At 38.0% G+C, this 57,671-nt stretch carries 54 protein-coding genes and 3 pseudogenes (1 of these 57 running past the window's edge); 49 read left to right on the plus strand and 8 right to left on the minus strand.

The genetic code is table 11. The features are described 5' to 3' along the window. Positions 1-129: 129 nt before the first annotated feature. Both HZR21_RS02650 and HZR21_RS02655 read left to right on the plus strand, forming a co-directional pair. Positions 130-1,161 (plus strand): annotated as a pseudogene (locus HZR21_RS02650) (DNA cytosine methyltransferase). An 11-nt stretch (positions 1,162-1,172) separates the two neighbouring features. After that, complete coding sequence (locus HZR21_RS02655) at positions 1,173-2,876, plus strand: ATP-binding protein (RefSeq protein WP_180746161.1); 1,704 nt, start codon at positions 1,173-1,175, stop codon at positions 2,874-2,876. A 288-nt stretch (positions 2,877-3,164) separates the two neighbouring features. On the opposite strand, the gene HZR21_RS02660 is transcribed toward HZR21_RS02655, so the two are convergent. Beyond that, positions 3,165-4,106, minus strand: coding sequence for a UbiA family prenyltransferase (locus tag HZR21_RS02660; RefSeq protein WP_180746163.1), 942 nt, complete (start codon positions 4,104-4,106; stop codon positions 3,165-3,167). A 237-nt stretch (positions 4,107-4,343) separates the two neighbouring features. Here HZR21_RS02660 and HZR21_RS02665 point away from each other — a divergent pair, with 237 nt between their 5' ends. The 23 genes from HZR21_RS02665 (at position 4,344) to HZR21_RS02775 (ending at position 25,795) form a co-directional block, all read left to right on the plus strand. Continuing rightward, entirely contained in the window at positions 4,344-4,610 is a 267-nt protein-coding gene (locus HZR21_RS02665) for an ACT domain-containing protein (protein WP_180746165.1), read from the plus strand. Between the two features lie 148 nt (positions 4,611-4,758). Beyond that, complete coding sequence (locus HZR21_RS02670) at positions 4,759-6,096, plus strand: PFL family protein (RefSeq protein WP_180746167.1); 1,338 nt, start codon at positions 4,759-4,761, stop codon at positions 6,094-6,096. A 271-nt stretch (positions 6,097-6,367) separates the two neighbouring features. Further along, positions 6,368-7,057, plus strand: a complete 690-nt coding sequence (locus HZR21_RS02675; RefSeq protein ID WP_180746169.1) for a histidine phosphatase family protein — start codon at positions 6,368-6,370, stop codon at positions 7,055-7,057. Beyond that, positions 7,047-7,871, plus strand: coding sequence for a M15 family metallopeptidase (locus HZR21_RS02680; RefSeq protein ID WP_246307788.1), 825 nt, complete (start codon positions 7,047-7,049; stop codon positions 7,869-7,871). Before HZR21_RS02675 ends, HZR21_RS02680 begins: the two co-directional genes overlap by 11 nt. An 88-nt stretch (positions 7,872-7,959) precedes the next feature. Further along, positions 7,960-8,370, plus strand: coding sequence for a hypothetical protein (locus HZR21_RS02685; RefSeq protein ID WP_003138534.1), 411 nt, complete (start codon positions 7,960-7,962; stop codon positions 8,368-8,370). A gap of 159 nt (positions 8,371-8,529) precedes the next feature. After that, a complete protein-coding gene (hrcA, locus tag HZR21_RS02690) occupies positions 8,530-9,579 on the plus strand; it encodes a heat-inducible transcriptional repressor HrcA (RefSeq protein WP_180746171.1) in 1,050 nt (349 codons plus the stop codon). 27 nt (positions 9,580-9,606) lie between these two features. Continuing rightward, entirely contained in the window at positions 9,607-10,140 is a 534-nt protein-coding gene (gene grpE / locus HZR21_RS02695; RefSeq protein ID WP_180746173.1) for a nucleotide exchange factor GrpE, read from the plus strand. Positions 10,141-10,337: 197 nt separating this feature from the next. Further along, positions 10,338-12,158 (plus strand): molecular chaperone DnaK, encoded by a 1,821-nt coding sequence (gene dnaK, locus HZR21_RS02700; protein ID WP_180746175.1) that lies wholly within the window; start codon positions 10,338-10,340, stop codon positions 12,156-12,158. Between the two features lie 142 nt (positions 12,159-12,300). Then, positions 12,301-12,507 carry a helix-turn-helix transcriptional regulator gene (locus HZR21_RS02705; RefSeq protein ID WP_180746431.1) on the plus strand — a complete coding sequence of 69 codons (207 nt, stop codon included), beginning with the start codon at positions 12,301-12,303 and terminating at the stop codon, positions 12,505-12,507. 7 nt (positions 12,508-12,514) lie between these two features. Continuing rightward, entirely contained in the window at positions 12,515-12,949 is a 435-nt protein-coding gene (locus tag HZR21_RS02710; protein ID WP_180746177.1) for a hypothetical protein, read from the plus strand. A gap of 140 nt (positions 12,950-13,089) precedes the next feature. Beyond that, on the plus strand, positions 13,090-13,983 hold the full coding sequence (locus tag HZR21_RS02715) for an ABC transporter ATP-binding protein (RefSeq protein ID WP_180746179.1): 894 nt from the start codon (positions 13,090-13,092) through the stop codon (positions 13,981-13,983). Beyond that, positions 13,976-15,196: an ABC transporter permease gene (locus HZR21_RS02720; RefSeq protein ID WP_180746181.1), complete on the plus strand. Its 1,221-nt coding sequence runs from the start codon at positions 13,976-13,978 to the stop codon at positions 15,194-15,196. Before HZR21_RS02715 ends, HZR21_RS02720 begins: the two co-directional genes overlap by 8 nt. 63 nt (positions 15,197-15,259) lie before the next feature. Next, positions 15,260-15,931, plus strand: a complete 672-nt coding sequence (locus HZR21_RS02725; protein ID WP_180746183.1) for a ComEA family DNA-binding protein — start codon at positions 15,260-15,262, stop codon at positions 15,929-15,931. Then, positions 15,897-18,149 (plus strand): DNA internalization-related competence protein ComEC/Rec2, encoded by a 2,253-nt coding sequence (locus tag HZR21_RS02730; RefSeq protein ID WP_219605560.1) that lies wholly within the window; start codon positions 15,897-15,899, stop codon positions 18,147-18,149. The genes HZR21_RS02725 and HZR21_RS02730 overlap by 35 nt, the downstream gene beginning before the upstream one ends. A 204-nt stretch (positions 18,150-18,353) precedes the next feature. Beyond that, entirely contained in the window at positions 18,354-19,148 is a 795-nt protein-coding gene (locus HZR21_RS02735; protein WP_180746185.1) for an alpha/beta hydrolase, read from the plus strand. 155 nt (positions 19,149-19,303) lie between these two features. Beyond that, a complete protein-coding gene (locus HZR21_RS02740) occupies positions 19,304-19,504 on the plus strand; it encodes a F0F1 ATP synthase subunit C (protein WP_003140734.1) in 201 nt (66 codons plus the stop codon). Positions 19,505-19,607: 103 nt separating this feature from the next. Beyond that, on the plus strand, positions 19,608-20,318 hold the full coding sequence (gene atpB, locus HZR21_RS02745; protein ID WP_180746187.1) for a F0F1 ATP synthase subunit A: 711 nt from the start codon (positions 19,608-19,610) through the stop codon (positions 20,316-20,318). A 12-nt stretch (positions 20,319-20,330) separates the two neighbouring features. Beyond that, positions 20,331-20,840, plus strand: coding sequence for a F0F1 ATP synthase subunit B (gene atpF / locus HZR21_RS02750; RefSeq protein ID WP_180746189.1), 510 nt, complete (start codon positions 20,331-20,333; stop codon positions 20,838-20,840). A gap of 2 nt (positions 20,841-20,842) precedes the next feature. Next, positions 20,843-21,370 (plus strand): F0F1 ATP synthase subunit delta, encoded by a 528-nt coding sequence (locus HZR21_RS02755; RefSeq protein ID WP_180746191.1) that lies wholly within the window; start codon positions 20,843-20,845, stop codon positions 21,368-21,370. A gap of 148 nt (positions 21,371-21,518) precedes the next feature. Next, complete coding sequence (gene atpA / locus HZR21_RS02760; RefSeq protein WP_180746193.1) at positions 21,519-23,024, plus strand: F0F1 ATP synthase subunit alpha; 1,506 nt, start codon at positions 21,519-21,521, stop codon at positions 23,022-23,024. 14 nt (positions 23,025-23,038) lie between these two features. Beyond that, positions 23,039-23,914, plus strand: coding sequence for a F0F1 ATP synthase subunit gamma (locus HZR21_RS02765; protein WP_003140723.1), 876 nt, complete (start codon positions 23,039-23,041; stop codon positions 23,912-23,914). A gap of 37 nt (positions 23,915-23,951) precedes the next feature. Continuing rightward, positions 23,952-25,364 (plus strand): F0F1 ATP synthase subunit beta, encoded by a 1,413-nt coding sequence (gene atpD / locus HZR21_RS02770; RefSeq protein WP_180746195.1) that lies wholly within the window; start codon positions 23,952-23,954, stop codon positions 25,362-25,364. Between the two features lie 11 nt (positions 25,365-25,375). Then, on the plus strand, positions 25,376-25,795 hold the full coding sequence (locus HZR21_RS02775; protein ID WP_003140718.1) for a F0F1 ATP synthase subunit epsilon: 420 nt from the start codon (positions 25,376-25,378) through the stop codon (positions 25,793-25,795). Between the two features lie 374 nt (positions 25,796-26,169). Here HZR21_RS02775 and sdaAA read toward each other — a convergent pair whose 3' ends face one another. Genes sdaAA through HZR21_RS02790 form a run of 3 tightly spaced genes read right to left on the minus strand, consistent with a single transcriptional unit; the run spans position 26,170 to position 28,367 of the window. Beyond that, positions 26,170-27,039 carry an L-serine ammonia-lyase, iron-sulfur-dependent, subunit alpha gene (gene sdaAA, locus HZR21_RS02780; RefSeq protein ID WP_180746197.1) on the minus strand — a complete coding sequence of 290 codons (870 nt, stop codon included), beginning with the start codon at positions 27,037-27,039 and terminating at the stop codon, positions 26,170-26,172. Positions 27,040-27,057: 18 nt separating this feature from the next. Beyond that, positions 27,058-27,729 carry an L-serine ammonia-lyase, iron-sulfur-dependent subunit beta gene (sdaAB, locus tag HZR21_RS02785; RefSeq protein WP_003140715.1) on the minus strand — a complete coding sequence of 224 codons (672 nt, stop codon included), beginning with the start codon at positions 27,727-27,729 and terminating at the stop codon, positions 27,058-27,060. Continuing rightward, on the minus strand, positions 27,726-28,367 hold the full coding sequence (locus HZR21_RS02790) for an HAD hydrolase-like protein (RefSeq protein ID WP_003140714.1): 642 nt from the start codon (positions 28,365-28,367) through the stop codon (positions 27,726-27,728). The genes sdaAB and HZR21_RS02790 overlap by 4 nt, the downstream gene beginning before the upstream one ends. A 207-nt stretch (positions 28,368-28,574) precedes the next feature. Here HZR21_RS02790 and HZR21_RS02795 point away from each other — a divergent pair, with 207 nt between their 5' ends. The 3 genes from HZR21_RS02795 to HZR21_RS02805 all read left to right on the plus strand — a co-directional run bounded on the left by HZR21_RS02795 (position 28,575) and on the right by HZR21_RS02805 (position 31,015). After that, on the plus strand, positions 28,575-29,438 hold the full coding sequence (locus HZR21_RS02795; protein WP_180746199.1) for an AraC family transcriptional regulator: 864 nt from the start codon (positions 28,575-28,577) through the stop codon (positions 29,436-29,438). A 1-nt stretch (position 29,439) separates the two neighbouring features. Continuing rightward, positions 29,440-29,898 carry a hypothetical protein gene (locus HZR21_RS02800; RefSeq protein ID WP_003140710.1) on the plus strand — a complete coding sequence of 153 codons (459 nt, stop codon included), beginning with the start codon at positions 29,440-29,442 and terminating at the stop codon, positions 29,896-29,898. A 253-nt stretch (positions 29,899-30,151) separates the two neighbouring features. Beyond that, entirely contained in the window at positions 30,152-31,015 is an 864-nt protein-coding gene (locus HZR21_RS02805; RefSeq protein ID WP_180746201.1) for a hypothetical protein, read from the plus strand. A gap of 94 nt (positions 31,016-31,109) precedes the next feature. Here the strand turns inward: HZR21_RS02805 and HZR21_RS02810 are convergent, their stop codons facing one another. Then, positions 31,110-32,048, minus strand: coding sequence for a biotin--[acetyl-CoA-carboxylase] ligase (locus HZR21_RS02810; RefSeq protein ID WP_180746203.1), 939 nt, complete (start codon positions 32,046-32,048; stop codon positions 31,110-31,112). A 77-nt stretch (positions 32,049-32,125) separates the two neighbouring features. Between HZR21_RS02810 and HZR21_RS02815 the strand changes: the two genes are divergently transcribed. Beyond that, the gene (locus tag HZR21_RS02815; protein ID WP_180746205.1) at positions 32,126-33,181 is read left to right on the plus strand and encodes a hypothetical protein; all 1,056 of its coding nucleotides are present in this window, start codon (positions 32,126-32,128) and stop codon (positions 33,179-33,181) included. Positions 33,182-33,298: 117 nt separating this feature from the next. Here the strand turns inward: HZR21_RS02815 and HZR21_RS02820 are convergent, their stop codons facing one another. Then, the gene (locus HZR21_RS02820) at positions 33,299-33,910 is read right to left on the minus strand and encodes a Type 1 glutamine amidotransferase-like domain-containing protein (protein ID WP_180746207.1); all 612 of its coding nucleotides are present in this window, start codon (positions 33,908-33,910) and stop codon (positions 33,299-33,301) included. 265 nt (positions 33,911-34,175) lie between these two features. Here HZR21_RS02820 and mnmA point away from each other — a divergent pair, with 265 nt between their 5' ends. From mnmA to HZR21_RS02835, 3 genes are all read left to right on the plus strand, one after another. Then, on the plus strand, positions 34,176-35,300 hold the full coding sequence (mnmA, locus tag HZR21_RS02825; protein ID WP_180746209.1) for a tRNA 2-thiouridine(34) synthase MnmA: 1,125 nt from the start codon (positions 34,176-34,178) through the stop codon (positions 35,298-35,300). 504 nt (positions 35,301-35,804) lie between these two features. Then, positions 35,805-36,533 (plus strand): ABC transporter ATP-binding protein, encoded by a 729-nt coding sequence (locus tag HZR21_RS02830; RefSeq protein ID WP_180746211.1) that lies wholly within the window; start codon positions 35,805-35,807, stop codon positions 36,531-36,533. 148 nt (positions 36,534-36,681) lie between these two features. After that, positions 36,682-37,896, plus strand: coding sequence for an ABC transporter permease (locus HZR21_RS02835; RefSeq protein WP_246307789.1), 1,215 nt, complete (start codon positions 36,682-36,684; stop codon positions 37,894-37,896). Positions 37,897-38,189: 293 nt separating this feature from the next. Here the strand turns inward: HZR21_RS02835 and HZR21_RS02840 are convergent. Together HZR21_RS02840 and HZR21_RS02845 are read right to left on the minus strand one after the other, a co-directional pair. Further along, positions 38,190-39,471: pseudogene (locus tag HZR21_RS02840) on the minus strand (2-hydroxycarboxylate transporter family protein). A 21-nt stretch (positions 39,472-39,492) separates the two neighbouring features. Continuing rightward, positions 39,493-41,115, minus strand: coding sequence for a malolactic enzyme (locus HZR21_RS02845; RefSeq protein ID WP_180746215.1), 1,623 nt, complete (start codon positions 41,113-41,115; stop codon positions 39,493-39,495). Positions 41,116-41,268: 153 nt separating this feature from the next. Here HZR21_RS02845 and HZR21_RS02850 point away from each other — a divergent pair, with 153 nt between their 5' ends. From HZR21_RS02850 to HZR21_RS02930, 17 genes and pseudogenes are all read left to right on the plus strand, one after another. Further along, positions 41,269-42,177 carry a LysR family transcriptional regulator gene (locus tag HZR21_RS02850; protein WP_180746217.1) on the plus strand — a complete coding sequence of 303 codons (909 nt, stop codon included), beginning with the start codon at positions 41,269-41,271 and terminating at the stop codon, positions 42,175-42,177. A gap of 49 nt (positions 42,178-42,226) precedes the next feature. Further along, positions 42,227-42,721 (plus strand): YehS family protein, encoded by a 495-nt coding sequence (locus HZR21_RS02855; protein WP_180746219.1) that lies wholly within the window; start codon positions 42,227-42,229, stop codon positions 42,719-42,721. Between the two features lie 144 nt (positions 42,722-42,865). After that, complete coding sequence (mnmG, locus tag HZR21_RS02860) at positions 42,866-44,737, plus strand: tRNA uridine-5-carboxymethylaminomethyl(34) synthesis enzyme MnmG (protein ID WP_180746221.1); 1,872 nt, start codon at positions 42,866-42,868, stop codon at positions 44,735-44,737. A gap of 270 nt (positions 44,738-45,007) precedes the next feature. Then, entirely contained in the window at positions 45,008-45,979 is a 972-nt protein-coding gene (locus tag HZR21_RS02865) for a Fic family protein (protein WP_180746223.1), read from the plus strand. A gap of 28 nt (positions 45,980-46,007) precedes the next feature. Further along, positions 46,008-46,271: pseudogene (locus tag HZR21_RS02870) on the plus strand (hypothetical protein); the annotation flags it as partial. A 338-nt stretch (positions 46,272-46,609) separates the two neighbouring features. Next, positions 46,610-47,110: a translation initiation factor IF-3 gene (infC, locus tag HZR21_RS02875; protein WP_180746225.1), complete on the plus strand. Its 501-nt coding sequence runs from the start codon at positions 46,610-46,612 to the stop codon at positions 47,108-47,110. Positions 47,111-47,138: 28 nt separating this feature from the next. After that, complete coding sequence (gene rpmI, locus HZR21_RS02880) at positions 47,139-47,339, plus strand: 50S ribosomal protein L35 (RefSeq protein WP_003140675.1); 201 nt, start codon at positions 47,139-47,141, stop codon at positions 47,337-47,339. 59 nt (positions 47,340-47,398) lie between these two features. Then, positions 47,399-47,758 carry a 50S ribosomal protein L20 gene (gene rplT / locus HZR21_RS02885; protein WP_003140672.1) on the plus strand — a complete coding sequence of 120 codons (360 nt, stop codon included), beginning with the start codon at positions 47,399-47,401 and terminating at the stop codon, positions 47,756-47,758. A 177-nt stretch (positions 47,759-47,935) separates the two neighbouring features. Further along, positions 47,936-48,487, plus strand: a complete 552-nt coding sequence (locus tag HZR21_RS02890; RefSeq protein ID WP_180746227.1) for a helix-turn-helix transcriptional regulator — start codon at positions 47,936-47,938, stop codon at positions 48,485-48,487. 174 nt (positions 48,488-48,661) lie between these two features. Next, positions 48,662-49,198, plus strand: a complete 537-nt coding sequence (locus tag HZR21_RS02895) for a FeoA family protein (RefSeq protein ID WP_180746230.1) — start codon at positions 48,662-48,664, stop codon at positions 49,196-49,198. After that, complete coding sequence (gene feoB / locus HZR21_RS02900) at positions 49,191-51,293, plus strand: ferrous iron transport protein B (RefSeq protein ID WP_180746232.1); 2,103 nt, start codon at positions 49,191-49,193, stop codon at positions 51,291-51,293. The genes HZR21_RS02895 and feoB overlap by 8 nt, the downstream gene beginning before the upstream one ends. Next, complete coding sequence (locus HZR21_RS02905; RefSeq protein ID WP_219605561.1) at positions 51,290-51,424, plus strand: FeoB-associated Cys-rich membrane protein; 135 nt, start codon at positions 51,290-51,292, stop codon at positions 51,422-51,424. The genes feoB and HZR21_RS02905 overlap by 4 nt, the downstream gene beginning before the upstream one ends. Before the next feature lie 92 nt (positions 51,425-51,516). Then, complete coding sequence (locus HZR21_RS02910; protein ID WP_180746234.1) at positions 51,517-51,882, plus strand: ArsR/SmtB family transcription factor; 366 nt, start codon at positions 51,517-51,519, stop codon at positions 51,880-51,882. Continuing rightward, positions 51,875-53,983, plus strand: coding sequence for a heavy metal translocating P-type ATPase (locus HZR21_RS02915; protein WP_180746236.1), 2,109 nt, complete (start codon positions 51,875-51,877; stop codon positions 53,981-53,983). The genes HZR21_RS02910 and HZR21_RS02915 overlap by 8 nt, the downstream gene beginning before the upstream one ends. 351 nt (positions 53,984-54,334) lie before the next feature. Beyond that, on the plus strand, positions 54,335-55,198 hold the full coding sequence (locus HZR21_RS02920) for an Rgg/GadR/MutR family transcriptional regulator (protein ID WP_180746238.1): 864 nt from the start codon (positions 54,335-54,337) through the stop codon (positions 55,196-55,198). Positions 55,199-55,618: 420 nt separating this feature from the next. Next, positions 55,619-55,939: a hypothetical protein gene (locus HZR21_RS02925; protein WP_180746240.1), complete on the plus strand. Its 321-nt coding sequence runs from the start codon at positions 55,619-55,621 to the stop codon at positions 55,937-55,939. A 156-nt stretch (positions 55,940-56,095) separates the two neighbouring features. Continuing rightward, positions 56,096-57,671, plus strand: partial view of a bacteriocin-associated integral membrane family protein gene (locus HZR21_RS02930; RefSeq protein ID WP_180746242.1) — the 5' portion only. The gene runs 98 nt beyond the window's last position; the window shows 1,576 of its 1,674 coding nt (coding positions 1-1,576); its start codon is at positions 56,096-56,098; its stop codon lies off the right edge, out of view.

Here is a 57,671-nt window from a genome sequence, read left to right on the forward strand (position 1 = left end):
CAGATTCCAGTTAGGCTGGCAGTACAGAATTATATAAATAGCTAAATTATAATATATATTTATTTATTTATTCAATGTAATTAAATAGATGGAGAAAATCTATTTAATATTAAGAAAGAGGTTACATAAATGAAGAATGGTAAGTTACAGGCGATAGACTTATTTTCAGGAGCAGGGGGATTATCTCAAGGATTGAAACAAGCGGAATTTCAAGTAATTGGAGCAGTTGAATTTGTTGAGAATTTTGCTAAAAGTTATGAACTCAATCATCCAAAAAACTAAAATGTATAATGTTATATTAGAGAATTAGACCCTATTATGTTAAAAAAGAACTTAGGGCTTCGTAAAGGACAACTAGATTTACTTGCAGGGTGTCCACCATGTCAAGGTTTTTCTACAATTGGAACTAGGAACAAAGGAAATAAAAATGATCCTAGGAATGAACTTGTCTTTCAGATTACTAGGTTTGTAGAAGTTTTGATGCCTAAAACTATTATGATGGAGAATGTACCAGCTTTAATAAAAGATATAAGGATGAATAAACTTGTCAAAGATTTAGAAACTCTAGGATATATTATAGATAAAAAAGTTTTAAATACTGCAGATTTTGGGGTGCCTCAGTCTAGAAGGAGGATGATTTTACTAGCTTCTAGAAAAAAAGGTTTGAGCATAGATAGTCAAAACCAAAATTTGGAAGATGTTGTAACTGTAAGAAATGCTATCGGAAATTTAGAAAAAGCGGAGGAATCGAAGGATTGGCTTCATAATTCTTTAGTAAATTATAAAGAGAAAACTATAAAGATAATTAAAGCTATTCCGAAAAATGGGGGAAGTAGAACTGATTTGCCTATTGAATTACAGTTAAATTGTCACAAAAAGATAACAGGTTTTAAAGATGTTTATGGAAGAATGAATTGGGATAGGCCTTCTCTGACAATAACTGGAGGGTGTACAAGTGCATCAAAGGGAAGATTTATTCACCCAGAAGAAGATCGAGCAATAACTTTAAGAGAAGCAGCATTATTACAAAGTTTCCCAAGAGATTATAAATTTTATTCTTCTAGTAGTAAGCAAGAAATAGCTACAATGATTGGTAACGCTTTACCGCCTAAATTCATTGAGTATCATGCAAAAGGTATTGTTAAAAATATTAAAAAATAAGAAGGTGAAAAATGACTATTCAAAATTCATTAGAGATGACATTTATGCCAAGTACAATTCAAGCATTGGGTGCTAATTTATATGCAACCGTTCCACCAATAATAGCAGAGCTAGTTGCAAATTCTTATGATGCAATGGCAACAGAAGTATTAATTGATTTAATAGACAATGAGAAAAGTAAAAAAATAACAGTAGCAGATAATGGAATGGGAATGACATTTGAAGATATTAATACTAAATTTTTACGTATTGGTAGGAATAGACGACATGAAGTAACGCCAGAATATTTAGATACTGATCTTTCTTTAAGAGAACGTATTAGTAGAAGGAAAGTTATTGGAAAAAAAGGATTAGGCAAATTATCATTTTTTGGTATTGCCAAAGAGATAACTGTGAGTACAAAATGTAAAGGATTATTGAATGAATTTACACTTAAATTAGATGATATTTTAAGGGAAGATAACGAAAATGAAGTGACATCAAATTATAAACCTAAAATAATATCTCAAAATGTAGCAACTGTTGAACAAGCAGGAACAAAAATTACTTTGGGAGATATTAAAAGGGTATCAGATTTCGATTCTAAAAAATTAGCTAACAGTTTAAGTAAAATATTTATTTTTGATTCTGATTTTGTAGTACGAATTGCTCATAATGGACAGGATTTAGTTGAAGTTACCAATGAGATGAAGTATTCTGGAGTAGATAAAGAATTTATTTGGAACATTCCAGATGATATTTTGGTAGAAGATAACGATGATATGAAGAAACGTGTTTCGGGAGAAGTATTTACAGCATTTAAACCAATTCCCAAAGGGAATCAAATGAGTGGTATTACTTTGTTTTCACGTACTAAACTTGTAAATGAACCAGAATATTTTACAGAAAGTACATCTAGTCATTTTTTTACATATGTAACGGGAATTCTTTCAATTGATTACATTGATGAACTGGAAGAGGAGGTAATTAACACAAATCGACAACAGTTAAATTGGCATGATCCAGAATTAGAAAAACTTCGAAATTATCTACAAAATGTGATGAAGTACATTGAAAAGGATTGGAGAAATAAAAGAAAAGAAGCACAAAAGACTGCTTTGAAGAAAAAAACAGAAATAGATATTGATCATTGGACTGGGACTATGAAAGATGAGGTTAGGGATATTATTAGTCCATTAATCACTAGTTTTGAGAAGTTATCTGATTTCCCAGAAAAAATAGATGATGCGAGCACAGATTTAAAAATTCTTCATAAATTAATTCCAGAATATCCAGATTATCATTGGAGACACTTACATGAAAAATTGAAAGATGTAACATATGATTATTATAAAGAAGGAAATTATTTTACCGATGTATGTGAAGGCGTGAAGAAGTATTTGAATGAACTTCAGAGAAAATCAATTTCAGAATTATCTGATAGAGCATTAATTGAAAATATTTGGTCACTTCAAACACCTAAGTTAAGTGTAGTTGATAAATATGTTAGAGAAAATCCAGATATATTTTCTTCAGACACTATTATTAACATTACACAGGGGCATAGAATGTTGGTTGTTTCCATTTGGCAAGCTTTTAGATGTCCCTTATCTCATCAGATGTTTCAAGATTTATCTAAATCTGGATTGTATACAGATGGAGATTGCTTATACGCATTGGGAATTCTGCCCCACTTATTTAGAAGATTGGATAATTCTGAATTGGTTAATTTTTAGATAGTTAGAAATAGAATACGTATTTTATATAAAATATGTTACAATATTATATTAGAGACGAAAAGGTAGAGTTAAATTCTCTTTTCGTCTTTATTCAATTATTGTGATTGAGAAATTATTTTTCTTACCTCTTAATTTCACTTACAAGTTGATTTTAGTCTGATTTTTCATCAAATTTCACTTACAAATTGATTTTAGTCAGATTTTCCATAAAATTTAATCTACAAATGAAATTCAAACTAAAAGAAAAAAGCATATCACCAAACAAATGCTTTTCACTAAAATATTTTATCCCCAAATCAATCCAAGTGCAATCGTAATCGCAAAGGCACCATTATAAATCATCAAATTATGAACAGACAGGATGAAAGTTTCTCTTTTATCCTGTTTTTTCAGGAATTTATTGACATTTCGGATAATGAAAGGTGAGACCAAACTCATGAGCAGCGTCGTTTTAGGTAGCACACCAGTAATCACGCCTACTAAAACAATGAAACAAGCCAAGCCGTACATGCTAACAAATAATTTCAAAGCGTTATGAACACCAATAAAATGCGGCAGAGTCAAACGACCATTTTTTTCATCTTGCGTCAAATCGCAGATGTTATCAGCTAGCATGACGTTGAAATTCATACAGAAGCACATCATCCCCACCAGGCCAATGGGTATGAGCGTCGCGAAATCGATGTTGAAAGTCAGCAACCATTGATGAAAAGAGGCTGTGAAGAAATTAGTGTCGAAAGCGTTGACGTAGATGCCGAAGAAGAACCCACATAGTCCCTCAGCAAAACCAGCTAGCACTTCACCTAGTGGAAAGCGAGAGAATGCGAAGGGGCCAAATGTATAGAAAATAGCAATGATAAAGCAAAGCGCGCCAATCGGTAAAATGGCGATGTTAGTTGTCAGTACGACAACAATTCCGACGATTAGGTCAATAGCTAGCAGTGTTAAACAAATTTTGAGTGCTAGGCTAGGTGCGATGTTGCGCGTCGACAGGATATTTTCGTGAGATTTGTAGTCAGGGTCGAGCGCTTTCTTATAATCCATTAGATTATTCCAAGCGCTGACAAATAGATTAATCGCGATAAGTCCGATGAAAAATAGAAGAGTTGGTAGAAAATGAAAGCTATTGAAGGTATAAAGTGCGAAAATGACACCGGCAATCGGTGATAGAAGCGCAGCAGGTAAGGTCTGAATGCGCGTGAAATTAAGAAATGTTTTGAAGGTCATTGTTTTCCTCTATCCTAAAAGCCTAAAAGACAAAATTTTCTAAAAATTATGGCGATTTTGTGATATAATATTACTAACTATTATATCAAAAAATAGATAGGAACAGAGTATCGACTAACGAATTCCTAAGAAATAACAGGTTTATCCGTATGAATCATTTCGTTTTGGTGAATCAATCATTTTCTAGGTTTCAAAACAGTCGTCTCAATAGCTTGAAGTTCAAATAAGGAGAATCAAATGCGCGCAATTGTGACAGTTATCGGACAAGACAGAACAGGCATCGTAGCAGGTGTGTCAACAAGTTTGACAGAACTTGATGTAAACATCATCGACATTTCACAAACGATTATGGATGGTTTTTTCACCATGAACATGGTGGTTGAAATTGAAGCAACGGAGCGTTTCCCAGAAGTGAAGACAAATCTTGAAGCACTAGGTGAAAGTTTGAAAGTTGATATTAAAATCATGAATGAAGCGATTTTTGAGGCGATGCACCAACTTTAATTTTTAGTCGTATTAAACGATTGAAATCAGTCATCATCAAAAAAGACGATGAGCGGACGTCGTTCGCTATGGCCTTCGTTTGGATGAAGTGCAAGCGCAGGTCAAGTTTTTAGATTTCAAAAAATGAAATCGCAGAAAGGTTAATGAAGTGAAACAAAATCAAATTCTTGAAACGATTCGCATGATTGAAGAAGAAAATCTCGATATCCGTACAATTACAATGGGGATCTCTCTTCTGGATTGTATTGATAGCGACATTGATAAAGCATGTGAGAAAATTTATCAAAAAATTACTAGCAAGGCAAAAAATCTCGTTAAAATTGGTGATGAGATTGGTGATGAACTCGGTATTCCTATCATCAATAAACGAGTTAGCATAACGCCAATCGCCATTATCGGTGCGGCAACTGATGCGACTGATTACACACCGTTTGCCTTGGCACTTGACCGTGCTGCTAAAGAAATTGGCATTGATTTTATCGGTGGTTTCACTGCACTTGCCCAAAAAGGCTATCAAAAAGGCGATAAAATTTTGATTAATTCCTTACCTAAAGCCCTCGCAGCAACTGACTACGTTTGTAGCTCAGTTAACGTTGGCTCTACGAAAACCGGAATTAATATGGATGCTGTCCGTGATATCGGAGAAATCATTGTAGAGGCAGCAAAATTAGATGATATGAGTTGTGCTAAGCTTGTTGTCTTTGCGAATGCTGTTGAAGATAATCCATTCATGGCCGGTGCCTTCCATGGTGTTGGTGAAGCTGATGTCGTCATTAACGTTGGCGTTTCAGGTCCTGGTGTCGTGAAACGTGCCCTTGAAAAAGTGCGGGGTGAGTCATTTGATGTTGTCGCTGAAGTGGTTAAGAAAACGGCTTTCAAAGTCACACGCATGGGACAACTTGTCGGTAAAATGGCATCTGAACGTTTAGGTGTAGAGTTTGGGATTGTTGATTTATCGCTTGCGCCGACACCTGCCGTTGGTGACTCTGTCGCGCGTATCCTAGAAGAAATGGGTCTCGAAATGGTCGGAACACATGGGACGACTGCGGCACTTGCTTTGCTGAATGACCAAGTCAAAAAAGGTGGCGTCATGGCATGTAACCAAGTCGGCGGACTCTCAGGTGCATTCATTCCAGTTTCTGAAGATGAAGGCATGATCGCAGCCGTTAACGCTGGCGTGCTCAATCTTGAAAAACTTGAAGCCATGACTGCCATTTGTAGTGTCGGTTTAGATATGATTGCTGTACCAGGCGATACACCTGCAAGCACGATTTCTGCCATGATTGCAGATGAAGCAGCGATTGGCGTGATTAATATGAAGACAACTGCTGTTCGGGTGATTCCTAAAGGTAAGGTTGGCGAGCAAATTGAATTCGGTGGACTGCTTGGAACAGCACCTGTTATGCCAGTTCACAAAGAATCATCTGCAGCCTTCATCGCGCGTGGCGGTCATATTCCAGCACCGATTCATAGCTTTAAAAACTAAGACTCTATTTGCCTATTATCAGAATCTATTGCCGATTACGATACTTAAATCGTCATCAAAGATACAGCAAGAGAGCCTAATAAAAAGTGGAGAAATCTACTTTTTTTGTTAGAATGAATATAACCGATGTTGTTGAGCGCTTACATTTTAGAGTATCCGTAACAGACTTCATATTTATAAGCTAGACATCAACGTGATTAATAATTTTTAGTCACCGAGTCAGCTTGTGCAACATATCAAACAAACATTTTTTAAAATGGAGTAGACAGAAATGGTAAATATCTATTTAGTCAGACATGGCAAGACCATGTTTAATACAATCGGCCGTGCCCAAGGCTGGTCAGACACCCCTCTAACATGTGATGGCGAAATCGGCATTACCGAGTTAGGTTTAGGCTTTGCAGCGAAAAATATCAAATTTGATTACGCTTTTTCGTCAGATAGTGGCCGGACAATTCAGACCATGGGACTCATCTTGAAGTATTCTGAAAACGAAGGTATCCCTTATGAGATGGACAAACGTATTCGAGAATGGTGTTTTGGTAGCCTAGATGGTGGCTATGATGGCGAACTTTTCGACGGTGTTTTGCCACGAACTGATGCTTATAAAGGCAAAAGTGCAGAAGAACTAACCTACGAAGACATTGCTAAAGGCCTACTCGAAGTTGACACTGCTGGTTGGGCAGAGCCTTGGGAAGTGTTAAGTAAACGCATCCTCGACGGTTTCTTTGACGCTGCTAAAAAGGCTGAGGCCAATGGTGCAGAAAATATTGTCATCGTTAGTCACGGCATGACGATAGCAACATTTATCAAATTACTCGATAGTCGTCGCCCGAAATTTCAAGGGTTAGATAATGGTTCGGTGACACACTTAACCTACTCAGATGGTAATTTTTTAATCGGTGAAATCGGAGATATGAGCTACCGAGAATTAGGACGGGAGATATTAAATGCAGAATAATGAACAGCAAAACGAACCATATCATAGAAGAAGACCCCGCAAAAAGCCTCGTTATGATCGCTTGGTAGGAGCTGCCATAGTGGGTGTTGTTGCAATTTGTGCAGTTGCTTTTCTGGTGCATTCTTTACTTAAGAAAGAAACGGCAACACCGACCAAGTCAACACCAACTAGTCAGTCTCAAAAATCAGCAGAAAAGGCTAAGTCATCAACAGCACAAACTTCAGAATCTAAAAAAGATAAAAATCTGCCAGATAGTAAATCAACAGATTGGGATCTTGTTTTAGTTAATCGTGATCATCCTAAAGAAGAAATGAGTCCTGATGTCGTACAAATTGATAATATTTGGGTTGATTCGAGAATCGGAGATGCGACAGAGCAATTTTTAGCAGCAGCACAGGCAATCAATCCTGCTGAACATCTGATTTCAGGTTATCGCAGTGTAGCTTATCAAACAACACTCTATGAGCAGTACGTTGACCAAGAAATGACTGCTGATCCGTCGTTAGATCGTGAGGCGGCAGAAAAGAAAGTCCAAACTTACTCACAACCCCCAACGAAATCTGAGCATCAGACTGGTTTAGCCATTGATTTGTCGGATGTTGATAGCCTTAATGAATCAACAACTGCTGAACAAGTTGCTGCAATTGCACCAGAGTATGGTTTTGTTTTACGTTTTCCAGAAGGTGGTGCTGCAAGTACTGGTGTTGACCATGAAGACTGGCATTTTCGTTATGTAGGTGTTGCCAATGCCAAATATATGACAGAACACCATTTGACCTTGGAAGACTATCTTAAATTACTAGACAAAAAATGATTAGAGTTAATCACAATTCTGTATGAAAATTATGGTAAAATAGTAATATATAACGTCATTTAAAGTCAAATTAGGAGCAAAGGCCCTCATGTTTTCAGGAAAATCACCGTCATTTATCATTTTATCAAGTATTGGTTTGCTGATTTATTCAGCTTGGCAAATGATTAACAACATATTACCCAATTTACAAATTTTTAAGGTTGTCTATGACACCTTCCTTAAAGCATTTGATGCTTTTAAGTTACAGTCAAGTGTTTCAATGACTAATATTCAATTTTTGATTTATGTTGTTTTACTAGTCATTTTCATCTTTCTTTTGGCTAAGTTTTGGAAATTTGCCATTTATGCTTTGCTCTTTTTCGTGTTTGTCTTGGTTTGTAATTTTGCTTACTATGCTTGGTCAACAGGTGCAACGTCAGCAGAATGGTTTACCTTTATTGTTATGAGTGTCAGTTTTATCAACGTTTTTCTGACATCTAAGACAGGCGGACTTATCTAAATTATTGCTTTAAAATCAACAGTTTAAAAAAAATAGCACTCTGTACAAAAGAGTGCTAATTTTTTTGTGTTTTTTTCTTGACAATGCCGTAATAGAATTATATAATAAAAGATGTAGTTAGCACTTAGCAACTACGAGTGCTAAAAAGAGGTGTTCAACATGATTACAAAACGCCAACAACAAATTTTAAATCTCATCATATCGCTTTATACACAAACGCATAAAGCGGTAGGCTCTAAGGCTTTGATGAGCTCGATTAATGCCTCTAGTGCGACAATCAGAAATGATATGAAGTCACTAGAAACACTTGGGTTCATCCAAAAAGAGCATACGTCATCTGGTCGCGTGCCAAGTGTTACAGGTTATAAATACTTCGTTGAAAACTTTTTGAAACCTGGGAAATTAGACAATAATGATGTTTATCAGGTGATGAAACGTTTCGACGGTGAGTTTTATAAACTGGATACGCTGTATCAACAGGCGGCTCAAATTTTATCTGATATGACTGGTTTTTCAACCTTCATCTTAAATGTATCATTGAAAAATCAAATTTTATCAAAATTTGATATTGTTCAACTTGATAGCCACTCAGCAATGGCTGTGATGACACTTGATAGTGGATTAGTCAAAACGATGCAGTTTTCACTGCCTAGGTCGATGACTTTAGATGATTTGACGACTTTCAAGTTTATTTCTGATGAACGGTTAGTTGGTAAAAGAATTTTGGATATTCATTATTCTTTACTGACAGAGATTCCGCAAGTCGCACAGAAATATTTTGTCGTGACAACAGATGTCTTGCAACTCTTTGACCATGTCTTTTCAGATTTGTTCAAGGAAAACTTGATTTCGGCAGGTCGACAAAATTTATTAGAGTATTCGGATGATGTTGTTTCTCTTTACAAGATTTTGATGGATGACGAGGCGATTATTCATGAGATCCGAGATATGGTATCCGATGACGAAATCAGAAGTGTTAAATTTGACTCTAGCTTGACAGAGAATCATCAGATTTCAAAAAACATCACCCTTATGACGCAACAATTTGTTGTGCCGTATAGAGGCCTGGGTACTTTAGCGCTAATGGGTCCAGTAGATTTAGACTATCAAAAGGTTGTTTCTACCATGGACCTTGTGGCAAAGATTTTAACAATGAAACTGAGTGATTACTATCGTTATCTTGATGGTAACCACTATGAAGTAATATAACATTCAAATGGTAAAAAAGGAGATGCAATGTCTAAGAAAAAGCATAATGAAGATGTCGAAAAAGAATTAGCTCAGGAAGTTGAGAACGAAACGGTTTTGGAAGAAATTGTTGACGACGAAATTGATGAGTTGGCAGAACTTCAAGCTAAGCTAGATGAGATGGAGAACAAGTATCTCAAGGCGCATGCGGAGATGCAAAACAATCAGCGTCGTGCTAACGAAGAACGTCAAACGATTTTGAAATATCGTTCACAAGACTTAGCGCGTAAAATCTTACCAAGTTTGGATAATCTTGAACGTGCGCTTGCAGTTGAAGGGTTGACAGATGATGTTAAAAAAGGTTTGGAGATGACGCAGGAAAGTTTGCTCAATGCCCTTAAAGAAGAAGGTGTTGTTGAAGTGTCAACAGAAGGCGAATTTGATCCTAACTTCCACATGTCAGTTCAAACTGCACCAGCAGACGATGAGCATCCAGCGGATACCATTGCACAAGTTTTACAAAAAGGGTATCAGCTCCACGAACGCAACCTACGCCCAGCAATGGTTGTAGTTTATCAATAATGAGTTATTTGACCGAAATGTCACAAAACTATGAATAAATTAACGAACGCGCGTAGCGCACAAAAAGGATACGCATCGCGTAAACTTCCCAGATTTTATTTTCTGAAAGTGGTGATTTCATTGAATTCCCCCACTTCAGAAAATAAAATCAAAACAAACAAAAAATAAAATAAAATAAAAAAAGAAGGTAAAACATTATGTCTAAAATTATCGGTATTGACTTAGGTACAACAAACTCAGCAGTCTCAGTTCTTGAAGGTGGCGAAGCTAAAATCATCGCTAACCCAGAAGGTAACCGTACAACACCATCAGTAGTCGCTTTCAAAAACGGTGAAATCCAAGTTGGTGAAGTTGCCAAACGTCAAGCAGTGACTAACCCAGATACAATCATCTCAATCAAACGTCACATGGGTACTGACTACAAAGTCGAAGCTGGTGGCAAATCTTACACACCACAAGAAATCTCAGCTATGATCCTCCAATACATCAAAGGTTTTGCTGAAGATTACCTTGGTGAAAAAGTTGAAAAAGCTGTCATCACTGTACCTGCTTACTTTAATGACGCCCAACGTCAAGCAACAAAAGACGCTGGTAAAATCGCTGGTCTTGAAGTAGAACGTATCGTCAACGAACCAACAGCAGCAGCACTTGCTTATGGTCTTGATAAAGTTGATAAAGACGAAAAAATTCTTGTCTTTGACCTTGGTGGTGGTACTTTTGACGTCTCAGTTCTTGAACTTGGTGATGGTATCTTTGAAGTATTGTCTACATCTGGTGATAACCATCTTGGTGGTGATGACTTTGACCAAAAAATCATTGATTACTTGGTAGCACAGTTTAAAGCTGCTAACGGTATTGACTTGTCTCAAGATAAAATGGCTTTGCAACGTTTGAAAGATGCTGCTGAAAAAGCTAAAAAAGACTTGTCAGGTGTAACATCTACACAAATCTCATTGCCATTTATCACAGCTGGCGAAGCTGGACCACTCCACTTAGAAGAAACATTGACACGTGCTAAATTTGACGACTTGACTGCTGACTTAGTAGAACGTACTAAAACACCAGTTCGTAAAGCATTGTCAGACGCTGGTTTGTCAGTATCTGAAATTGATGAAGTCATCTTGGTTGGTGGTTCAACACGTATTCCTGCGGTTGTTGAAGCAGTTAAAAAAGAAACAAGTAAAGAACCAAATAAATCAGTTAACCCAGACGAAGTAGTTGCTATGGGTGCTGCGATCCAAGGTGGTGTCATTACTGGTGACGTTAAAGACGTTGTCTTACTTGACGTAACACCTTTGTCACTTGGTATTGAAACAATGGGTGGTGTCTTCACAAAACTCATCGACCGTAACACAACAATCCCAACATCTAAATCACAAGTCTTCTCAACTGCGGCTGATAACCAACCAGCAGTAGATATTCACGTCCTTCAAGGTGAACGTCCAATGGCAGCTGATAACAAAACGCTTGGTCGTTTCCAACTTTCAGACATCCCTGCTGCACCACGTGGTGTGCCACAAATCGAAGTAACTTTTGACATTGACAAAAATGGTATCGTTTCTGTTAAAGCCAAAGATATGGGTACAAACAAAGAGCAAACTATCGTTATCCAATCTAACTCAGGTTTGTCAGATGAAGAAATCGACAAAATGATGAAAGATGCTGAAGCGAATGCTGAAGCGGATGCGAAACGTAAAGAAGAAGTTGATCTTAAAAACGAAGTTGATGCAACAATCTTTGCGACTGAAAAAACAATCAAAGAAACTGAAGGCAAAGGCTTTGACACTGAACGTGACGCTGCTCAAGCGGCACTTGATGAGTTGAAAGCAGCACAAGAAGCTGATAATCTTGAAGATATGAAAGCAAAACTTGAAGCTTTGAACGAAAAAGCACAAGCTTTAGCTGTTAAACTTTACGAACAAGCTGCGGCTGAACAACAAGCTGCTGGAGCTGATACTGCTAGCGATGCGCCTAAATATGACAATGTTGTCGATGGTGACTTTGAAGAAGTTAAATAATTAAAACGTATTGAAACGTGATGAAAAGCAGATTTTTAAGAATCTGCTTTTTTTTCGTTAAAATGTTGACAGGGTATAAAAAGTATAGTAGACTTTACGTATAGTTTATTTTACGTAAAGCTAACTATATAGGAGGTGTCTTATTAATAAAATAAAAGACTATCGCAAAGAATATGGTGTTTCTCAAGAGGCGTTAGCTGAAGCGATGGAAGTGACAAGACAAACAATCATTTCACTTGAAAAAGAAAAATACACGGCATCGCTAAATCTGGCCTATAAATTAGCCCAGTATTTCAATACAACGATTGAGGATATTTTTTTTAGTGATGCTGAACATGGTAGGGGATGAAAAAAATATGTTTAAATATTTATTTAGTAAAAATATCAAGACAGACAGTGATTATAAAAAGTATCGGCTTATTGAATATGCTATCATGGTCATTGCTATCATCGCAACTGCTATCCTTGAATTAAAGTTAGCTAGTGGAGAAATGGACTTTATCCTTGGTTTTCTACTAGGACTAGGAATTGTATTTTTGGGTTACTCCTTACAGATATTTAGGGAATTATCAAATCCAGAAAAACTACACGCCGCAAGAATTAAGACAACTGACGAACGCAGAAAACAGTTGGAGTCAGAGATTTGGGCACAGGTAGGCAGAGTCTTAACCTGTCTCATTGCAATCTTTCTGGTCGTGTCAATCAGACAATCTCTAGCACTTAATAATCAAATGCTCATTGTCATCATCTATGCCATCTTATTTTATCGTGCTTATAGATTGAGAAAATAAAAGATTTATACAGTTAAAACCTGGAATATTCAGACTATTATGATAAAATTAAATTGTTATAATGACTTATTAAAATTGTCGGTATGGGGGGATGATATCATATCGTAAGTCTTTAGCGACTAGAAAAAAGGAGAGTAGATGTGTTAAAACTAGAGAGTATCACGAAACAATTTGGTGATAAAATTGCTGTTGATCAGCTAGACATGACCGTCAAACCAGGCGAAATTATGGGGCTGATTGGTCAAAATGGTGCAGGTAAAACGACAACTTTTCGGATGATTTTAGATTTCATCAAACCAGATAATGGTCAGATTACTTGGCAAGGTGCGCCTATCACACAAGATATTAAGCAAAAGATTGGCTTTCTACCTGAAGAACGTGGCCTTTATCAAAAGTTGACGATTGAAGAACAAATCTTGTATTTTGCTGAGCTCCATGGCATGAAACGAGCAGAGGCACGCACTGAGCTTGTAAGTTGGATGGACAAATTAGAAGTTGTCGGTAAACTCACAGATAAGGTGCAAACTCTTTCAAAAGGGAACGCCCAGAAAGTTCAGTTCATCGCGACGCTGATTCATCGCCCTGATTTTCTGATTTTGGATGAACCGTTCACAGGACTTGACCCAGTCAATACTAGTCTCTTGATGTCGGAAATTAAAACGCTCAAGGAAAATGGTGCAGCGATTATTTTCTCAAGTCATAATATGAGTGGTGTAGAGTTACTCAGTGATCAGTTAACCATGCTTAAAAAAGGTAAAGTCGTCTTGCAAGGTGATATTTATGGGATTCGGGATAGTTTTGGTCGCACACAAATTTATGTGGAAAGTGATGTACCAAATTCTGAATTATCAGCTATATCAGGTGTTAAAACGATTGAGAAACAGGGTGCTGGCCGCATGATTCATGTCAGTGAGGCAGCTGTTGGTCGAGAGATTTTCAAGCAAGTTAGTCAATCTGGCTATGTTCAAGCTTTTGTGCAAGCGCCACCGACGCTAGATGAAATTTTCCGTAAGGAGGTCGCTGAAAATGTTTAAACAAATGAAATTAGTCGCAGGACAAGTTTACCGTACAAAAATTAAAACCCCCAGTTTTTGGCTAGCTGTTTTAACGCCTTTGCTGATACCTATTGTGATGTTTGCTGTCGGTTTTATTATCGCCAAAACAAGCGATGATGCAGCGCCCAAACTTGCAGTGGTAGATAATCCAGTACTTGCGCAGACTATAAAGTCAGGTAAATTACTAGATGCTGACATTATAGAAGTATCTGATGTTGACACGGCGAAGAAAAAAATTATATCCGATAAACTAGATGGTTATTTAGTTAAAAAAGACGATAGCTATACCTTGGTCACGTCAACAGATGGGACGATGAAATTTACAGAGGGTACAGTTAGAACAGCATTATCACAGATTGAGTTAGCAGACAAGGCGAGCCAATTGAAGTTAAGTGCACAGGAGTTAGCGAGTTTACAACAACCAGCTGAATTGACCATGAAAACTTTGAGTGATAAAGGTGAGACAGATGGTGGTGCAGGTAAAAATGTCGCAAATTCCGCTATTTCTTTAGCAGTCACAATTGTCATTTTTACATTGTTAATGGTTTATACAAACATGATTGCACAAGAAATAGCGAATGAAAAATCAAGTCGTATCATGGAAACATTACTAGCAGCTACAAGCGCTAAAGTCCAATATTATGGAAAAATTATGGGTATTGGCTTACTTGTACTCACGCATATCTTGTTTTATGTTGTCTTGGGAGTGGGGGCAAGCGTCATCTTAAACGATAATAAGATGGTCAAAGGTGTCCTGGAGATGGTTAAAGGAGTTGATAGTAACTTTTTGATTTTCTCTGTTCTGATGTTAGTCGTTGGACTTTTATCTTATCTATTCTTGACGGCGATTATCGCAAGTCTTATTAATGACCAAAGTCAGGTACAACAAGCAGTTCAGCCTATTGTTTTCCTATCTATGATTGGTTACATGGCCGGGATTGTTGGCGGAACTGTTCCAAATAATGTTGTTTTAAAAGGTTTGAGTTTTATACCTTTTGTGTCGACAACATTAATGCCGAGTCGTTTGGCTACAGAGGTGTCTACACTGACTAGTGCTTACATTGCTTTAGCGATACAAGCACTTGCATTGATTGTTGTTGCAAAATTTGGTGAGCGAATTTATGCCAAAAATGTCTTGAGTTATTCTGACGAAAAAATCTTTAAACAGTTTGTCCAAAACCTCAAAAAATAATAAAAAATCCCTGAGATAAACGGGGATTTTTTTCGTATATAAAAGTGAGGTGAAAATATGCATATGAAAATGATAATTGCACAATTAAAAGAACATTTAAAACTTGTTATAGGCATCAGTATTGTTCTTATTTTAGTTGTATTTTTTTGGTTAAAAAGCACGACTAATAGAATTGAGGATTCTCCTATACTGTCAGATAAAATTTCAGTTCCAGAACAGAATGCTCAGCCAAATTCTAAGAAACTTATCGAAAGTCAAAAGTCTGAGATTAATAAACAAATTATGGTCGACATTAAAGGCGCAGTGAAAAAACCTGCGGTCTATAAAGTAAATAGTAATGCTAGGGTCAATGATGTTATTACTTTGGCAGGAGGTTTGACAAGTCAAGCGGATGGGAAATCGATTAATCTAGCTCAAAAGGTGACGGATGAGATGATTATTTATGTAGCAAGTGTTGGTGAAAATGTCACTGCCGTGCCCTCATCATCACCAACAGATAAAGCTATTAATGAACAAGGTAAAGCAGTGACCACGACATCAGATAAAGTGAATATCAATACGGCTGATATTGCGCAGCTCCAAACCTTGAAAGGTATCGGAGCAAAGAAAGCTCAGGATATCCTTGATTATCGAGAACAAAACGGACCTTTTAAAACACCAGAAGAATTGGGCAAGGTCTCTGGTTTTGGGGAGAAAACGATTGAAAAACTTAGAGAAAGCATTACAGTGGATTGATTTACCAACGATTTTTATCGCCTATTTTTCAGTCATTATCTACTATACGATTTTTCGGTTCTCCTATTTGATATTAGTCTATCTTGTGATTTCTTTACTAGCGTTAATCTGGCACAATGGTATTGGAGCTTGTCTAAAGCTCAGTTTAATTTTATTTGTCTTTGCGAGTATATGCATGGTGATTAAGCAACAAGAAACTAATGATTTTGCGCGTGAGACAAAAGTGACAGAAATTACCCCAATACTTGATACGATTCAAGTGAACGGAGACCAAGTCTCGTTTCGTGGTAAGTCAGGTAAACAAATCTACCAAGTTTACTATAAGGTACCCACAGAGCAAGAACAGCAGTACTTTATGACATTATCGCAATCAGTTGTTCTATCCGTTTCGAGTCAGTTGGAACTAGCTAATCAGAAACGAAATTTCAACGGCTTTGATTATCAAACCTATCTTAAAACACAAAATATTTATCGTGTTTTGACAATTGATCAAATATTAGACATCAAAACGAAAAAAAGCTGGAGTCTGCCGCTTTTAAGACGCAAAGCTATTTTATTTTGTGAGCAAAATTTCCCACAACCGATGTCAGCCTATATGACAGGGCTACTTTTTGGACATCTAGGGAAAGACTTTGATGAAATGGGTAGTATTTACACTAGTTTGGGGATTATGCACCTCTTTGCCTTAACCGGCATGCAAGTTTCATTTTTTGTTGATTTTTTACGTAAAGGTTTATTCAGACTCGGTTTTAGACGCGATGTCGTTGATCTATTTCAAATACCATTTTCAATCTTTTATGCCGGTATGACAGGTTGTTCAGTATCTGTTATCAGGTCATTAATTCAGAAAGTTTTAGCCAATTTTGGTAGCAAGCATCTTGATAATTTCAGTCTGACTCTGTTTCTTTTATTTCTGATCATGCCCAAATTTCTTCTAACCACGGGTGGCACCTTGTCACTCCTTTTCGCATTTGTCATCTCCACGTTCGGCGATCGCTTTGAAAAGCTACCGAAATATCGCAAGCTACTAGCTGAAAGCTTGACACTTTCTCTATCAGTTCTACCGCTCCTTATCCTTTACTTTCATAATTTTCAACCCTTCTCGATTCTTTTTACATTTGTCTTCAGCTTTCTTTTTGATGTTCTTTTTCTACCAGGATTATCCCTTATTTTTTTGTTGGCAATGGCGACAGGCTTTTCGTTAACGCAAGTTAATATGATTTTCCAGTGGCTTGAAGGCCTTATAAAATTAGTCGATAGCTGGCATCATTATCCACTGATTCTAGGAAAACCAACAGCCTTCGTTTTTCTGGCAATGTTAGTTGTGACTGGCTTTTTAATCGATCAGTGGTTCAAGCTAAAAGTCAGGTATAGTTTGTTGCTGATTTTGCTGAGTTTATTTTTCGTGACTAAAAATCCACCACTACCATCGATTACGATGGTAGATATTGGTCAAGGAGACAGTATTTTTTTACAGGACAGATTGAACCGTCGAAATATTTTAATTGATACAGGTGGTCGGGTTCAGTTTGGCGCGACGAAAAAGTTGCAGGAGCGAACGACATCAGCAATGGCTGATAAGACTTTGATTCCCTACTTGAAAAGTATAGGTGTCAGTGAAATTGACACGTTAGTTGTGACACATACAGACGAGGATCATATGGGAGATTTGCTTGCAGTCGCCAATCAAATTAAGATCAAAAGAATATTGACTAGTGAAGGGAGTCTCAAACATGCAAAGTTTGTCAACCTTCTAAAAAAAACGCACGCTAAAATTCTGGTGGCACATGTCGGTCAACGTTTAAAAATTTTTGACCGTTATTTAGAAGTGCTGTATCCATTAGCCTCAGGGGATGGTAAGAATAATGATTCGATTGTTTTACATGGAAAATTGTATGGTAAGAATTTTTTGTTTACAGGGGATTTGGAGGAGCCTGGCGAGCGTGAGTTGTTGGCGCATTATCCGATACTTGCAGTGGATGTTTTAAAGGCAGGTCATCATGGCTCGAAAACGTCATCATCTGAGCCTTTTGTTAAGGCGATTAATCCGTCTATCGCTTTGATTTCTTGTGGTTTGGATAATCGCTATGGGCATCCAAGTACAGAGACTCTCACGACTTTTAGGAGATATGGCATTCAAATTTTTCGAACAGATGAAAGTGGTGCTATTAAATTTGAGAAAAACAGTAAATCTTGGCATATCTCGACGGTAAAGTGATAGAATAGAGGCAATACTTTAGAAAAAAAGTACTGATGGAATCACTCTGTTTTGACATAGCGTTAGCTTAGGTCAAGTTTCAAGCTTTTATAAAATGAAAGTGTAGAAAGACTTGAGTGGACGTGAGGTCGCAAATACCCCTACTTGGACGCAGCGATAGCGTAGAAAGGCATTGTGCGTTGAAAAGACGTGCAAATTTATATCATGGCCCTATTAAAAATCGATTACTACTCAGAAATACTAGGTATGGTGCGCACGGTCAACGTGTTATACCCTGAATCTCGGAAAAATCCAGATAAGGATGTGCCGACAACAGATATTCCTGTTCTTTACTTGTTGCATGGGATGTCTGGCAATCAAGATTCTTGGTTAAACCGTTCGGGGATTGAGCGTTTGGTTAGAAATACCAATTTGGCAGTTGTCATGCCGTCAACAGATTTGGCTTGGTACACGAATACAACTTATGGGGCAAGATATTATGATGCAATTGTAGATGAGTTGCCAGAAGTGCTGCATAATTTCCTACCGAATCTGTCTACAAAACGGGAGAAAAACTTTATTGCTGGTTTATCTATGGGCGGATATGGGGCTTTTAAAATAGCGCTTGCGTCTAACAAATTTTCCTATGCGGCGAGTTTATCAGGTGCGATTTCATTTGAAAATGTTGCAAGAGAAGAGATGGGAGATTTGTCTTATTGGCAAGGTGTTTTTAGTGATTTAGATAAATTTGACGAATCGGTTAATTCTGTCCAAAAACTGGCTTCTGATTTTGCGAAAACATTTGGTAATGATAAACCAAAACTTTACGCTTGGTGTGGTCACCAAGATTTTCTCTATCCCGCTAATAATTTTGCGGTCCAAGACTTGAAGGATAAGGACTTTGACGTTATTTATGAAACGGCGGATGGGACACATGAATGGTATTATTGGACTAAAATGATGGATCGTGTGCTTGAATTTCTTCCTATAAAATATAATCAGGAAGAACGTTTATCATAAAAGTGAAAACTTTTTTGGTTTTTTTCAGAAAATCAGTCCAGAGTCTGATTTTTTTGTTGACATTTCAGCAAAATAGGACTAGAATTTTACTGTTAAGTAAAAACGTAAGGTATTCTTACAAAAAATATTTATCCAAATTATAGGAGGACAAATTAATGTCATTAGGAATTCTCGCTTTAGGGATTGCAGCACTCGGTGCAGGTATCGGTGAAGGTCTCATCGTTAGTAGTATTTTGAACGCAGTGTCACGTCAACCAGAACTTGAAGGCAAATTGCGTTCATTGATGTTTGTGGGTATCGCATTTATTGAAGGAACTTTCTTTATCACACTTGCTATGACATTCGTCTTGAAATAAGACGGTTCTCAGTTTATGCACCGTCAGTAAGACTATTAAGTAGAGTAATTTCTTATTAAATAGTTTGAGATGTGTGTATATATAAGAAAGGAAGTGAGTATTCGTGGAAAAATCTTGGTCTTTTCATATTGGACCGGTTTATTTTGATGGTGCTGTCCTTGTCATGACTATTTTAACTTGTGCGATTACCTTTGGGTTTATCTTTTGGGCGAGTCGTCGAATGACTTTGCGACCAAAAGGTAAACAAAATGTATTAGAAACGCTCATTGATTTTGTCAATGGTGTCTCTCAAGACAATTTGGGTGCGACTGAATCACGTCACTACTCACTTTTTGTCTTTGTCCTTTTCATGTTTATCTTTGTTGCCAATAACATTGGCTTGTTGATTAAAATTGAAGGATCAAATGAGTTAACTTATTGGAAATCACCAACGGCAGACGTTGGTGTGACATTGGCTTTATCATTAATGGTGTCGCTTGTAGCGACATTGTCGAGTATCAAGCGTTTTGGCTTTAAAGGCTACATTAAACACGTCTTTTTATCGCCTGCTGCTATGCTACCAATGAACATTATAGAAGAATTTACCAATTTTCTAAGTTTAGCCTTGCGTCTATTCGGTAATATTTTTGCTGGTGAAATTGTGATTGGCTTGATTGCACGTATTGGTAATATTCAGGTTTATTATTTACCACTTGCGATTCTTCTTGAAGTGGCCTGGACAGGGTTCTCTCTCTTTATTGGAGCGCTGCAAGCATATGTTTTCGTCTTGTTATCAACCATGTATATCAATGAAAAAATCGCAAGAGATGAGTAGAAAGGAGTAGTCATGAGTCCATTTATTTTGTTAGAATCTGCTCCGAGTTCAATGCTAGGCAACATTATTGTGGTCAGCGGTGCCTTTTTAATCTTAGTTTTCTTGATTAAAAAATATGCTTGGGGTGCGGTGACATCAATTTTTGATGAACGTGCAAAAAAAATCAACGAAGATATTGATAACGCAGAAAATGCGCGTCTACAAGCTGAAGCTTTTGCAGTGCAACGCGAGACTGAATTAGCAGGATCGCGTGATGAAGCTATTAAAATCATCAATAATGCAAAAGATACTGCTGAAGCTAATAAAGCTAAAATTGTAGCAGAGGCTGCAGAAGAAGCACGTCGTGCAAAACAACGTGCTAATGAAGAAATTGAACAGTCTAAAAAAGAAGCCATTTCAGGTATTAAAGGTAATGTAGCTGATATTTCAGTTAAGATTGCCGAAAAATTAATTGGCGAAACATTAGATGCGTCAGCACAATCAGATTTGATTGATCAATACTTGGAAAAATTGGGGGAATAAATATGTCTCTCATTATTGCTCAAAAATATAGTAAAGCTTTGCTTGAAGTCGCTCAAGAAAGTCAGCAATTAGAGGCTGTCTTAGCCGAAGTGGCTGCTTTTGATAAAGTCATTCAGTCGACGGATCTCCAAGCTTTTTTAGTTGATGTAGCTTATTCGGATGACAAGAAACATCAAGTCATTGAGAGTTTACAAAATGTGTCCTCTGATATTTTCAAGAATTTCTTGGAAGTGTTGGTGAAAAATCAACGGATGGCACTCTTGCCTTTAATTATTAAAGAGATTCGGCATCAAGCCGATAATCTATTCAAGATTTCAGATGTTGATGTTACGAGTGCGATTGCACTGTCAGATGCACAACTCAGTAAACTTGAAACGACGATTAAAAGCAAGTTTGATCTTAATGAAGTCACAATTAAGAATACAGTCGATAGTAGTATTTTGGGCGGTGTGATTATAAATGCCCGTGGTAAAATCATCGACGCAAGTATTAAGTCGCAGTTAAACAAAATTGCGAAATCAATTATTTAAAAATGATACTGAAAGCTTGGGCGACACAGTCGTAAACTTTCTTAGAAAAAGGCTTTAATTGATTTGCGCTTGCGCAGGTCCGGTAAACATTCTTTTTTCTAGAAAAATAGCTTGAAGTTCAAATGTTCTAATAAGGAGGCGACAATCTTTGGCTTTTAACGCTAATGAAATCAGTTCACTGATTAAACAACAAATTGAAAATTTCACACCTGATTTTTCGGTCGCTGAGACCGGAGTTGTAACATACGTCGGTGATGGGATCGCCCGTGCTCATGGACTAGAAAATGCCATGAGTGGTGAATTGCTTGAATTTTCAAACGGTTCGTATGGTATGGCACAAAACTTGGAGTCAACTGACGTCGGGATTATCGTTCTCGGTGAATTTGGCGATATCCGTGAAGGCGATACTGTCAAACGGACAGGTAAAATCATGGAAGTCCCTGTTGGTGAAGCGCTGATTGGGCGCGTTGTCAATCCTTTGGGAATTCCTGTTGATGGTCTTGGTGATATTAAAACGGACAAAACACGTCCGGTTGAGTCAGCAGCACCTGGAGTTATGCAACGTAAAAGTGTTGCAGAACCTCTTCAAACTGGTCTGAAAGCGATTGATGCTTTGGTACCAATCGGCCGCGGTCAACGTGAGTTGATTATTGGTGACCGTCAAACAGGTAAAACTACAATTGCAATCGATGCTATCTTGAATCAAAAAGGTCAAGACATGATCTGTATCTACGTGGCGATTGGTCAAAAAGAATCAACTGTCCGTACGCAAGTTGAAACGCTCCGCAAATACGGTGCGCTTGACTATACAATCGTTGTGACGGCATCTGCATCACAGCCTTCACCTTTGCTTTATATCGCACCTTATGCTGGTGCAGCTATGGGTGAGGAATTCATGTATAACGGCAAACACGTTTTGGTTGTTTACGATGACTTATCAAAACAAGCCGTTGCCTATCGTGAATTGTCACTCTTGCTCCGCCGTCCACCAGGTCGTGAAGCCTATCCTGGTGATGTTTTCTACTTGCACTCACGTCTTTTGGAACGTGCAGCTAAACTTTCAGATGAATTAGGTGGTGGTTCTATGACCGCCTTACCATTTATTGAAACGCAAGCAGGTGATATTTCAGCCTACATCGCAACAAACGTTATCTCAATTACCGATGGTCAAATTTTCTTAGAAAACGATCTCTTCTATTCAGGTATTCGTCCAGCCATTGATGCGGGTTCATCCGTATCACGTGTTGGTGGTAGTGCACAAATTAAGGCTATGAAAAAAGTTGCCGGAACGCTTCGTCTTGACTTAGCGTCATTCCGTGAACTAGAAGCCTTTACACAATTTGGATCAGACTTGGATGCAGCAACACAAGCCAAATTGAACCGTGGTCGCAGAACAGTGGAAGTTTTGAAACAACCGTTGCATGAACCACTTGCTGTTCAATACCAAGTCTTGATTCTCTATGCTTTGACGCATGGTTTCCTTGATACAGTGCCAGTTGATGATATTCTTGCCTTTGAATCACAATTGTTTGATTTCTTTGATGCTAATCACAAAGACTTGCTTGAGACAATCGTTACAACTAAAGATTTACCAGCTGAAGATTTACTAGATGCAGCTATTCAAGAATTCAAAGCATCATCAGCAATTAATTAAAAGGGAGGTTTGCTATGCCAGCTTCGCTAAATGAAATCAAAGTCAGAATTGCATCAACCAAAAAAACAAGTCAGATTACAGGTGCTATGCAAATGGTATCCGCTGCTAAGTTGACAAGATCTGAACAAAACGCAAAGAATTTTCAAGTTTATGCTCAAAAAGTTCGGGCGATGACGACCGATTTGATTGGCTCAGAATTATCTGAGGGGTCAAATAATCCGATGCTGATCAAGCGACCGGTTAAAAAGACAGGTTACATTGTCATTACATCAGATAAAGGTCTCGTCGGTGGTTATAATTCAACGATTTTGAAGGCTGTTATGCAGATGTTGGAAGATGATCATGACAATCAAGATGAATATGTCATCATTGCCCTTGGTGGCATGGGAGCAGATTTCTTCAAAGCTCGCGATATCAACGTCTCTTATGAACTTCGAGGTCTGTCTGATCAGCCAACTTTTGATGAAGTTCGCAAAATCGTCAATAAATCAGTTAGTCTTTATCAAAATGAATTATTTGATGAATTGTACGTTTGTTACAATCACCATGTTAATTCTTTGACGAGTCAGGTACGCGTTGAAAAAATGCTACCCATTACTGATTTAGATGAAAATGAAGCTACATCTCATCATCAAGAATTTGAACTTGAACCGGATCGTGATACCATATTGGAACAACTTTTGCCACAATATGCGGAAAGCATGATCTATGGTAGTATTATCGATGCTAAAACGGCTGAACATGCTGCGGGTATGGCAGCCATGCAAGCCGCAACAGATAATGCGAAAAATGTGATCAATGATCTGACTATTCAATACAACCGCGCCCGTCAAGCAGCCATTACCCAAGAAATCACGGAAATTGTTGCCGGCGCGAGTGCCTTGGAATAAATAGTCAACTGAATATCTTAATAAAACAGGAGGTAATATGAGCTCTGGTAAAATTTCACAGGTAATCGGACCAGTTGTAGACGTAGAGTTTGCAGGTGGAGAAAATCTTCCTGAAATTAATAATGCGCTGATTGTTTATAAAGACAATGGCGATAATACAAAAACTAAAATCGTGCTAGAAGTAGCGCTTGAGCTTGGTGACGGTGTTGTCCGCACCATTGCCATGGAGTCTACTGATGGTTTAAAACGTGGTCTTGAAGTTCTTGACACAGGTCGCCCAATCAGTGTACCTGTCGGGAAAGAAACCCTTGGTCGTGTATTTAACGTTATTGGCGATACAATCGACTTAGAAACACCATTCCCTGAGGATGCTGAGCGTAGCCCAATTCACCAAAAAGCACCTGCTTTTGATGAATTGTCTACCTCTAACGAAATCCTTGTGACTGGTATCAAAGTTATTGATTTACTTGCCCCTTATCTTAAAGGTGGTAAAGTTGGTCTTTTCGGTGGTGCCGGTGTTGGTAAAACCGTTTTGATTCAAGAGTTGATCCATAACATTGCCCAAGAACATGGTGGTATTTCCGTGTTTACTGGTGTTGGCGAACGGACGCGTGAAGGGAATGACCTTTACGAAGAAATGAAAGAATCAGGCGTTATTGAAAAAACTGCCATGGTCTTTGGTCAAATGAATGAGCCACCTGGTGCGCGGATGCGTGTTGCCTTGGCTGGTTTGACAATTGCGGAATATTTCCGTGATGTTGAAGGTCAAGATGTGCTTTTGTTTATCGATAACATCTTCCGTTTCACACAAGCCGGTTCTGAAGTATCTGCCCTCTTGGGTCGGATGCCCTCAGCCGTTGGTTACCAACCAACATTGGCAACAGAAATGGGGCAATTACAAGAACGTATTACCTCAACTAAAAAAGGCTCTGTTACATCAATCCAAGCGATTTATGTACCAGCCGATGACTATACTGACCCAGCGCCAGCGACTGCCTTTGCCCATTTGGATTCAACGACCAACCTTGAGCGTAAATTAACGCAACAAGGGATTTATCCAGCCGTTGACCCATTGGCATCAAGTTCACGTGCCTTGACACCGGAAATCGTTGGTCAAGAACACTATGAAGTGGCGACAGAAGTGCAACGTGTGCTCCAACGCTACCGGGAATTGCAAGATATCATTGCAATCTTAGGTATGGATGAATTGTCTGACGAAGAAAAGACCCTTGTTGGTCGCGCTCGTCGCATTCAATTCTTCTTGTCACAAAACTTCAACGTGGCTGAACAATTTACTGGTCAACCTGGTTCTTATGTGCCAGTTGAAGAAACAGTTAAGGGCTTTAAAGACATTCTTGCTGGTCAATATGATGATTTACCTGAGGATGCTTTCCGTGCCGTTGGTCCAATCGAAGATGTCATTGCCAAAGCTAAGAAAATGGGTTACTAAGGAGGTCTGATATGGATTACATGACAGTCCAAGTCATCACACCTAATGGGATTTGTTACGATCACCATGCCTATTTTATCTTGTTGTCAACTGTTGATGGCGAACTTGGGGTCTTGCCTAACATGATTCCAACGATTGCATCTTTGAAAATTGATGAATTGAAGGTGCGCCGAATTGATGATGAAAAACACGTCGACTGGATTTCTATTAATGGTGGGATTGCAGAAGTTCGTGATAATTTAGTCACAATTGTTGCCGATTCTGCAGAACGAGATCGTGATATTGATGTGACACGTGCTGAACGTGCTAGACGTTTAGCTGAAAGTGCTCTTCAAGAAGCTGAAAATAAACGTGACGTCGATGCTGCTAAACGTGCCGAAGTCGCACTTCACCGTGCGCTCAATCGTTTGCGGGTATCTGGTCACAGATAAATTGATAATACACAAAAAAACCTTGTCATTTGATAAGGTTTTTTTTGTTCAAGTGAGTGAGTTTCAGGTGAAATATCCTACTGTTTCTCAGAAAGTCTATGAGGTCATCAAGTAATCAATTAATCTACCGATTTCGAATTGTTTTGGCAAAAGAATACCGATATGGTAAAAAAAACAGGGAATAATTTACCGATTTCGCATTGTTTTGTAACATTTTCATGCTGAATTACAATTGATTGATAAGCGGTATAGAAATAGATGATGCCCTATTTCAATTAGCGTATTTAACATCTATTCTTTAGAAACTCTTTGCAATAAGACAATAAGAAAAGCTCAGAATGTCAATATTCTGGGCTTTTCATCTCTATTTCGATTTAACCAAATATCTCAGCCTTCAATCGTTTGCCTGTTGGTGTTGCAGCAAGTCCACCTTCGGCTGTTTCTCGGAAGGCACTAGGCATGGCTTGTCCGACTTGATACATGGCTTGGATAACTTCATCAGTTGGAATTCTGGACTCGATTCCAGCTAAAGCCATGTCAGCAGCAACCAAAGCGAAACTTGCACCCATGGCATTACGTTTAACACAGGGCACTTCAACTAGTCCAGCTACAGGGTCACAGATGAGACCGAGTAGATTTTTTATGACAAAGGCACAGGCTTGACTGGCCTGATGAGGATTGCCACCAGCAGCCATGACAAGGGCGGCTGATCCCATAGCGGCAGCTGAGCCAACTTCTGCCTGGCAACCACCTTCAGCGCCTGAAATTGAAGCATTGTTAGCGATGACGAGACCGAAAGCTCCAGCAGTAAATAAAAAATCGAGCTGTTGTGCTTGGGTTAATTGTAGTTTGTCAATGGCAGTAGATAGTACTGCTGGGACACAACCTGCACTACCAGCGGTTGGTGTGGCACAGACGAGTCCCATTTGGGCGTTACTTTCATTGACTGCCATGGCATTTCGCGCGGCGCTCAAAACGGTTGTATCTGATAAGGTACGACCAGATTTGATATAACGATCAAGTTTGAGTGCATCGCCACCAGTCAAGCCAGTGCGCGATGTGTTTTCTGTCATGCCATTATCAATCGAGGCTAACATAACCTTGAGATTTTCTGACATAAGGTCGAGAATTTCAGCACGTGTTCGACCAGATGTTTCGATTTCGGTCGCAATCATCAATTCAGAAATGGACCCTTCAAATTCTTGATCAGCCTGTACGACTAATTCTTCTATTGTATAGAACATGGGGTGTCTCCTTTAAAGTTAACCGAAGAAGTTGACGTTGTGTAAATTGTCAATGGCTTTGATTTCGGCGAGGGCTTGGTCGACATCACGAGAATCAATTTCGATGATCATGATGGCTTTTTCACCTGCATTTTCCCGCGTGACGTTCATTTGAGCGATATTAATATTGTGTTTTGAGAGGCTATCGGTTACTTTAGCAATCATACCGGGAACATCTTGATGGACGATGATGAGTGTTGGTGTATTCATATTCAATGCGACATCAAAGCCATTCAACTCAGTCACCTGAATATTACCACCACCGATTGAAATGCCTTTGATTGACATGGACTTTGTAGCAGATTTAATGATAATTTTAGCTGTATTTGGATGGTCAGCTTTTTCGTCTTTATGGATATGCCAAAAAACTTTTATACCAGCTTTATCGGCAATTTCTAGAGACTCTGGAATTCTAGGATCATTTGTCTCCATACCCAGAATTCCTGCAACAAGTGCCAAGTCTGTACCATGTCCACGGTAAGTTTTTGCAAAAGACTGATAAAGATGAAACTCGACCTCAGTTGGTTGCTCACCGAAAATCGAGTGCACAATTTTACCGATGCGAACCGCACCGGCAGTGTGTGAGCTTGAAGGGCCAATCATGACTGGTCCCATAATATCAAAAACGGATTTAAATTTGAGATGCCTCATCTGATGTTCTCCAAAAGTTGTTGCGGATGAGCGATGATGATGTCACTGCCAGCTTTTTCAAGCTCGATTTCATCACCGAAACCCCAGAGCACACCGATAGTTTTCGCTACCTTGTTCTCCAATCCACCAATGATGTCATAGTCTCTATCCCCAATCATAGCTGATGTTTCAGGCGTTGATTGTGTGTTCATGAGTGATTTCCTAAGGACGAGGGTTTTAGAGTGGGATTGTGGCGTGTTGCCAAAAATCCCCTGAAAATGTTGCGACATATCGAGTTCTGCGAGCATATTTTTGGCGACATCCTCTTTTTTCGATGTAGCGATGTAGAGTTTATAATCTAAGCGTTGCAGATTATCGAGCATTTCTAAAATGCCGTCATAGGGCTCAGCCTCGTGCATGCCTTTTGCAGCGTAGTATTTGCGGTACGTTACAATGGCTTTTTCGGCCCATGCGTCATCACCATTTGAGAGTCTTGCAAAGGTTGTTTCAAGAGGTGGACCTATGAAACTATTTAACTCGCTATCGGATAGCTGAGGATATTTCATTTCATCAAATGTATAACGAAAACTGTTAAGGATGCCTCTGGAACTTTCCAGAATAGTACCATCCAAATCGAAGAATAAATTTTTTAATGTCATAGGTTTATTTTATCACGATATGGTCTGTTTTGATAGGTTGAAGGTTTAATTTTCCGAAGTAAATAGTATCATTTTGTGAAGATTATTTTGGTGGTGGAATATGAGTAAGTGATTGTGTGAAACACTCTTTTTTGTGCTGTAATAGAGAGGTGAATTGATATGAAATATGTTATACTTTGGTTGAGAAATCATGAGGAGGTTTGAAAGATGAAGTGGATTAATCATTTGAATAAGGCTATCAATTATATTGAGGCACATTTAACAGATGAGATTGATTTGGAAAAGTTAGCACAACTTGCCTGCTGTTCAACTTTTCATTTTCAAAGGATATTTTCTTATATTGCAGAAATTCCTTTATCAGAATATATTCGCAGAAGAAAAATGTCGTGTGCAGCCTTTGATTTACAAAATAGTTCGGAAAAAATTAGTGATATTGCTTTGAGATATGGTTATGAATCACCAACTGCTTTCAATCGTGCTTTTCAAACCATTCATGGTGTCGCACCATCCATTGCGAGAAGTGAGGGAACGAGACTGAAAGCCTATCCACCAATTTCTTTTACGTTGTCAATAAAAGGCGAGACGGAATTAAATTACCGGATTGAAAATAAATCAGCTTTTAAGATTGTCGGATTTAGTGAGCACTTTCAAGTTGATGTTCAAGAAAATTTCAAAGCCATTCCTATGTTTTGGGGAAAAATGGGACAAGAAGGACTAATGCCTCAGCTCGTTAGTCAAATGTCATGCCAACCGTTTGGGGTACTAGGGGTGAGTACCTGTATGGATGGTGAAACTTTTGACTACTATATTGCTGTTGCAAGTGACAATGAAACACCTTCTGGTATGGTTGATGCTATTGTGCCAGATTCTAAGTGGGCAATTTTTGAAAGTGTTGGTGCCTTGCCAGATGCTTTACAGGACTTGCAAAGGCGAATCATTACAGAGTGGCTACCAAGCTCTGGTTACGAGTATGCTAATGCGCCAGATATTGAAGTTTATTCGGAAGGGAATCAGCAGTCTGAGGAGTATAGGTGTGAAGTTTGGCTACCGATTAAAAAAGGAGATGACTAGGATGATTCATTTAGTGTATTGCGATGACAAGGAGAAAGTTTTAGAGAAGATTTTGTCTGGTGAGAAAACGATGATTGTACGTGGTGCAGCAGGTCGAAAAATTCCTCATAGTCGAGTCTTTGAAGGAGAAACTTTATATTTTTTAAAAAAGGGAACACGAGATATTGCGACTAAAGCACATGTAAAATCAGTTCAAAATTTTGTCAAATTATCTGATGAAGAGATTACTTCTACTTTAGAAAAAAATCAGGAGCAGCTAGCACTCTCAGACAAACAAAAGGCAAGATGGCATAAGAAGTGTTTATGTTTGATTGCGTTTGACACTGTTGAATCTATTTCACCATTAGAATTTGAGCATCAGGGCAATATGGATGATTGGCTGATTTTAGAGAAGATTGATGATGTTGTGGTGGGGACAAGTGTGCCTTATGATTATAAAAATGCTAAGTTTAAGGTATAATCTGCTGGTATTGCAGTAGTGATTGGTTAATTTGTGTTGAGATAAAGATAACAATGGTCAGTTCTTATTCCCTTTTGGGGATAAAGCAGATATTATTGTTATTTTTTATTTATGTCAAATGACCTGATTTATGACTACTTTTAAATGAGGTAGATGTTATCATGTTTAGACAATTTTTTAAAGATGAATGTGATATACTTTGAGTAGAATATGACGCACAAGATCAATTTGGAAAATGATTAGGAGGTTACTTATGGTGGCGCAAACTTATTTAAAAGCTCGTCAATTTATTTACAGAAATGCTCGTCCAATCGACTTAACACGTTTCCAATATCATTTTGAGAATGGGACTAAGAAAGCTGTATTAGATGCGCTTGCAGTTTACCAAAACGAAGATGGTGGGTTTGGTCATGCTTTAGAGGCTGATTCGTGGAATCCAAATTCAACGCCTATTCAAACTTGGGCAGCGACTGAAATTCTACGCGAGCTTGACGTTTTTGACCTTCAAAATCCGATTGTGAAAGGAATTTTGAACTATCTGGCGAGTGGTCAAGATTTCGGCAATGATTTTTGGTATGGTGTTGTGCCGTCAAACAATGACTTTCCTCATGCACCATGGTGGTCGGCTGGAGCGGATTTTCAGGAAACTGACACTTATAATCCAACCGCAAGTCTGGCATCTTTTTACGTTAAAGTGGGCGACAAGCAGCATCCCTTTTACAAAAAAGCTGAGGAGATTGTGGCTAAAGCAGTTAAAAGTTACATGGCATCAGCCAAGCCAGATATGCACGAAATCTATTGCTATATCAACCTGTTAGATGATTTGCGCGAGATGGACGTGTCAGCACCTTTCGACTACGAGCGCTTTAAAGAAAAGCTGATCCAAGATGTGCATGATAGTATCGAAAAAGATACCTCGCTTTGGCAAAAAGAATATGTCAGCATGCCCTCTGAATTTATCAGAAGTCAAGAGAGTATTTTCTATCCAGGGCTTGAAGACCTAGTAGCTTATGAAGTGAAACTCATTCGAGAGACCCAGCTTGAATCAGGCACGTGGCAGGTTACTTGGAAATGGTCGGACTATGCGCGAGAGTTTGCAATCAGTAGCAACTGGTAGCAGTCTTACATGGTAATTAAATATATGTTATATCTTAAAAGTATAACTAAATAAAAAAAGAGCAGCTGCGTCAATGTGAGACAAGCTGCTCTTTTTATATTGTTTCGCCAGCTGAAAGTTTTTGAAGACCCTCTGCCGTTTTGAGAACTAATCGTCCAGCCTTATCGATGCGGAGCACCTTTCCAGTAAAGGTTTTCTGAGCGCATTGGATCTGGGCGTTTTTGTCCAGATCGCTAAAATGTGCTCGATAATCATCAAGGAATTTACCATCTTGGTAAGTGTCATACAAGCCCAAGAACTGATCAATCAGTGAGGCTGCGACTTGGTTTCGGGAAATCGCGAGCTGACTGGTGAGGTAGCCTAGTTCAGTTTGTTTATTTGTCAGGTTCAGCCCAATGCCGACGATGAGCGCCGAGTAGGTTTGGGTTTCAAAATTTACAATAGCTTCCGTTAGAATGCCCCCAACTTTTTGGCCTTGATAATAAATATTATTAATCCATCTGAAGTCTAAATCAATATCAAAAAGTTCCTTAACTGTTCGCCCAACAGCGACAGCAATCGCAGTTGCTAGAAGACTTGGCACGACTTGCTGCTCTGGTGTAATCGGTAGTGCAAAGCTGAGATATAAGCCAGTTTGGGCAGGAGAGTCGAAAACTCGACCAAAATGACCTGTTCCTCTAGTCTGGATATTGGCGATAATAACAGTTGGCTCAGTCACTTCACCATTGACTAGACCTTGTTTGGCATAAACGTTGGTCGAGGGCAGACTGTCAAAAACTTGAACAGCAATATCATGCTGTAAATCATGGCTAATACCCGCGGCACTCATTTTTTCATCTGGGATATAACGGTAGCCCTTACCAGGACCTCGTTGACTCTCAATCGTAAATCCATCAGCAGATAGCTTGGTGATAGCCTTCCAAATTGCTGCACGCGAAAGATTTAGTCTAGCGGCTAATTCTTGGCCAGAGACCCACTCATTTTCATGGTCAATTAAAAGATTTAAAATGATTTCTGCTGTTGAAGTTGTCATACTTCATTTTAACATAAATGCCCTAAAAAATCGGTTTGTTAACGCTTTCTTATCTGTTTTTTGTTATAATAAGAGTTATGAGAAAGAAAAATAAAAAAGGAATAGTTGCCCTTACGATTTTGGTACTGATTTTTGTTGCCTATGGTATCCGAATTAATTCGAATACCGATGCTAGTAGCAATCAGTCGAAAACTGAAAAGCTGTCATCAGCAGACATTCAAGCCAAAGCTGATGAGAAGGCTGCAAAGGCTTATGAGCCAACACAAGAAATTAAAGCCATAACTGAAAAAATCGGGTTCACAAAAAAAGGACGTGTCTTATTTTATGCGTCTGATCCCCAACTGTTAGATGCGGAAAATTTTAATGAGGAGGTACCTGATAGTACTGATTCACGTACAATTTTGGGATATTACGATCACCGACAAATCTATCTTTATAATATCCAAAATCAAGATTTATCAGGTATTGTTGAAGTTACCTCAGCACATGAAACTTTGCACGCTGTTTGGGATAGATTATCCAGTAGTGAGCGCCAAGAGCTGACAAAACTATTGGAAGCGGAATATGCCAAAGTCAAAACAGATAAATCGGAAGAAATGTTGGCTGATTATGCCAAGTTTGAGATTGGACAACGTGATAATGAGTTACATTCGTATTTAGGCACTGAATATCGTCATCTGTCGCCAGAACTTGAAAAGCACTACGCCAAGTATTTTGAAGATAGAGACAAAATTGTAACCATGTTCGAAAGCTATGAATCTAAGTTTGATGCATTAGATAAGCAGTCAGAGCAGTTATCAGCGGAGTTGACGGCATTAAAAGCACAAATCGATACTGATATGCCTCAGTATGATACTGATCTCGCTAATTTAAATGATGAAATTGAAGCCTTTAATGTTAGGGCAGAGAATTATTACTATACTAGCGAGGCGGACTTTTATGCGGATAGAAATGCTTTGGAGCAGAGAGCGGCCGAATTAGAAGCGCGTCAAACACAAATCAATATTAACATTGATCATTATAATACCAAAGCAGCTGAGCTTAATCAAATTGCCTTGAAAGCTTCAGAATTTAATAAGAGTATCAATTCAAAAGCAACTGATCCAAGCCAACCTGCTAAGAAGGCAGAGTGAAGTTACTAACAATAAGATATTATCTTAAAAAAATCAGGTTTATGGCTTGGTTTTTTGAGTAAAAAAAATCTCAAGTCAGTAAACTTGAGATTAGGGTGGCGATTCATAACATTAATTTTAGCTTACTCTAACATCGTCGCCTGATACCATAATTACTTGATCATTTGAGATAGGTTTTAGAGTTAATTTATTGTCGTAATTCGTTAAGATTTCTTGCGCTTCATCTTCAAAGGGCGCATTGGTGACATGTGGTACTGTATAAAAATCAACCAGGTTAAGTCCTTGTGTATTGGTCAGTAATGGTGCTTTTTTAGTGCTATCCATGGCTGAGATATAGGCAATATCAGGTGATGTGATGATTGAGCCTGCAGATTCACCGATATATGGTTTGCCTAGGTTGACTTGTTCAATGATGAGTTGATCAGCACCTGTTCGTTTTAATTCTTGTAGTAAAAAGAAGGAGTTGCCACCTGAAACATAGATATAATCATTTTGGCAGAGCTTGCTTTGGATATCGCTTGCTGAGGCCGTAGAGACTTCTAGGATGTCAATAATTAAACCAAGTGTTTCAAAAGCTGCTTTGGCGGATATAACATAACCATCATATTCTTGTGGCACATTGGCAGTTGGAATAAAGGTTACAACTTTTCCAGCTAATTTTTCGCCGATAAATGCTGGTAAACGATTGGCAACGTCATCAAATGAAGACGTGAGAAATAATTTTTTCATGCGTTAAACTCCCTAATTTAGTGTACCTATAGGCAACTTTGTACTAAATACCAGTATAACATAACAGAGGTCTGAGGACTCATCTTGATAGATCTAAACCTGTTGTTGCCGGTAGCTCACACGTATTTTCCAAAAGTGCCCTTACCTAGCAATCCGCCGGTAAATCTGCTATACTAGAATAGTTAATGACGCCCTTCAAAGCGATTGATTAACGGGGAGCAGCTTTGCGTGTTCCTAAATAAAATTTGATGGGAGGATTATTATTTTGCAAAATGATAATTCAAAAACTCGTGTCGTTGTTGGCATGAGTGGTGGTGTGGATTCCAGTGTCACAGCGCTTTTGCTCAAGGAGCAGGGCTATGATGTGATCGGGATCTTCATGAAAAACTGGGATGATACCGATGATTTTGGTGTCTGTACGGCGACGGAAGACTATAAAGACGTGGCTTTAGTGGCAGACCAGATCGGTATCCCCTACTATACGGTTAACTTCGAAAAAGAGTACTGGGATCGCGTATTTGAGTACTTCTTAGCAGAATACCGTGCAGGTCGGACGCCAAATCCAGACGTCATGTGTAACAAGGAAATTAAGTTTAAAGCTTTCCTTGATTACGCTATTGAACTTGGTGCAGATTACGTGGCAACAGGGCATTACGCCCAAGTCACACGTGATGAAAATGGTATCGTCCACATGTTACGCGGCGCTGATGACAATAAAGATCAGACTTATTTCCTCAGCCAATTGTCACAAGAACAGCTCCCAAAAGTGATGTTTCCACTTGGTCATTTGGAAAAGCCTGAAGTCCGTAAAATTGCGGAACGTGCAGGCCTTGCCACAGCTAAGAAAAAAGACTCAACAGGTGTTTGTTTCATCGGTGAAAAGAATTTCAAACAATTTCTCAGCCAATACTTACCAGCTCAAAAAGGTCGTATGATGACCTTTGAAGGCCGTGATATGGGTGAACACGCTGGCCTCATGTACTATACCATTGGTCAACGAGGTGGTCTTGGTATCGGTGGGCAACACGGTGGCGATAATGAACCTTGGTTTGTTGTCGGTAAAGATTTGTCACAAAATATTCTTTATGTTGGGCAAGGATTCCATAATGAAGCCTTATATTCAACAAGCCTTGATGCCAGTGATCTATCTTTCACACGTGACATGCCAGATACTTTTGAAATGCACTGTACAGCTAAGTTTCGTTACCGTCAAGCTGATACAGGTGTGACGATGAAAGTCAATGGTGACAAGGTTACAGTCGTCTTTGACGAACCAGTTCGTGCCATTACACCAGGACAAGCTGTTGTCTTCTATGATGGCGCAGAATGTCTAGGTGGCGCAATGATCGATCACGCTTATAAAAATGAACAAGTCATGCAATATCAATAATATTTTTATGGTAGAAAACGTCTTTGGACGTTTTTTATTATGACTTTGAAACCTTCGCCTGGACGTTTTTGTAATTTACCTAATAGCCGTTATAAAGTATTATGTCGTTGGTGGAAAAATACTGTAATCTAATTTATTTATTAATCAAAACATGCTCAACCGTGCTAAACATGGAACTGATACCGTATTTTGACCACAAGAAATTCATAATCAGGTTCATCAGTTTGGAACTGTGAACAGTGACTTATATGTATGTTGCTCTTTATTAAAGTGTGATATCTTGCTTTACATGATACTTGATTGAAAGGAGTTATTTTAAATGCAATATGTATTTTCTGCAAAAGGTAATGTAAGCGTTGACATTAAAAAAATTTAAGGTATACAATAGTGACTGTGTATAATATAACCAAAGGAAGAAATTAGGCAAAGACGTCAATCAAAAGAGTAAGGAAACTATACTAGAAGTTTATATAACGTATTTCAAAGTTAGGTTGAGGAAAAATTATGAATCGTACAATTATAAATATCAAAAATGTGACAAAGGAAATTACGTTAGGTAAATCGAACAATATAATAAGAATAATAGATGATATTTCTCTTGAAGTAAACAAAGGTGAGTTTTTAAGTATAGTCGGTCCATCTGGATCCGGTAAAAGCACACTATTAAATATTATTTCTGGTCTGTCAACGCCTACAAGTGGCGAGGTCTTTTTGGAAGCTCAAAATATATACGCGCTAAATTCAAAAAAATTGGCTAGATTAAGAAGAGAGAGAATCGGATTTATTTTTCAACAATACAATTTAATTTCTGCTCTGCCAGTATTTGAAAATATTGCTTTACAATTAAGACTAAGTCATCAAAAAATTGATAAGAATCAAATTGATAAATTACTCAATAGTATTAATTTTGAGCCAAAATCAACGGCAAGTATTGATTCTCTATCAGGAGGGGAAAAACAAAAAGTTGCGATAGCCAGAGTATTAGCAACTGATTGCGAAATTATATTTGCAGATGAGCCAACGGGTGCCTTAGATTCAGTTTCAAGTGAAAAAGTATTTGAAATTTTAAGAGAAATAACCAATCAAGGCAAAACAGTTATCATGGTCACTCATAATATTGAAATGGCATCAAGAACTGACCGGGCAGTTGTGATACGTGATGGGAAAATACAAAATATTTTGTCGAATCCTACTGAAGCCTCACTTCTTCATGAAATAGCGGGGAATTTATAATATGATTTCACTAGCATGGCTTCAATTTAAATATTCTTGGAAAATATGGATTTTTTCCCTCCCTGTTTTTATGACTTGTGCTTTTGTCATTAATATTTGCTTAACTAATTTTTTTAACTTTAGTAATAGTAGTTTGATAAATGATGACATGTCAAGTAATACCCAACTGTTTTTTATTCCAATAGTATTTGGTGGGATTATGGTACCAATAGTTTTAAAAAATACTGTTAAAGAAATATTAAACGGTTTACGAAAACAAAATAATTTACAAATTATTTTGGGAATGACGCCTGAGTATCTTGCTATTTTATCAGGTATAGAATTATCTATTGCCAGTATATTAGGTGCAATAGGTGGTTCTATTATAGCAACTCTCTTTGCTCAAACTTTTTATAATTTTCTTGTCAGCGCCCAAGGAACTCAACAATTTCCTGTTCTGACGATCAGGTTTTCGTTCCAATCTTTTTTTATCACATTGTTACTCATTACAATTGTGACTTTGTATAGTGGCTATACTAGATCAAGACGAACATTCTATAAAATTCAAAAAAATATCGAAAATATAAATATAAAAAATAGGGATAAATTTTATTATTTGAAAGTAATCTTTATGCTAGTTTTAAATATATTTATCATGACATACTTCTTGTCACTTTTACCAGAGAGAATAGGGATAAGTTCTTTTGGTGCCCAAAGCGTTTTATTGATTTTCCTAGAAATAATTGCTATATCATTGTTAATAAATGTATGCGGAAAAATAATTTTATTATTCTTTTCTAGAATTTTCAATATGATAGCCAATAGATTTAGATTATCTTTGCTAAACTTAGCAACTTATAGCATTAATGAGCATTTTGATACGTTCAAAAAAGTCTATATCCCGATAACAATTATCAGTATATTTGTTTCTGGGTTTTCTTCACTACTTATTGATTTACCTGACGGTGGCGATGCAGGAACTAGAACTTCAAATATGGTTGTCTTTTTAAGTGCGCCAATACTTATTGCATTAGCAATTACCATATGTATGATGATGTTACTGCAAGAAAAAGAAACCTTTGAAATCAAACAATTATTTATTTTAGGGTTAAGACCTCTAGATATTTTTTTAAAGAAAGAATTTGAAATTCTAATTTATTCATTTACAACACTACTAATATCTCTGACGTGTAATTTTGTGCTGAGTTTAATGTTTGTCAGAATAACTCAACTGTTTAATAAAAATATGGTTTGGACTAATATCTGGCTCCCCTCCCTTTTGCTTTCATTAGCAATCTTTGTTTTAATGTCAATTGTAGCTATGATTAAAGTAATAAACACGAAATGGGATATTTTAGAATTTAATATAGATACAGATATCTAGTAGGCTAATATTTTTAAAGCTGATAAAAAAAGAAAAATGATTGTATTGATGTGAACCCAAGTATATAGATTTTCCAAAAAAGGGAAGTCTTTTCTAATGGCGAAATATTTGTTTGATTTTTTGCATGAAAAAGATTAAACAAAAGTTTTTTGAGGACGAAAAAGAATCAATACCAATTTCGCATTGTTTTGTCAAAAGAATACCGAAATGGTAAAAATTCACCATGTTTCCATAAATTACCGTAGGCTATAAAAAAATCCATCACATGATAGTGATAGATTTTCATAATTTATTTAAGGATAAAAGAGTCGAATCAAGATACCGCCCATGATCAGTACGATAGCACCACAGAGTCGATTGCCCATTTGGGCGAAGGCAATCATTTCCATCCGGTCGGACGCGGATAGAACGGCGATATTACCAGTACCACCCATGGAGTTATTAATCATACCAGCGCCAATGGCTGTCTCCACTGGATACATACCGAGTACCTTACCTAGGAACCAGCTCGCTAGTCCCATGGCAACAACACTTGTTAAGCAGAGAATGACAAATTGCCAAGTCAAGGCTGAAGCTAAAGTTTTCAGGTCGATTAAGGCCAAACCTATCCCAGCTAAAACAGCATGGGTTAGATTGGTCATGACGACTTCATTAAACATAATGACCGATTCTTCTAATTGTTTTGGTACGGTATTTGTTGCTTTGATGATAAAGACGATGATAATCATAAAGGCATATTCGTGAACTTTTGGAAAGAAGTTATTGAGTAGACAACCCACCATCAGTAGTGAGAAGGCAAAGAGCATACCGACACCGATGCGTTGGGCATCAAGTTTAATTTTTGGTCGCTCAAGTTCTTCTTTAGTTGCTGAAATTAATGTCCCATGGCCATTGTATTTGGTGTTAGCAAAAACTTTTGAAATAGACAGGGCACCAATAATCGCCATAATGTTCCCGAAAGTCACAGCAGGTGCGAGTTGTGAGAAGATAGCGGCTTGGCTACCATGTGCTAGACCATAGGCATAGATTTGAGACAGTGGTGTGATCCCTGCGCCCATACCGCCTGCCATCATTGGCATTGAAACGTACATGACTGAGTGCGCAAAACCTTTGCCAAGCAACATCCCCATGCCACCGACTGCAAAAAAAGCCGATGACCATTGTAATCAAAGTGACAGGAATAAATTTAGTAGACGCTTTAATCAAGAGCTTGCGATTCATGCCTAAAATAGAGCCACAAATCAGTGCTGCGATATAAAAATCAAGAAAGCCGAATTGACCGCCCATGAATTTACCAACGGCACCAATAACGTTTTTAGGAATGACGTGGCCAAAAGATAGAAGTGTTGCGCCAATCAGCGTAAAGACAGATCCATCGCCAAGATAGGAGTTGACGATAGGCAGTTTTTCACCGATATAGTAGAGGAGATGTCCTAAGACAACTAGTAACAAGGTGATACCAACCATATTTAGTGGTAGTTTACCAAGTGCAATCACGCTTGCGAGAATCACGATAAAAAAGGTATAGAGTGGCAAACTAATCCCTGAAATTTTGATAGTTTTTAAATCTTTCATTTTCTCTTCTCTTAAGTCCTCTTAGTATTCTGGATACCATTTGAGGTCTTGGACAGCTTTAGACATATCAGTTTCTTCAGCTTGGGCTAAACCTTGTTTTTGAGCCATTTTTGCGACTGCTTCAGCGACTTTAATAGAGACGTCCGCAACATATTGGAATGGTGGGAGAACTGGCGCACCTGGTTGGTTTAAATCAACCATACCACTCAAGGAATGAGCAGCTGCACCAATCATTTCATCAGTCAAGAGTGATGCTTCAGACGCTAACATACCAAGTCCTAAACCGGGATAAATCAAAGCGTTATTTGCTTGACCGATTTGATAATCAACACCTTTATATTGAACGGTACCTGAAGGAACGCCAGTTGCGACAAAGGCTTTACCTTCTGACCACTCAATGACTTGTTCAGCAGTCGCTTCTAATTTTTTCGTTGGATTTGAAATTGGGAAAATGACTGGACGTTCTGTATTGTCACACATGGCTTCAACGACTTCTTTTGTGAAGGCACCAGCATCAGTAGACGTACCAACTAAAATAGTTGGTTTTACTGTTTTGACAACATGAAGTAAATTAGTCATATCACCAACATTTACAAAATCGGCATGTTTCTTAGCAAAAGGTTTTTGAGCAGGCGTTAAGTCTGTCATGTCATCAAAGAGCAAACCTTGTTTATCCATCATAAAGAAGTGTTGGTAGGCTTCTTCTTCTGAAAGACCTTCGCTGACCATTTCTGCATGCACGCGACTAGCGATACCTGCACCTGCAGACCCACCACCATAACATAGATAAACTTGATCAGTTAACTTATCACCTGTAATATCAAGGGCACCAAAGACACCACCGAGCACGACGATACCAGTACCTTGAATGTCGTCATTAAAGGTTGGGATTGATTTTTTATATTTGTCTAAAATGGTTGCAGCATTTGAGCGACCGAAATCTTCCCAATGCAAGTAAAGTTTAGGGAACATTTCTTCAGCGGTTGTGACAAATTGATCGATAAAGTCATAATATTGATCCCCGTAGAGACGTTCTTGATGATTACCGAGGTACAATGGATCTTCTAAAAGTTCATTTCTGCTTGTGCCAGCATCGATAACGATTGGCAAAACAGACGCAGGATCAATCCCAGCTGCTGCTGTATAGATCATCAATTTACCGACTGAAATATCCACACCTTGTGTGCCCCAATCTCCAATACCTAAGATTCCTTCTGCATCCGTTACAACAATGAGACGGATTTTACGGTCGCCTGCAGCATTTTTAAAAGTTTCTGCGATGTTTTCTGGGTGGTTGATATCGAGGTAAGCGGCATATTGTGTATCCACAAAGAGGTGGCTGTAGTTTTCGATCGTGTCCGCAATGATTGGATCGTAGACGATTGGGTTAAATTCAACGATGTGTTGGTTGAAGAGGTAGTAGAACAAAGTCCGGTTGGTGTTGAAAATTTCCATTAAGAAATGACGTTTTTCCAAGTCGTTGGGTTTCATCAAATAATGTTGATAGGTTTGTTCAGCTTGTTCTTCAATGGTTTGAACATGGGGCGGTAAAATACCGATCAGGCCAAGTTCTTGACGTTCCTCCATGGTAAAAGCAGTTCCTTTATTTAGGAACGGGTTGTTTAAAATGTCGTGTGCACGCATGTGTGTCTCCTCTATTAGTTATAAAATATTTTTTATATTGGCTAGTTTACACCCTATAAAATCTTATAGTCAACTCAAGCTGTTACGATAAATTTTATTTATAACAAATAAGTGCTGATATGTTAAAATGGTCAAAAAGGGGTGCGTTCTATCATGAATTTAAGAGATTTTGAGTATTTTAATGCTCTAGCTGACTTATTGTCCTATACACAAGTGGCACATCAATTTGACGTGAGTCAACCAACAATTAGCTATGCGATTAAACGTTTGGAACAACATTATGATTGTGATTTGATTAAGAAAGATCCGTCACATCGGACGGTTCAGTTAACGAGAGAGGGTGCAATTTTAAAGGCACATATTCACCATATACTAGACGAATTCGTAGCTGTAGAAAGAGCGATTGAGCACGCTAAGAAAAAGCAAGTTCATGTTGGTTTTCCGCCGATTATAAGGGCAAGAATTCTATCGAAATTATTAAGAGAAAAAGAGGCGGTCAACTTTATTTCAAATTTTGATTTGATTTCAGGTGGCTCAAACGAATTACTTTCTAAATTATTATCTGGCCGGCTTGATTTTAGTTTAATTGGTAGCGTGACGCCTTTGGTTCATCCAAATTTAACGGTGCAATTACTATATCAACGTGAATTCTATATTTTTGCTTCTAAAGATAATCCACTATCTCAAAAATCTGAAATATCATTTGAAGAGGCTGCAGACTATCCTTTTATTCTATTAGAGGAGGGGTTTGTTCACGCTAAGGCGTTTCAAAGGCTTAATGATAAGTATGACAAAAAGGCGCAAACTTTACTTCATTTTTCTGATGTTCAGACGATTGGTCAATTGGTTAAGTCAAATATTGGTATTACCTTAATGACTGATTTTATTCCGTTTAGGGATATGGAAAATCTAGTCAAAATTCCATTAGTGGCTAAAGATAAAGAGATTTTTTATGTGCAGTATGCTCATCTAAAAACTGCCGTGCTAAATGAAGATTTACAACAACTTGTTGTTATGTTGGATAAACTTTCTAAAGTAGATGATACTTGTGCTAATGAATGACTCGGATTTTAGCTACTCTTGACTATACTTTTCTGGTATAATCAAAGGTATGAATAATAACGATATTTTAATCCGTCTGCGCTACACGTTTGATATTAAAGATAGTGACATGCTCGATATTTTTGCCTTGGGTGGGGTGACACTCACCCTAGAAGAGCTCCGTGTTATCTTAAAGAAACAAGAGCCTGATACGGATCGTGATCAAGCCTTATCTCGCGAGAATTTGGAACGTTTCTTAAATGGTTTCATCATTAGCCAAAGAGGTGTGAAACGTGACAAGGAGGGGCAGGAGGTGCCTGCGACCTTTGATATGACGAGCGATGCGTTGATTAACAATGTGACGATTAAGAAGATTAAGATCGCTATGACTTATACGACGGATCATCTTCAGGATTTTCTGGCGCAGTCGGGTAAAACGGTATCGACGAGCGAGTTGTCTGCGATTTTGCGTAATAAAAATCACCGTAATTATAAGCCTGCTGGCGATCAAATTTTGCGTAATATGCTGAAAGGTATGGCTTTAGATTACCGAGGCAAATCTTGAGTTGAGTAAAAATCTTGACCGACTAGGACAATTCTGCTAAAATATAAGTATCAATAATTCAAGGTAGTCAAGTACCGAGAAGAATAGCGTAGCTATTTTTCGTGTACTTGGCTTTTTGGTATGAAAATATAAAAAGAGGTAATCATGCAATTTCAAGAAAATTTTGATGTCATCGTCGTTGGTGCCGGTCATGCAGGAAGTGAAGCGGCGCTAGCGTCTGCGCGGATGGGCAGTAAGACCTTGCTCGTCACGATTAACCTAAATATGGTCGCGTTCATGCCGTGTAATCCGTCAGTCGGCGGATCGGCTAAAGGGATCGTCGTTCGCGAAATCGATGCGCTCGGTGGCGAGATGGGTCGCAACATCGACAAGACCTATATTCAAATGAAGATGCTCAACACCGGCAAGGGTCCTGCTGTTCGGGCGCTTCGCGCACAGGCGGATAAGGATTTGTATGCGCGTGAGATGAAAAAAACGATTGAGCAGACGGAAAATCTGACTTTGCGTCAAGCGGTAGTGGATGAGATTCTCGTCGGAGACGGTCAGATTACTGGGATTAAAACCTCAACGGGTACGATTTATACGGCGAAATCAGTTGTTATTACAACAGGGACAGCCCTTCGTGGTGAGATCATCATCGGTGAGCTCAAGTATTCGTCAGGGCCAAATAACTCCCTAGCTTCTATCGGTCTTGCTGACAATTTACGTGACTTGGGCTTTGAGATTGGTCGTTTTAAAACGGGTACGCCTCCGCGCGTGAAGTCTAGTACCATTGATTACAGTAAAACGGAGATTCAACCAGGGGATGAGAAGCCAAATCACTTTAGTTTCTTATCAAAGGATGCGGATTATTTGACCGATCAAATTCCGTGTTGGTTGACTTATACAAAAAATGCGACGCATATGATTATTCAAGAGAATTTGCATCGTGCGCCAATGTTTTCTGGGATGGTTAAGGGTGTTGGACCGCGTTATTGTCCGTCGATTGAGGATAAAATCGTGCGTTTTGCTGACAAGCCACGTCACCAACTGTTTTTAGAGCCTGAGGGTCGGGATACAGAAGAAGTTTATGTGCAAGGCTTGTCGACATCGATGCCGGAAGATGTGCAGTTTGAGATGTTGCGCTCAATTCCAGGTTTGGAAAATGCTGAGATGATGCGTTCAGGCTATGCGATTGAGTATGATGTGGTTTTGCCGCACCAACTGCGTGCGACGCTTGAAACAAAATTGATTTCAGGCTTGTTTACAGCAGGTCAAACCAATGGCACATCAGGCTATGAAGAAGCAGCAGGTCAAGGTTTAATCGCAGGGATCAATGCCGCGCTGAAAGCACAAGGTAAACCTGAGTTTATTTTGAAACGTTCAGATGCTTATATCGGTGTGATGATTGATGACTTGGTAACGAAAGGGACGATTGAACCTTATCGTTTGTTGACAAGTCGTGCTGAGTATCGTTTGATTCTCCGCCATGATAATGCCGATATGCGCTTAACACCACTTGGCCGTGAAATTGGTTTGGTGTCTGATTATCGTTGGCATACCTTTGAGATTAAAAAATATCAATATGAAAACGAACTATTGCGCCTGCAAAAAAATAAACTCAAACCAATCGCTGAAACCAATGCTAAGATAGAAGCTTTAGGCTTCAAGCCATTGACGGATGCCTTGACAGCAGCAGAGTTCATGCGTCGTCAAGAAATCACTTATGAGATTGCGACATCCTTCATCGGACCCGCACCAGAAGTCTTGAATGCGAAAATTATTGAATTGATCGAAACAGAGATCAAATATGAAGGCTATATCAAAAAAGCAACCGATCAAGTCGCTAAAATGCACCGTTTGGAAGCCAAACGTATTCCGAAAAATATTGACTGGGATGCTTTAGATAGCATTGCCACAGAAGCGCGTCAAAAATTCAAGAAAATCAATCCTGAAACGATTGGCCAAGCCAGTCGTATCTCAGGTGTCAATCCTGCGGATATTAGTATTTTGATGATTTATTTGGAAGGTAAATAAGACGTAATAAGCTTAGACTATCTGGGCTTTTTTCTATGGTATAATGGAAACGAAATACGTGTACCAAATGAGTCACAGTTCAAGATATTTGTTGCAATTTTACATAGAGTGCTATCAGATTCTTATGAAAGCTTGTAAGAAGGATTAAGTTTGAGTAATTTAAATATATATGCTTTAACATTCAAAATGAAGTATTATACCAAATGACATAGAAATCGATAAAATATTGATATTTTGGTATAATTAACCTATTCTATGTCAGGAGAAACTATGTCTTATCAACCACTGTTCGACATCACAGACGATATGTTAAATAAAATCGTTGAAATAACAGAAATTGTAACAAAATTAACACTCACACAACCGCAAAATTTTCATTTACGTAAGGAAAATCGCCTACGTTCAATTCATTCAAGTCTTGCTATTGAAGCAAATTCTTTATCTTTAGAGCAAGTAACTGCCATAGTCAACGGCAAGCGTGTATTAGGTAAACCGCAAGAAATTAGAGAAGTACAAAATGCTTATCAAGCCTATGAACAAATTTTTAAACTCAATCCTTATCAAGTCACTGACCTATTGCAAGCGCACGACTATCTAATGGCTGATTTAGTAAAACATTCAGGAGGCTTTCGTTTAGGTGATGTCGGTATTTATGATATTGCTGGAAATCTTGTGCATATGGGTGCTCGTCCACAGTTTGTGAGCCATCTTGTTAATGAGTTACTTGAGTGGGGACAAAGTGCAGTTATTCCAGCCTTAATAAAGAGTAGCGTTGTGCATTATGAACTTGAAAAAATTCATCCTTTTGAAGATGGTAATGGCAGAATGGGACGGTTGTGGCAGAATTTGATTTTAGCACAAGATTACCCAATATTTGAATACCTGCCAATTGAAACGATGATTTATGAGCATCAAGAAAGCTATTATAAGGCTTTGAGTGATAATAAAAGTGCCACGCGATTCATTAATTTTATGCTTGATATTATTATGGAGACAATAAAAAATAGCGATATAACAAGCGATAAAATAGCAATAAAACAATTAAGTAAACCACAAACTGAATTTTACCATCTTATACGTGATTATTTACAAAAAAATGAGAGTGTGACGAGTGCTGAAGCACAAATATTATCAGGTAAATCAGCAGCAACAGTGCGTAATTATTTTGCGAAATTGGTTTCAAAAAACTTATTAGTCGCTCAAGGTGAGAATAAAGCCCGAAAATATTTTTTAGCAAACTAGGCCGAAAGAGAATGCATGGCGACCCACAGTATCAATTGATGCACCGATAGGCGTTAGTGGTGCGATTGCAATCCGAGAATTGATGAAGAAAAACGAAAAGCTAAAAAAATCAGCACGTGTTAATAATCGAGCAGATTTTAAATTCACTTTTGAAGATGAGATTGATAAAGCGTTAACAGATGGCTATACACAAAATCAAGATTTCTTTGGTATTCTACTAAATAATAATAGTTTAAAAAAAAGAATTGCCCAGATTTTTGTAGATGATGTATATCAGAGCATGCAAGAATAAAGAAATAAAAAATAATCAACTAATTCTATTGACTTAACCACAAAAACTATGATATACTAGAGAAGTTGAAAAGCAGAAAGCCCCCGCTTTCTCGCCAATATTGCGTAAGCTACTTGGCATGGAAATGAATTTATTCTCTGGATTCAGAGTTGATTTATAGCGGGCTTTCTACGGAAAGTCCGTTTTGTTTTTCAATGGAGAAGTTGGCTCATTTAGCCAGCAGAACATTTACAGTAATTGAGTTTTGGTTACTTGACTTGATAGTTTGCTACGAGTCACGTAACCGTCTCAACATCTTTAAGACAAGGAGAACAATCATAGCAAGAGAAAGAGTTACAATGAATCAGGCGATTCGTGCAAGCGAAGTTCGTTTGATCTCGGCAGATGGTGATCAACTCGGTATTACACCGACCAGCGATGCGCTTAATCAAGCGATGGACCAAGATATGGACCTCGTATTGATTTCAGCGCAAGCAACACCACCTGTTGCCAAAATTATGGATTTTACAAAATTCAAGTTTGAGCAAAAGAAAAAACTGAAAGAACAAAAGAAAAATCAGGCTGTTGTCACAGTCAAAGAAGTTCGTTTGTCTCCAGTTATTGACCAAAATGACTTTGATACAAAATTGCGTCAAGCAACTAAGTTCCTTGAAAAAGGCAACAAAGTTAAGGTATCTATTCGATTTAAAGGTCGGATGATTACCCATAAAGAAGTTGGTCAAAAAGTCTTGGACGATTTCGTTATCGCAACCCAAGATATTGCCCACGTTGAACAACGTGCCAAAATGGATGGTCGTCAAATGTTTATGCAATTGGCACCAGGCGAGAAAAAGAAATAATACTAAAATTTTAGAGGAGATTTGAGAAATGCCAAAACAAAAATCACACCGCGCTTCAGCAAAACGTTTTAAACGTACTGGTTCTGGAGGATTGAAACGTTTTAAAGCCTATACAAGCCACCGTTTCCACGGTAAAACTAAAAAACAACGTCGTCACCTTCGTAAAGCTGGTATGGTATCAACTGGTGACTACAAACGTATCCGTAAAATGGTTTACTCTCTTAAATAATAGAGACCTGAATCAAGCATAGACTACATTAAACTAAGATATTATAAGGAGAACTATAAATGGCTCGTGTTAAAGGTGGCGTAGTAAGCCGCAAACGTCGTAAACGTGTACTGAAACTTGCGAAAGGTTACTATGGTGCAAAACATACTTTGTTCCGTACTGCCAAAGAACAAGTAATGAACTCATATAACTATGCGTTCCGTGACCGTCGTCAAAAGAAACGTGATTTCCGTAAATTGTGGATTGCACGTATCAATGCAGCTGCACGTATCAATGGATTGTCATATTCTAAAATGATGCATGGTTTGAAATTAGCTGAAATTGAAGTTAACCGTAAAATGTTAGCTGACCTTGCAGTTAATGACGCAGCAGCTTTCGCATCATTGGCTGACGCTTCTAAAAAAGCTTTGGCTAAATAATCAAAATACCTAAAAAGCAAGCTTCGGCTTGTTTTTTTTGATATAATGGCTAAAAACACCGTATAATTAACTTGTCAAAAACTTTTTGCAGTCATTTCGGGTCAATGACAACTGATTTTGATGGTGAATAGTTGAAAATTATCCTAGAATGAATTTGTCAGAAGGAGGACTAGCAGAATGAAAATTTGTGAGCAGTTGAAAACTTATCGGAAAAAAATGAACCTTTCTCAAGATGATTTGGCAGAGATTGTTTATGTCTCTCGCCAAACGATTTCAAATTGGGAAACGGGTAAATCGTATCCTGATTTGAAAAGTCTACTGTTAATGAGTGATTATTTTGATGTCTCCTTAGACGAATTAGTGAAAGGAGATCTTCAAATGATGAAGGAAAGAGTAGATGCTACAATTTTAAATCATTATTCATTAGGAATGGTTGTCGGGTTTGTGGTCATGATCTTTGGTGCGGTGTTTTATATAAAAACACAAAAAAATATAGGAATGGTGATGACTATTTTAGGGGGCATCATCATGTTTTATTCAGCAATTAAAGCTGAGAAAATCAAGAAAAAGTTGGATATTCAAACTTATTCAGAGATTATGGCTTACATGGAAGGAAAAGAAGTCGTTCGTAGTAAAAGGATGCGTTCTATTCTAAGTGTGGTCTTAAAAATTGTCTTATCTACTATGGTAACGCTTATGATAGTGTATCTAGCTTTATTCCTCTTTTGATTTCAGGTGATTCAAAAATCGAGTTAATCCCTCGATTTTTTGATTTTCTGCAAAATGTCGGAAAATATTTTCAGTTTTTGTCTAAAACCTTTTACTTTTTGTGCTATAATAAATGAGTAAACAAATCATTTGATTTTGATAGTTAAATCTGATATGTATTGATAGCCGAAAGGAATGATGCGTGCTTTTGTCAAAAAGCAGCCTCAAAATAATAATATGATTACATTAACTAGCTGCCCACTCAAGCAAACCTATTTTGTTTCAGAAATTAAAGGTGACCCGGATAGTAGAAAGCATCTGCAAAACTTAGGTTTTGTTAAAAACGCTCGCGTCGCCGTGATGAATCGTGACAAGCATAATGGCGTCATTCTCATTCACAATTCTCGTGTCGCATTAGACAATACCATTTTGGAAAATATTGCATTATCCAAAAAATTGATTGGCCATGGCAACTTAACTAAACTATCATCAGTCAAACCAGGACAGATGGCCATGGTCATTAGTATTGCCGTTGCACATCCGTCAGACCCTGCTGAAGCAGCTATTAAAAGACGCTTGCTAGACATGGGTGTGACACGTGGCACACGGATCTTTGTCAGAAAAGTTGCACCCTTAGGCGATCCGATGGAATTACACGTCAGGGGATACGAACTGACCTTGCGGAAAAATGAGGCGGAAAAAGTAGAAGTGAGTGTACTAGAAAATGACTGAAAATAAACGATTTGCGCTAGTCGGAAATCCCAACTCTGGTAAGACATCAACCTTTAACTTGTTGACAGGGTCTAATCAATATGTTGGTAACTGGCCAGGCGTGACCGTCGAGCGGAAATCAGGTAAATACGTTAAAGATAAGTCAATTGTCATCCAGGATTTACCGGGTATTTATTCCCTATCCCCTTTCACACCAGAGGAAAATGTCACTCGAGACTACCTATTATCTGATGACTATGATGTTGTTATTAACCTCGTAGATGCAACGAATATCGAGCGTAATCTTTATCTAACAACCCAGTTGATTGAGATTGGGAAACCAGTTGTCATCGCCCTCAACATGACCGATTTGCTGGTGAAACAAAACATCTTCATTGACACAGAAAAGCTATCTTATTCACTTGGCGTACCTGTTGTCAATATCTCAGCCCTTAAAAACCAAGGCATTGAAACCTTAGTTGCCCAGAGTCAAAAAGCAACGGCCCCTCAAGTTCAAGTCCATTATGATGAACGCTTTGAGGCGAGCTTAACGGAACTTTCTAATGTCACGCACGTCACAAATCGCTTTGAGCTAATTAAGGTTTTTGAAAATGACGAAAAAATAATTGAACGCGTTGCTTTATCAGCCAAACAAGCTGAGGAAGTCTCAGAAATTATCGCGATTGCAGAAGATATATTTCTGGATGATAGACAAAGCATCGTCGTCAATGAGCGCTACCAATATTTGACAACCTTGGCTGATATGGTTGAGAGTCGGACACAAGGTGTTCGGCTGAATGTGTCAGATAAGATTGATCAATTTGTGACATCGCGTCGTTTTGGTCTACCTTTTTTCCTCTTCGTGATGTGGGCAGTTTACTATGTCAGCATCCAGACGATTGGCACTATGGGAACAGATTTTGTAAATGAGAAATTATTCGGGGAAATTGTCCCACATTATGCACAAAATTTGCTTGATTTTTTAAATATCGCACCAATTGGCCAGAGTTTGATTCTGGACGGCATTATCGCCGGAGTCGGCGCTGTTCTTGGTTTTGTCCCACAAATTTTTGTTCTCTTTATCTGTTTAGGGATTCTAGAAGATTCAGGGTATATGAGTCGCGTTGCTTTCGTCATGGACCGTATTTTCCGTCGCTTTGGTCTATCAGGTAAATCCTTTATTCCAATGTTGATTGCGACAGGATGTGGGATTCCAGGTGTGATGGCGTCTCGGACAATTGAAAATGAAAGAGATCGTCGGATTACGATTATGGTGACAACTTTCATGCCATGCTCGGCTAAATTACCGATTATTGCTTTGGTGGCTGGTTCTCTTTTCCCTAATAATTCCTTGATTGCGCCAAGTGCTTATTTCGTTGGCATCTTTACGATTGTCATCAGTGGTATCATGCTGAAAAAGACTAAATTATTAGGTGGTTCTGTGACACCATTTATTATGGAGTTACCAAATTATCACATGCCTAAATGGTCAAACGTCTTACGCTATGCATTAGATAAAGGTTTGAGTTTTATCAAGCGTGCAGGAACGATTATCCTTGCCATGACGATATTGCTATGGTTCCTAACGACCTTCAATTTCCGCATGCAGGTCGTTGATACAGAGCGATCTATTTTGGCAGGAATTGGTCGAGTGATTATGCCAATTTTTGCACCACTAGGTTGGACTTCTTGGCAGGCGACAGTTTCAACGTTTACTGGTTTACTTGCAAAAGAAACACTCGTCTCGACCATGGGTGTGTTGTATCACGCGAAAGGTGGTGCAGCTTTGAATACTGCCATGCAGAGTAATTTCACTGCCTTATCTGCTTATACCTTGCTCTTGTTTAATTTACTTTGTGCACCATGTTTTGCCGCTATCGGTGCCATTTATCGTGAAATGGGAACAGCAAAATGGACAGGCATTGCAGTTGGTTTTCAATGTGGTATTGCTTACGTCATTAGTTTTATCGTCTATCAGATTGGTAGGACTATTGCTACGGGACATGTCAATATATCCACAGTTTTAGCGATTTTATCTCTATTGCCTGCTTGTTACTTTGTGTTTAGAAAACCAGTCTACCAAGCGCCTAAACTCTCAGAAAGTGTGATTGTATGAACATCCAAACTTTGATTATTTTTGCCCTAGCTATCGCAGGTGCGGGCTATGCTTTCTATAAATTCATCAAGTCACGCGGCGCTTGTGAAGATTGTGGTTGTTCTTGTCCGGTTAAAGAGCAGATAAAATAAAACATATTCAAACGAAAGTTTGAATATGTTTTTTCTTTATGTTAAACTAAAATTAATCAAATGGCGACTTGAATAATAGGAGGCTATATAAAATGCGTGAAGAAAGTTGTGGGATTCCCTGCTTTAATGAAGAGAAAGTAGAGGCAGTCAAAGAAGAACTAGCCGCGTCTGATACATTTGCTATCAGCCAGCTTTTTAAAGTGTTAGCAGATGAACGTCGGTTTAAGATTTTGTATGCCTTGACAAAACAAGAGAGACTCTGTGTTTGTGATGTCGCACTCATCATCGGAGCAACAGTTGCCACAACCTCTCATCATTTGCGTACTTTGAGTAAACAGTCAATTTTGACACATGAAAAAATTGGCAAAATGGTTTATTATCAACTCAGCAATCCAATGATTCAACAGCTCGTGCTAGACGCGATGAACCAAGAAAAAGAGGGGGTTACCTATGGCTGACAAAGAAATACATCATTATCGACTGACTGGTCTATCTTGTACAAGTTGTTCAGCTAAATTTGAGAAAAATGTTCAAGCAATTGAAGGTGTTAGTGCGGCAAAAGTTAATTATGGCGCAGCTAAGTTAACCGTAACAGGACATGTATCAGTTGCCGAGTTGGAACAAGCGGGTGCCTTTGACAATATTAAGGTAAGACCAGAACAAGATACTAACTCTGATACACCACATCGGCAGACTTCTTTTTGGCGTGAAAATCGCAGCCAATTGATTGCGGCGGTTCTGATTATTCTAGCTTTCATTAGTCAATGGTGCTTAGGAGAGCCGCGGTTTCTGTCGCCTATTTTATTTGTTATGGCAATCTTAGTGGGTGGTTATGCCCTATTTATCGAAGGTATTCAAGACCTTATCAAGTTTGAGTTTTCCATGGCAACCCTGATGACAATTGCCATTATCGGTGCTACCTTGATTGGTGACTTTGCTGAAGGCGCTGTTGTTGTTATTCTTTTTGCGATAAGTGAGATGTTAGAGCGATACGCGGCTGAACGGGCGCGACAATCCATTTCAACCCTGGTGAATGTTGCCTCAAAAGTCGCAACCATTCGCCGTAATGATTTTGAGCAAACCATCGCAGTACAGGACATTCAAATCAATGATGTTATGCTGATTAAACCTGGTCAGAAAATCGCCATGGATGGCGTCGTTATAAAAGGTGATTCAACCGTTAATCAAGCTGCCATTACAGGAGAATCCCTACCTGTTGACAAACGAATTTCAGATGAAGTCTTTGCAGGAACACTTAACGAAACAGGTTACCTAGAAGTTCAAGTTACAAAACGTGCAGCAGATACAACTCTTGCAAAAATTATCCAACTCGTTGAAGCAGCCCAAGGTGAACGTGCGCCAGCCCAAGCTTTTGTCGACAAATTTGCGAAAATTTACACCCCATTCATCATCTTGCTAGCGACCTTAATCGTCATCGTCCCACCATTGTTTTTCGGCGGCGACTGGCAGAGATGGTTCTACCAAGGACTATCAGTCCTAGTCGTCGGCTGTCCGTGTTCTTTAGTCATCTCAACCCCAGTTTCTATCGTGTCTGCCATCGGTAACGCTGCGCGTCATGGTGTCTTGATTAAAGGCGGGATTTATTTAGAAGAAATCGGAAAACTTCAAGCCATTGCCTTTGATAAAACGGGTACTTTGACAGAAGGTAAGCCTACAGTAACTGACTTTGTTGTAGTAGATGAACGCTATAATGAACCCGACCTACTTCAAAAAATATCAGCCTTGGAAAGTTATGCGCAACATCCCCTTGCCTCTGCTATTGTAGAGGAAAATAAAAGACGAGGCATCGACATAATACAGACCAGCATTGAAAATTTTCAGTCAATCATAGGACGTGGTGTGCAAGGAGATATTTCAGGTACGACTTACCTTATCGGTAGCCCAACATTATTTTCATCAAACTCAAAAATTACTACCATAGCACAAGCCTTTCACGAACAAAGTAAAACAGTTATCTACTTTGGCACAAGTGAACAAATCCTAGCGGTTATTGCCATGCAAGATTCCGTTCGACAAACGAGTCAACAAACGATACAAGAATTACAATCACTTGGCATTCAAGAGACGGTTATGCTGACAGGAGACAACCAAGCAACAGCGAATCAGATTGCCAAAGAAGTGGGTGTTTCATCAGTCAAAGCAAATCTAATGCCAGCAGATAAATTACAAGAGATTCAAAACTTACAGACGACCTTAGGTCGAGTTGCCATGATTGGAGATGGCGTTAACGATGCGCCAGCTTTAGCAATCGCGAATGTCGGCATTGCCATGGGTGTCGTGGGAACAGATACAGCTTTAGAAACCGCAGATGTCACTTTAATAGGAGATGATTTATCTAAATTACCATTTCTTATCAGACTGAGCCGTAGCACTTTACGAACCATTAAGCAAAATATTACTTTTTCATTAGTCTTGAAAGTAATCGCCTTGCTACTGGTTATCCCAGGTTGGCTCACACTTTGGATTGCCATTCTAGCCGACATGGGTGCAACGATAATCGTTACATTGAATGGTATTCGGTTGCTGCGGGTGAAGTGAAATATAATTAGATTCAGTATCAGAATTAAAGATATAAGAATGTAAAATCGTAAGAGAAATATGTTTTAAGCATTCTAATCTTACGATTTTTTAAATTGATCAAAGATAATACTTAGGTTATCTAATTGAAGAATAATTTAGTGGAAACAGTTTATAAAATATGCCAAATAGTAATCTAGTCTAAAAATTCAATCCATTGAATTTAAGAGATAGCAGTAAAAGTAGATAAAGAAACTTCTTATATGTGAAATTAATTGCTATAATAATTCTTTATTTTTGTATTCTTCTTACTTATTATGGTAGAATTATTAAGAAAGACCTTGTTTTCTTATTTAGATTGGAGGAAAGTGTTTGACAAAATTACAAGAAGAAATGTCTGAACAAATGGAATTGCGTACATTCTATCAAAAAACGCGTGAAGAACGTGGTTATACCTATGGTGAAATTGAGACTGGCTATCTCCATAGTTCTCAAATTTCACGTTTTGAAAAAGGTGAAAGTATGTTTTCGGCTGAGTGTCTTTTATTAGCGATTCAGGGGCTTAACATGACCCCAACCGAGTTTTTTGCTTTGATGCCGACTTATGAACCCAGTAGGTTACATATTTTTATGAAACAAATGAGTGACTATGCTATAACTAATGACATAGAGGGGATGAAAAAGCTATTAAAGCCAAGAGCTAAGAAAAAAATTGATAAAATCTATAATGTCATGGTTAAAGTGGCGATATTTGATTCATCAGGGGAAAACTTAATTACAGATAATGATCGAAAGCTCATTCAAGATTATCTAACAAGTATCAAGCAATGGACACTTTTTGAAATTGATGTTTTTTCCAACTGTTTGGAAGCATTAAGTTTGAAAGAAGCCTATTATTTGGGGCTAGAGATGCTAGATAGTGATGAATTGTCTAATCTATTATATTCTCATGCAGATGTTGTTAAAAGAACTTTAGTAAATTTATATGTCCATATGGTATGTAATGAACAGTACACGCGAGCGAATAGAATTAAGAATGAGCTAGATGAACTTTTGGATGCGTGGGATATGGAAGGGAAAATTATAGTTTACATTTTTGAAACCTTTTCTAAATTTAAACGTGAAAAAAGCTCTGAACTTTTCGAGGAGATACAGAGCGATATTCAGGTTTTAAAAAAATTTGGTATCGTAGATTTGGCTAAACGAATAGAGATGTTTATGGCAAAGGAACACTAAGTCCTAGTTATTTCATCTGTAATCATTTAGTAAAGATAAGTGAGCGTAAAAAATCTAACATACAATTTCTCCTTTCGTTTTACTTGATAGCTTTATTATAGCATCAGAAAATATCTCAAAATGCAAAATTGAGAATCTGCAAGGGTAAAAGAATTAAATTGATAATTCTCAGGACTTTAGCTTTAAATCATGAGAATTATCATTTTTTGTTTTAAAGTCAAGAGAATATACAATTTTTATCATCTTTTATCATCAAGTCATGCAGATTCTCAATTTTTGAAATTTAGGGATTTTTATGTAGTAGAATTAGCCTTGTAAGTTAGTTCGAACGACTTTCAAAACTTAATTGTTTATCTTTCTCTACTTTATTTGTTTTGAGTGGGGGGATAGCATGCTAATGACAAGATAGAAGGAGTCAATATGACGAAAATTAAAAAAATTACAATGTTAATAGTTGCAGTAGTAACATTAGGTGGAGCAGTTGTTGGAGGAGGGAAAGCATCCGCAGCCACTGATTATCCTCATCCTTGGGCTAGAGATAAATGGGATCACAACATAAGCTTAACAAACGTCAGCTCGTCTTATAAGAATTGGTCTATGTCTGGCAAAGCAGATATTGTCAAAAATAATAAAGTCCAAACTGGTGGTTGGAAAGGTGCAGGGCAAACTAGTTCCATTAGTGTTGGACACCTACCGTGGGAAATCACAAGTACGCCAGAGCCTTGGTGGGAATACCAATAATTTGTTGATTTTGTAGACTTCAATACTGCATGTTCAATCAACCGTAAAACCAAAATGTTTGACATAATTCATATGTGAATTTTGGTTTTATACTTGTTTGAATATCAATCTGTTGAAAAAATATCGTCATCTACTTTTTAGGAGTGAACATTTGATATGAAGAAAATCTTACAAAGTAAGTACCTAATTATTTTTATCGCTACATTTTTTCTTGGCTTGCTATCATTTGTTCAAGTGCGAGAAATTAAGTCATACATCGTCTATCCGGCATCGGAAACCCTATCGATTAAGCAAGTCGATGATATGAAATCTAACAAAGATTATTTTAAAATCTTAGAACAATTTGCTGTTACGCATCATATAGAGTTATATTATCCTGTTGTGACTTCAGGCAAAACAGAAACCTTTACTTTTGGAAAAGGTGAAGATTTGACAAAGTTAAAGAATAGTTATGTGGTTGGTGGCTATTGGTCATCGGACAATCTGAGTCAATCTGATTTAGATTTTTTGAAAAGTAAAGGTATTATTTCTGAGAAATTTCCAGCCTTTTCACCTCAAATGTCAGGTTTATCACTCTTGTTTAGTGGTTTGAAATCTTTAATTACTTGGGGAATTATCATAACTTTTATAACAATCTTAACGTTGTTGAAACTACTGAAAAGTAAGGCGGTAATTATCAGAAGAAGTTTAGGTACTTTAAGAAAATATGCTTTGATAGAACTAGTAACGGATATTGTGAGTTATCTAGTGTTTAGCATGAGTATTTTTACACTTGTTGGCGTTTTAAATGGTGGATTAGTTTATACCAATGTTTTTTCAATGGTGATTGCTTTATTTCTAACGTTATCAATCGTCATTATCATCTTACTTATATTGGCCAATTTATTATTGTTTTTGGTTATTCAATTTTCAAACCCGATTTCAATTTTCAAAAATAAAATACCTAATAAAGGCTTTTTAGGTATTCTATCTGTTTTAAATATATTCATCCTTATTATTTTTGGGACATCCTTAATTAAAACTATCAAAACAATTCAGCCGATTTATGAAGCCTATCATAGTATGAGTCAGTGGCAAAATTACCAAGATTATCTGACTTATAGCCGTCATGGTTTAGATAATCCAAATAATATCGATACAGACCATCGTTTAGATAAAAATCAAATGGCGGAAGAATTGACCTATACACGAAAATGGGCAGCGTTCTATCTGGCTTATCCTAAGGATAAGGTCATTACCAATCTGCCATTGAATTGGCAGGTTGAGGAAGTGGCGAAAAACGCTTATAGTTCGCAAAATACACATATTGTGAATTGGCAATTTTTGAAAGAAAATCAAAAAATGGGTTATCTTGAAAAAATGTCAGAGCCCGCTGAAAATTATCTTTATACAATATATTTACCAGAGAAATATGCTGATGAGCGAGGTAATTTGGCAAAACTATTGGATATGGGAGAGTTAAGCCTAGATAAGACGATTAGTCGGTTTCAATTTATAACAATCAAGAATGGGCAGGAAACGTTTCAGTTTAATTCAACGATTGAAGGTCAGGCTGTTCCTGAACAACTCCAAAAGGATCAGATATTTGTTGTGGTGAACACGGCATTACTTGATATGAATAACATTGTAGCAGCTGATTTGCCACGCGCCTTATCGGAGCAATCCATTTTTGAAAGGCATGATTTTGATGCTATTGCAAAGCAAACAGATGTTCAAAAAGGTATTTTAGATA

The organism is Pseudolactococcus laudensis (assembly GCF_013449735.1).
Lineage (GTDB): Bacteria > Bacillota > Bacilli > Lactobacillales > Streptococcaceae > Pseudolactococcus > Pseudolactococcus laudensis.

What these genes read in the sequence shown, in the direction of transcription:
- HZR21_RS02655 (WP_180746161.1), top strand. Translation starts at nt 1,173, where the DNA reads ATGACTATTCAAAATTCATTAGAGATGACATTTATGCCAAGTACAATT.
- HZR21_RS02660 (WP_180746163.1), bottom strand. Translation starts at nt 4,106, where the DNA reads ATGACCTTCAAAACATTTCTTAATTTCACGCGCATTCAGACCTTACCT.
- HZR21_RS02665 (WP_180746165.1), top strand. Translation starts at nt 4,344, where the DNA reads ATGCGCGCAATTGTGACAGTTATCGGACAAGACAGAACAGGCATCGTA.
- HZR21_RS02675 (WP_180746169.1), top strand. Translation starts at nt 6,368, where the DNA reads ATGGTAAATATCTATTTAGTCAGACATGGCAAGACCATGTTTAATACA.
- HZR21_RS02680 (WP_246307788.1), top strand. Translation starts at nt 7,047, where the DNA reads ATGCAGAATAATGAACAGCAAAACGAACCATATCATAGAAGAAGACCC.
- HZR21_RS02685 (WP_003138534.1), top strand. Translation starts at nt 7,960, where the DNA reads ATGTTTTCAGGAAAATCACCGTCATTTATCATTTTATCAAGTATTGGT.
- hrcA (WP_180746171.1), top strand. Translation starts at nt 8,530, where the DNA reads ATGATTACAAAACGCCAACAACAAATTTTAAATCTCATCATATCGCTT.
- grpE (WP_180746173.1), top strand. Translation starts at nt 9,607, where the DNA reads ATGTCTAAGAAAAAGCATAATGAAGATGTCGAAAAAGAATTAGCTCAG.
- dnaK (WP_180746175.1), top strand. Translation starts at nt 10,338, where the DNA reads ATGTCTAAAATTATCGGTATTGACTTAGGTACAACAAACTCAGCAGTC.
- HZR21_RS02710 (WP_180746177.1), top strand. Translation starts at nt 12,515, where the DNA reads ATGTTTAAATATTTATTTAGTAAAAATATCAAGACAGACAGTGATTAT.
- HZR21_RS02720 (WP_180746181.1), top strand. Translation starts at nt 13,976, where the DNA reads ATGTTTAAACAAATGAAATTAGTCGCAGGACAAGTTTACCGTACAAAA.
- HZR21_RS02725 (WP_180746183.1), top strand. Translation starts at nt 15,260, where the DNA reads ATGAAAATGATAATTGCACAATTAAAAGAACATTTAAAACTTGTTATA.
- HZR21_RS02735 (WP_180746185.1), top strand. Translation starts at nt 18,354, where the DNA reads ATGGCCCTATTAAAAATCGATTACTACTCAGAAATACTAGGTATGGTG.
- HZR21_RS02740 (WP_003140734.1), top strand. Translation starts at nt 19,304, where the DNA reads ATGTCATTAGGAATTCTCGCTTTAGGGATTGCAGCACTCGGTGCAGGT.
- atpF (WP_180746189.1), top strand. Translation starts at nt 20,331, where the DNA reads ATGAGTCCATTTATTTTGTTAGAATCTGCTCCGAGTTCAATGCTAGGC.
- HZR21_RS02755 (WP_180746191.1), top strand. Translation starts at nt 20,843, where the DNA reads ATGTCTCTCATTATTGCTCAAAAATATAGTAAAGCTTTGCTTGAAGTC.
- HZR21_RS02765 (WP_003140723.1), top strand. Translation starts at nt 23,039, where the DNA reads ATGCCAGCTTCGCTAAATGAAATCAAAGTCAGAATTGCATCAACCAAA.
- atpD (WP_180746195.1), top strand. Translation starts at nt 23,952, where the DNA reads ATGAGCTCTGGTAAAATTTCACAGGTAATCGGACCAGTTGTAGACGTA.
- HZR21_RS02775 (WP_003140718.1), top strand. Translation starts at nt 25,376, where the DNA reads ATGGATTACATGACAGTCCAAGTCATCACACCTAATGGGATTTGTTAC.
- sdaAA (WP_180746197.1), bottom strand. Translation starts at nt 27,039, where the DNA reads ATGTTCTATACAATAGAAGAATTAGTCGTACAGGCTGATCAAGAATTT.
- sdaAB (WP_003140715.1), bottom strand. Translation starts at nt 27,729, where the DNA reads ATGAGGCATCTCAAATTTAAATCCGTTTTTGATATTATGGGACCAGTC.
- HZR21_RS02790 (WP_003140714.1), bottom strand. Translation starts at nt 28,367, where the DNA reads ATGACATTAAAAAATTTATTCTTCGATTTGGATGGTACTATTCTGGAA.
- HZR21_RS02795 (WP_180746199.1), top strand. Translation starts at nt 28,575, where the DNA reads ATGAAGTGGATTAATCATTTGAATAAGGCTATCAATTATATTGAGGCA.
- HZR21_RS02800 (WP_003140710.1), top strand. Translation starts at nt 29,440, where the DNA reads ATGATTCATTTAGTGTATTGCGATGACAAGGAGAAAGTTTTAGAGAAG.
- HZR21_RS02805 (WP_180746201.1), top strand. Translation starts at nt 30,152, where the DNA reads ATGGTGGCGCAAACTTATTTAAAAGCTCGTCAATTTATTTACAGAAAT.
- HZR21_RS02810 (WP_180746203.1), bottom strand. Translation starts at nt 32,048, where the DNA reads ATGACAACTTCAACAGCAGAAATCATTTTAAATCTTTTAATTGACCAT.
- HZR21_RS02815 (WP_180746205.1), top strand. Translation starts at nt 32,126, where the DNA reads ATGAGAAAGAAAAATAAAAAAGGAATAGTTGCCCTTACGATTTTGGTA.
- HZR21_RS02820 (WP_180746207.1), bottom strand. Translation starts at nt 33,910, where the DNA reads ATGAAAAAATTATTTCTCACGTCTTCATTTGATGACGTTGCCAATCGT.
- HZR21_RS02830 (WP_180746211.1), top strand. Translation starts at nt 35,805, where the DNA reads ATGAATCGTACAATTATAAATATCAAAAATGTGACAAAGGAAATTACG.
- HZR21_RS02835 (WP_246307789.1), top strand. Translation starts at nt 36,682, where the DNA reads ATGTCAAGTAATACCCAACTGTTTTTTATTCCAATAGTATTTGGTGGG.
- HZR21_RS02845 (WP_180746215.1), bottom strand. Translation starts at nt 41,115, where the DNA reads ATGCGTGCACACGACATTTTAAACAACCCGTTCCTAAATAAAGGAACT.
- HZR21_RS02850 (WP_180746217.1), top strand. Translation starts at nt 41,269, where the DNA reads ATGAATTTAAGAGATTTTGAGTATTTTAATGCTCTAGCTGACTTATTG.
- HZR21_RS02855 (WP_180746219.1), top strand. Translation starts at nt 42,227, where the DNA reads ATGAATAATAACGATATTTTAATCCGTCTGCGCTACACGTTTGATATT.
- mnmG (WP_180746221.1), top strand. Translation starts at nt 42,866, where the DNA reads ATGCAATTTCAAGAAAATTTTGATGTCATCGTCGTTGGTGCCGGTCAT.
- HZR21_RS02865 (WP_180746223.1), top strand. Translation starts at nt 45,008, where the DNA reads ATGTCTTATCAACCACTGTTCGACATCACAGACGATATGTTAAATAAA.
- infC (WP_180746225.1), top strand. Translation starts at nt 46,610, where the DNA reads ATGAATCAGGCGATTCGTGCAAGCGAAGTTCGTTTGATCTCGGCAGAT.
- rpmI (WP_003140675.1), top strand. Translation starts at nt 47,139, where the DNA reads ATGCCAAAACAAAAATCACACCGCGCTTCAGCAAAACGTTTTAAACGT.
- rplT (WP_003140672.1), top strand. Translation starts at nt 47,399, where the DNA reads ATGGCTCGTGTTAAAGGTGGCGTAGTAAGCCGCAAACGTCGTAAACGT.
- HZR21_RS02890 (WP_180746227.1), top strand. Translation starts at nt 47,936, where the DNA reads ATGAAAATTTGTGAGCAGTTGAAAACTTATCGGAAAAAAATGAACCTT.
- HZR21_RS02895 (WP_180746230.1), top strand. Translation starts at nt 48,662, where the DNA reads ATGATGCGTGCTTTTGTCAAAAAGCAGCCTCAAAATAATAATATGATT.
- feoB (WP_180746232.1), top strand. Translation starts at nt 49,191, where the DNA reads ATGACTGAAAATAAACGATTTGCGCTAGTCGGAAATCCCAACTCTGGT.
- HZR21_RS02905 (WP_219605561.1), top strand. Translation starts at nt 51,290, where the DNA reads ATGAACATCCAAACTTTGATTATTTTTGCCCTAGCTATCGCAGGTGCG.
- HZR21_RS02910 (WP_180746234.1), top strand. Translation starts at nt 51,517, where the DNA reads ATGCGTGAAGAAAGTTGTGGGATTCCCTGCTTTAATGAAGAGAAAGTA.
- HZR21_RS02915 (WP_180746236.1), top strand. Translation starts at nt 51,875, where the DNA reads ATGGCTGACAAAGAAATACATCATTATCGACTGACTGGTCTATCTTGT.
- HZR21_RS02925 (WP_180746240.1), top strand. Translation starts at nt 55,619, where the DNA reads ATGACGAAAATTAAAAAAATTACAATGTTAATAGTTGCAGTAGTAACA.